Source organism: Vallitalea okinawensis (genome assembly GCF_002964605.1).
GTDB classification, from domain to species: domain Bacteria; phylum Bacillota; class Clostridia; order Lachnospirales; family PQDH01; genus Vallitalea_A; species Vallitalea_A okinawensis.
Genome location: NZ_PQDH01000004.1, coordinates 173,015 through 230,685, shown reverse-complemented (window position 1 = coordinate 230,685; position 57,671 = coordinate 173,015). Strand labels below are relative to the sequence as shown.

35 protein-coding genes and 1 riboswitch (2 of these 36 running past the window's edge) are annotated in these 57,671 nt (G+C 34.6%); of the genes, 10 read left to right on the top strand and 25 right to left on the bottom strand.

The window, feature by feature from the left end:
* Positions 1 to 272 carry the 3' end of an L-threonine dehydrogenase gene (gene yiaY / locus C1Y58_RS13925; protein ID WP_105616670.1) on the top strand. The gene continues 877 nt to the left of window position 1, outside the view, so only the last 272 of its 1,149 coding nucleotides appear in the window; its start codon lies off the left edge, out of view; the stop codon is at positions 270 to 272.
* A gap of 200 nt (positions 273 to 472) precedes the next feature.
* Positions 473 to 703 (top strand): hypothetical protein, encoded by a 231-nt coding sequence (locus C1Y58_RS13920; protein ID WP_105616669.1) that lies wholly within the window; start codon positions 473 to 475, stop codon positions 701 to 703.
* Positions 704 to 774: 71 nt separating this feature from the next.
* Here C1Y58_RS13920 and pyrE read toward each other — a convergent pair whose 3' ends face one another.
* The 10 genes from pyrE to C1Y58_RS13875 form a co-directional block, all read right to left on the bottom strand.
* Positions 775 to 1,353, bottom strand: a complete 579-nt coding sequence (pyrE, locus tag C1Y58_RS13915) for an orotate phosphoribosyltransferase (RefSeq protein WP_105616668.1) — start codon at positions 1,351 to 1,353, stop codon at positions 775 to 777.
* A 219-nt stretch (positions 1,354 to 1,572) separates the two neighbouring features.
* Positions 1,573 to 2,475, bottom strand: a complete 903-nt coding sequence (locus tag C1Y58_RS13910; RefSeq protein WP_105616667.1) for a dihydroorotate dehydrogenase — start codon at positions 2,473 to 2,475, stop codon at positions 1,573 to 1,575.
* Positions 2,468 to 3,247 carry a dihydroorotate dehydrogenase electron transfer subunit gene (locus tag C1Y58_RS13905; protein ID WP_105616666.1) on the bottom strand — a complete coding sequence of 260 codons (780 nt, stop codon included), beginning with the start codon at positions 3,245 to 3,247 and terminating at the stop codon, positions 2,468 to 2,470. Before C1Y58_RS13905 ends, C1Y58_RS13910 begins: the two co-directional genes overlap by 8 nt.
* Positions 3,240 to 6,461, bottom strand: a complete 3,222-nt coding sequence (carB, locus tag C1Y58_RS13900; protein WP_105616665.1) for a carbamoyl-phosphate synthase large subunit — start codon at positions 6,459 to 6,461, stop codon at positions 3,240 to 3,242. The genes C1Y58_RS13905 and carB overlap by 8 nt, the downstream gene beginning before the upstream one ends.
* 69 nt (positions 6,462 to 6,530) lie before the next feature.
* Positions 6,531 to 7,592, bottom strand: coding sequence for a carbamoyl phosphate synthase small subunit (locus C1Y58_RS13895; RefSeq protein WP_105616664.1), 1,062 nt, complete (start codon positions 7,590 to 7,592; stop codon positions 6,531 to 6,533).
* Positions 7,589 to 8,515, bottom strand: coding sequence for an orotidine-5'-phosphate decarboxylase (gene pyrF, locus C1Y58_RS13890; protein WP_105616663.1), 927 nt, complete (start codon positions 8,513 to 8,515; stop codon positions 7,589 to 7,591). Before pyrF ends, C1Y58_RS13895 begins: the two co-directional genes overlap by 4 nt.
* A 57-nt stretch (positions 8,516 to 8,572) precedes the next feature.
* Positions 8,573 to 9,853 (bottom strand): dihydroorotase, encoded by a 1,281-nt coding sequence (locus C1Y58_RS13885; protein WP_105616662.1) that lies wholly within the window; start codon positions 9,851 to 9,853, stop codon positions 8,573 to 8,575.
* 1 nt (position 9,854) lies between these two features.
* Positions 9,855 to 9,980, bottom strand: a complete 126-nt coding sequence (locus C1Y58_RS27055; protein WP_278286107.1) for a hypothetical protein — start codon at positions 9,978 to 9,980, stop codon at positions 9,855 to 9,857.
* Between the two features lie 122 nt (positions 9,981 to 10,102).
* Positions 10,103 to 10,231: a hypothetical protein gene (locus C1Y58_RS27050; RefSeq protein ID WP_278286106.1), complete on the bottom strand. Its 129-nt coding sequence runs from the start codon at positions 10,229 to 10,231 to the stop codon at positions 10,103 to 10,105.
* A gap of 110 nt (positions 10,232 to 10,341) precedes the next feature.
* Complete coding sequence (locus C1Y58_RS13875) at positions 10,342 to 12,051, bottom strand: sensor domain-containing diguanylate cyclase/phosphohydrolase (RefSeq protein WP_105616660.1); 1,710 nt, start codon at positions 12,049 to 12,051, stop codon at positions 10,342 to 10,344.
* A 324-nt stretch (positions 12,052 to 12,375) separates the two neighbouring features.
* Here C1Y58_RS13875 and upp point away from each other — a divergent pair, with 324 nt between their 5' ends.
* The 3 genes from upp (at position 12,376) to C1Y58_RS13860 (ending at position 15,798) form a co-directional block, all read left to right on the top strand.
* Positions 12,376 to 13,005, top strand: coding sequence for a uracil phosphoribosyltransferase (gene upp, locus C1Y58_RS13870; RefSeq protein ID WP_105616659.1), 630 nt, complete (start codon positions 12,376 to 12,378; stop codon positions 13,003 to 13,005).
* 343 nt (positions 13,006 to 13,348) lie between these two features.
* Positions 13,349 to 14,980 carry a BCCT family transporter gene (locus C1Y58_RS13865; protein ID WP_105616658.1) on the top strand — a complete coding sequence of 544 codons (1,632 nt, stop codon included), beginning with the start codon at positions 13,349 to 13,351 and terminating at the stop codon, positions 14,978 to 14,980.
* A gap of 215 nt (positions 14,981 to 15,195) precedes the next feature.
* Positions 15,196 to 15,798, top strand: coding sequence for an acetate uptake transporter (locus C1Y58_RS13860; protein ID WP_105616657.1), 603 nt, complete (start codon positions 15,196 to 15,198; stop codon positions 15,796 to 15,798).
* A 67-nt stretch (positions 15,799 to 15,865) separates the two neighbouring features.
* On the opposite strand, the gene C1Y58_RS13855 is transcribed toward C1Y58_RS13860, so the two are convergent.
* Positions 15,866 to 19,612 carry a phosphoribosylformylglycinamidine synthase gene (locus tag C1Y58_RS13855; RefSeq protein ID WP_105616656.1) on the bottom strand — a complete coding sequence of 1,249 codons (3,747 nt, stop codon included), beginning with the start codon at positions 19,610 to 19,612 and terminating at the stop codon, positions 15,866 to 15,868.
* Positions 19,613 to 19,780: 168 nt separating this feature from the next.
* Between C1Y58_RS13855 and C1Y58_RS13850 the strand changes: the two genes are divergently transcribed.
* From C1Y58_RS13850 to C1Y58_RS13840, 3 genes are all read left to right on the top strand, one after another.
* A complete protein-coding gene (locus tag C1Y58_RS13850) occupies positions 19,781 to 20,674 on the top strand; it encodes a LysR family transcriptional regulator (RefSeq protein ID WP_105616655.1) in 894 nt (297 codons plus the stop codon).
* Between the two features lie 69 nt (positions 20,675 to 20,743).
* Positions 20,744 to 22,408, top strand: coding sequence for a peptide ABC transporter substrate-binding protein (locus C1Y58_RS13845; protein ID WP_157950102.1), 1,665 nt, complete (start codon positions 20,744 to 20,746; stop codon positions 22,406 to 22,408).
* A 135-nt stretch (positions 22,409 to 22,543) separates the two neighbouring features.
* Positions 22,544 to 24,208 carry a peptide ABC transporter substrate-binding protein gene (locus C1Y58_RS13840; RefSeq protein WP_105616653.1) on the top strand — a complete coding sequence of 555 codons (1,665 nt, stop codon included), beginning with the start codon at positions 22,544 to 22,546 and terminating at the stop codon, positions 24,206 to 24,208.
* Between the two features lie 74 nt (positions 24,209 to 24,282).
* On the opposite strand, the gene C1Y58_RS13835 is transcribed toward C1Y58_RS13840, so the two are convergent.
* The 7 genes from C1Y58_RS13835 to C1Y58_RS13805 form a co-directional block, all read right to left on the bottom strand.
* On the bottom strand, positions 24,283 to 24,537 hold the full coding sequence (locus C1Y58_RS13835; RefSeq protein ID WP_105616652.1) for a hypothetical protein: 255 nt from the start codon (positions 24,535 to 24,537) through the stop codon (positions 24,283 to 24,285).
* 866 nt (positions 24,538 to 25,403) lie between these two features.
* Entirely contained in the window at positions 25,404 to 25,670 is a 267-nt protein-coding gene (locus C1Y58_RS13830) for a hypothetical protein (RefSeq protein WP_105616651.1), read from the bottom strand.
* Position 25,671: 1 nt separating this feature from the next.
* Complete coding sequence (locus C1Y58_RS13825; protein WP_105616650.1) at positions 25,672 to 35,679, bottom strand: RHS repeat-associated core domain-containing protein; 10,008 nt, start codon at positions 35,677 to 35,679, stop codon at positions 25,672 to 25,674.
* A 48-nt stretch (positions 35,680 to 35,727) separates the two neighbouring features.
* Entirely contained in the window at positions 35,728 to 36,456 is a 729-nt protein-coding gene (locus C1Y58_RS13820) for a hypothetical protein (protein WP_105616649.1), read from the bottom strand.
* 13 nt (positions 36,457 to 36,469) lie between these two features.
* Positions 36,470 to 37,288: a hypothetical protein gene (locus C1Y58_RS13815; RefSeq protein ID WP_105616648.1), complete on the bottom strand. Its 819-nt coding sequence runs from the start codon at positions 37,286 to 37,288 to the stop codon at positions 36,470 to 36,472.
* 45 nt (positions 37,289 to 37,333) lie between these two features.
* Complete coding sequence (locus C1Y58_RS13810; protein WP_105616647.1) at positions 37,334 to 40,633, bottom strand: fibronectin type III domain-containing protein; 3,300 nt, start codon at positions 40,631 to 40,633, stop codon at positions 37,334 to 37,336.
* Positions 40,634 to 40,657: 24 nt separating this feature from the next.
* Entirely contained in the window at positions 40,658 to 43,495 is a 2,838-nt protein-coding gene (locus C1Y58_RS13805) for a fibronectin type III domain-containing protein (protein ID WP_157950101.1), read from the bottom strand.
* Positions 43,496 to 43,662: 167 nt separating this feature from the next.
* Positions 43,663 to 43,750: riboswitch (cyclic di-GMP riboswitch) on the bottom strand.
* Positions 43,751 to 44,026: 276 nt separating this feature from the next.
* On the opposite strand from C1Y58_RS13805, the gene C1Y58_RS13800 reads away from it, so the two are divergent.
* Complete coding sequence (locus C1Y58_RS13800; protein WP_105616645.1) at positions 44,027 to 45,691, top strand: peptide ABC transporter substrate-binding protein; 1,665 nt, start codon at positions 44,027 to 44,029, stop codon at positions 45,689 to 45,691.
* 60 nt (positions 45,692 to 45,751) lie between these two features.
* Here the strand turns inward: C1Y58_RS13800 and C1Y58_RS13795 are convergent, their stop codons facing one another.
* From C1Y58_RS13795 to C1Y58_RS13765, 7 genes are all read right to left on the bottom strand, one after another.
* The gene (locus tag C1Y58_RS13795; protein WP_105616644.1) at positions 45,752 to 48,145 is read right to left on the bottom strand and encodes a glycoside hydrolase family 2 TIM barrel-domain containing protein; all 2,394 of its coding nucleotides are present in this window, start codon (positions 48,143 to 48,145) and stop codon (positions 45,752 to 45,754) included.
* Between the two features lie 72 nt (positions 48,146 to 48,217).
* Positions 48,218 to 49,816, bottom strand: a complete 1,599-nt coding sequence (locus tag C1Y58_RS13790; protein ID WP_105616643.1) for an ABC transporter substrate-binding protein — start codon at positions 49,814 to 49,816, stop codon at positions 48,218 to 48,220.
* A 77-nt stretch (positions 49,817 to 49,893) separates the two neighbouring features.
* The gene (locus C1Y58_RS13785; RefSeq protein ID WP_105616642.1) at positions 49,894 to 50,805 is read right to left on the bottom strand and encodes a carbohydrate ABC transporter permease; all 912 of its coding nucleotides are present in this window, start codon (positions 50,803 to 50,805) and stop codon (positions 49,894 to 49,896) included.
* A gap of 16 nt (positions 50,806 to 50,821) precedes the next feature.
* Positions 50,822 to 51,784 (bottom strand): ABC transporter permease, encoded by a 963-nt coding sequence (locus C1Y58_RS13780; protein ID WP_105616641.1) that lies wholly within the window; start codon positions 51,782 to 51,784, stop codon positions 50,822 to 50,824.
* A 269-nt stretch (positions 51,785 to 52,053) separates the two neighbouring features.
* A complete protein-coding gene (locus C1Y58_RS13775) occupies positions 52,054 to 53,367 on the bottom strand; it encodes an ABC transporter substrate-binding protein (RefSeq protein ID WP_157950100.1) in 1,314 nt (437 codons plus the stop codon).
* A 14-nt stretch (positions 53,368 to 53,381) separates the two neighbouring features.
* Complete coding sequence (locus tag C1Y58_RS13770) at positions 53,382 to 54,932, bottom strand: response regulator transcription factor (protein ID WP_105616639.1); 1,551 nt, start codon at positions 54,930 to 54,932, stop codon at positions 53,382 to 53,384.
* 4 nt (positions 54,933 to 54,936) lie between these two features.
* Complete coding sequence (locus tag C1Y58_RS13765) at positions 54,937 to 56,772, bottom strand: sensor histidine kinase (RefSeq protein WP_105616638.1); 1,836 nt, start codon at positions 56,770 to 56,772, stop codon at positions 54,937 to 54,939.
* Between the two features lie 252 nt (positions 56,773 to 57,024).
* Here C1Y58_RS13765 and C1Y58_RS13760 point away from each other — a divergent pair, with 252 nt between their 5' ends.
* A protein-coding gene (locus tag C1Y58_RS13760) for an S-layer homology domain-containing protein (protein WP_105616637.1) crosses the window boundary here: on the top strand, positions 57,025 to 57,671 show its 5' portion. The gene runs 412 nt beyond the window's last position; only the first 647 of its 1,059 coding nucleotides appear in the window; the start codon lies at positions 57,025 to 57,027; its stop codon lies beyond the right edge, outside the window.

The window sequence follows — 57,671 nt, the reverse complement described above, 5'->3', positions numbered from 1 at the left end:
AAGTAGCGCCAGCTCGTTTAAAAGATGTTGCGGAGGCAATGGGTGTTAACGTAGAAGGTTTAACAGCTGAACAGGGGGCCCAAAAAGCTCTTGAAGCTATTATGACTTTATCAAAAGATATTGCTATTCCATCAGGTTTACAAGAAATCGGTGCTAAAGAAGAAGATATTCCTGTTTTAGCTGAAAATGCTTTAAAAGACGCTTGCGGTTTAACAAACCCTAAGCAAGCAACTCATGATGAAATTATGACAATTTTTAAAGAAGCTATGTAATTAAAGACGATTATCCTTACTATCATACTGGAGCATACTTAACTGTGTGACTCCAGTTCTTTTTATTAATTGTAATTTAATTTTTAGAAAAACTTAAAATAGGGACCTTAATAAGACAAAAAATACGTACTATATAATTAGTGATACATACAAAAGATTAGAAAACTATGAAAGTGATTGTCAAAAGGAGTTACTTCAACATGTATGTAGTACGTATTTTAGGATATTTGGCTTTTGGTTTGTCTATGATCTTTATCATTTCAGTACTTCCAGCCTTTTTTAAAGATCTAATAGAAATGAGTATAGAATTCTTCCTGGAACCTTTAAGAACCTCTATATCAAAAAGATTTAAAGAATATAAAGCCAATAAACTAAGTAAAGAAACTCTTTTCCAAGAATGCAAAGATGAATTCTTAAAAGAAAGTGCATAAACATTCACCAAAGAACATATAAGCAGGAGTCTATTTTAGACTCCTGCTTATATGTTTAACGTCTAAATTATTTATTTCACCTTACGACTACCTGGTTTAACAAGAGGTATGCCAGAGTTACATATTGGGCATCTATCTGCATCGTAGGAAACGACTTCCGCTTGGTAAGCTGGTACTAATTTGGTTCCGAAATCTACGTTACCGTTACTACGGTCTACTAGTACAGCTACCCCTACTAATTCGCCCCCTTGTTCCTTGACGATATCGATAACCTCTCTTACAGACCCTCCTGTTGTCACAACATCTTCAGCCACTACGACTCTTGCCCCTTTTGGTATAGTAAATCCTCTACGTAATACCATTTTACCATTTTCACGTTCAGCAAAAAGATTCTCACATCCAATTTGTCTCGCTAATTCATAGGCGATAATAATGCCGCCCATAGCAGGACCAATAACGATATCCACTTGATCATCTTTAAAACCTTCTGCTAAATGCTTAGCAATCTCTTCTGCATAAGCTGGATACTTTAATATATTGGCACACTGCATATACTGACCACTATGACGACCTGAAGTCAATAAGAAATGCCCCTCTAACAATACACCTGCATCCTTTAATATCTCTTCAACTCTTGCTCTTGATAACATATAAAATTCCTCCTCGTTAATCGTTATTTATCTAACTAGATTTATTGAATCTAAATAGTAATACTTTAATCTTACAGTAGCAGAAAGGACCTAGACCTAGGGGATACTATGAAACAGCGAACCATGGAGGGTGAGCCTGGCAGTCTAAGACATGGACGTCTTTTCTTCCAGCGCAATAGTTCCCCCTAGGTCCTTGACTCCTATTATAAAACCTAACTGTTAATGTGCTGCCCCAATTAATTCCTTTATATCCTTAACCCCTTCTTTTTGCATAAAAGCCTGTATTTGCTCTATAATATTTACTGAAGCACTAGGATTTAGTAAGTTTGCCGTTCCCACAGCTACCAATGAAGCACCAGCCATCATGAACTCAATGGCGTCCTCACCAGTCATGACACCACCCATCCCTATAATTGGAATACTTACTTCATCGTACACTTGATAAACCATCCTTATGGCTACTGGCTTAATTGCAGGTCCAGAAAAACCACCTATTTTATTAGCCAATACTGGTTTCTTCCTATGAATATCGATCTTCATACCTATGAGTGTGTTGATCAATGACAGGGCATCTGCTCCCGCATCTTCAACCGCTGATGCTATTTCCTTAATGTTGCTGACATTAGGACTTAGCTTCACCACTAGAGGTTGCTTACAGTATTTTTTAACTTCCTTTGTAATTTCAAAAGCTGACTTTGGATCTGTTCCGAAGGCTACGCCCCCTTCTTTCACATTAGGGCAAGATATATTTAACTCTAATAAATCGACTCTTTCTGTTTGGAGTCTTTCAACCACTTCACAGTAATCTTCTATGGTTTTCCCTGCAATATTCACAATCACCTTGGTATCATATGCTTTTAGGATTTCTAATTCATCTTGTATTAGATAATCGATGCCGGGGTTTTGAAGCCCTACTGCATTTAACATGCCACCGTATACCTCAGCAATCCTTGGTGTATTATTGCCGAGCCATGGTTCTTTAGCTACACCTTTCAATGTAACACCACCAAGTTTATTGAGATCCATAAACTCTTTATATGCTTGAGTATTGTAAGTACCAGATGCCGTAATAATCGGATTTTTGAAATCTATATCAAGGAAATTAACTTTTGTATTAAGCATCAAAGATCACCTCCTGTACGGTGAAGACAGGTCCGTCATGGCAAACTCTTTTATGCTGGATACCCTTGTCTCTTTTTATTTTACATACACAACCTACGCAGGCTCCAAAACCACATCCCATTCTTTCTTCTAAAGATAGATAACCTTCAATATTGTTTTCAAGAGCCCATTCCTGCAACGCTCTCAGCATAGGTTTTGGTCCGCATCCATATACTCTATTACCTTTAATCTTACTCTCTTTAAGTAGATCGATGGCAGATCCTTTATACCCCACCTGACCATCATCTGTTGCCACATGGACTGTAGCATATTTCTTTAATTCTTGAATAAGATAGGGTTCACTTCTAAAACCTAGGAAGACATGGTTATCACCCTTTAGCTCTTTGACTAGCTGGAGTAGGGGAGGTGTACCTACACCACCACCTACTATTATATTGATTCCCTCATCACTATCCATGGGAAAGCCATTTCCTAATGGACCAAGGATACTGACGGTATCACCCTTCTTAATCTGACTAAATGCCTTCGTGCCGCTTCCAACTACTGCATACACTAAAGTAATTATTCCTTCATCTTTATTAATTTCACAAATACTGATTGGTCTTGGAAGTAATTTTTCTCCATCCTGACAGTATAGATTAACGAATTGACCTGCTTTGGCTTCCTTTGCAACATGAGGTGCTTCTATAATAATACGGTAGATGTCTTTAGCTATTTCTTCTTGTGTTTGGACTTTTACAATCTCTCGTGTTTTATTAACACTTTTACACATGGGAGACCTCCTCACCAAGATTATAGATCTTCATATCTTCTAGTTTCATATCTGCCTTTAAGATATCAATCATACCTCTTACTGTATCCAGTGATGTCAGTACAGGTACAGTGGCTTCAATAGCCGTTCTTCTAATTCTAAACCCATCTCGTTTAGCATCGTTGGCTTTTGTAGGTGTATTAATCACCAAGTCAATCATACCACTTCTTATGATATCCAGAATGTTGGGTACTCCTTCACTGATTTTCTTTACCCTTCCAACTTCTACACCAACTTCTTCTAAAGCCTTTGCTGTCCCCTCTGTTGCCATGAACTTATACCCCATCGCTGCTAATTCCTTAGCTAATGGCAAAAATTCTTCTTGATCATAAGGTTTTATTGTAACCAATATGGTTCCTTCTTTACTTGGTAGTTTGATATCTGCTCCTAAGAAACCTTTGTATAGAGCTTCTATGAAAGTCTCACCAACCCCTAAGACTTCTCCAGTTGATTTCATTTCAGGTCCAAGGCTAACTTCAACATCTGGTAGCTTTTGTGTTGAGAATACTGGAACTTTAATGGCAGTTTTCTTCGCTTCTTGATAGATACCTGTTCCGTACTTTAGGTCACTTAGCTGCTCTCCTAGCATTACCCTTGTTGCTAAATCGATCATAGGGACTCCTGCTACTTTACTGATATAAGGTACTGTTCTTGATGATCTTGGATTCACTTCAATGATGTATAAATCATCCTTGTAGACGACAAACTGAATATTGATCATCCCTATAACATCTAGCGCTTTTGCTACTTTTTCTGTGGCTTCTTTAATCTTCTCTTTAATATCCTTGGTTATGCTAATGGAAGGATATATAGATATACTATCACCCGAATGGACCCCTGCTCTTTCTAGATGTTCCATAATCCCAGGTATAAGTATGTCTTTGCCGTCACAAATGGCGTCTACCTCTATCTCTTTTCCAACTAGGTACATATCAATTAATACTGGATTCTTACTATCCCTATCAAATGCATCTTCTAAGTAGCGCTTTAATTCTACTTCATTATAGGTGATTTCCATTCCCTGACCACCTAGGACGTAGGATGGTCTTACCAGTAGTGGATATCCAAGCGCTTCAGCGGCTTCGATACCTTCATTCACAGACCAAACCGCTTTACCTTTAGGTCGCTTAATCTCTAACTTCTCCATTAAGGCATCAAATTTTTCCCTGTCTTCTGCTTCATCAATTTTCTCAGGTTTGGTTCCAAGTACTGGTACATTCATCTCATCTAAGAAACTTGCTAATTTGATAGCTGTCTGACCGCCAAACTGCAGGATGACACCTTCTGGTTTCTCTTTTACTATAATATTATAAACATCTTCTTCTGTTAGTGGCTCAAAGTAAAGTTTATCCGCTATATCAAAGTCTGTACTCACTGTTTCTGGATTATTATTGACGATAATGGTTTCTATACCTGCTTTTCTTAATGCTATGATGCTGTGTACTGAACAGTAATCAAATTCGATTCCTTGACCAATTCTGATAGGACCTGAACCTATGACCATCACTTTCTTTTTATCACTTACTTCCACCTCATCATACTCATCGTAGGTGGAGTAGTAATAAGGTGATACAGCTTCAAACTCTCCACCGCATGTATCAACCATTTTATACACTGCTTCAATTTTATAAAGTTTTCTAAGATTATAAATATCTTTTGGACTAACACCAACTAAAGTAGCGATGGCTTTATCTGAGAATCCTTTCTTTTTTAAGAATCTAAGTTTTTCTGCATCTAAGTCCTCAATACTAGAGTTTCTTAATATTTCTTCCTCATCAACAATCCCCTTGATTTTATTGACAAAGAAAGGATCCATACCTGTTATTTTGCATACTTTATCAACTCGATAACCTCGTCTCAGCATTTCTGCTAGGTCAAATATTCGTTCATCATCTGGCACAACTACTCTTTTTCTAAGCTCGTCAATGGATCTCTTAGTAGCCTTATCATGTAATAAGGAGTATTGCTTAATTTCAAGGGATCGGACGGCTTTTAAGAAGGCTGACTCGAAATTATTACCTATAGCCATAACTTCACCAGTTGCCATCATCTTTGTCCCTAGTGTTTTTTTAGCTCTTCTAAATTTATCAAAGGGCCATTTAGGTATCTTTATGACACAGTAATCCAAAGTTGGTTCAAAGCACGCATAAGTTTTACCTGTTACAGCGTTTTTAATTTCATCTAATCCATAACCAAGTGCAATTTTTGCAGCTACTTTGGCTATGGGATATCCTGTAGCTTTTGAAGCTAATGCTGATGAGCGACTCACTCTTGGGTTAATCTCAATAACGATGTAATCAAAACTTTCTGGGTCAAGGGCTAATTGTACGTTACAACCACCTTCAATACCTATGGCATCTATAATATCTAGTGACGCTTTTCTAAGCATTTGATATTCAACATCAGATAGGGTTTGAGATGGGGCTATAACTATACTATCACCTGTATGAACACCTACGGGATCAATGTTTTCCATGTTACAGACAGTGATACAGTTACCATAGCTATCTCGCATGACTTCGTATTCGACTTCTTTCCAACCTTTAATACTCTTTTCTAGTAAGACTTGACCTACTCTACTCAGTTGAAGCCCGCTTGCTAAGATCTGCTTGAGTTCTTCTCTATCATCAGCAATACCGCCACCACTTCCACCTAGTGTATAGGCAGGTCTTACAACTACAGGGTAACCTATTTGCTCTGCAAATTTTACCCCTTCTTCCATGGATGTTACAATCTCACTTTTGACAATAGGTTGATTAATTCTTACCATGAGTTTCTTAAAATCTTCTCTATCTTCACCCTCTTTGATGGCATCTATCTGTGTACCTATGACCTTCACACCATACTTTTCAAGGATTCCTTTATCATATAATTCTACAGCAAGATTTAGTCCTGTTTGTCCACCCATACCAGCTATTAGGCTATCTGGCTTTTCTTCTTTAATAACTTTTTCAAGAAATTCTATTGTAAGGGGCTCTATATAAACCTTATCTGCTACTTCTTTATCAGTCATAATCGTTGCTGGATTGGAATTCACAAGAACTGTTTCTATTCCTTCTTCTCTTAATGCTTGGCAAGCTTGTGTTCCTGAGTAATCAAATTCTGCTGCTTGCCCAATAATTATAGGACCTGAACCAATAACTAGAACCTTCTTAATGTCTTCTCTTTTAGGCATTTTTTAACTCCTTCCAAATCTCTGTATTCCTATTCAAATCTACATGGTTTACTTCATTAACAAATTCTCTTATATTGTTTCTATGAACTCATCAAAAATCGGTGCTGCATCATAGGGACCTGGACAAGCTTCTGGATGAAACTGAATGCTGTAGATTGGGAGCTCTTTATGTTTCATCCCCTCAACTGTTTGGTCATTCAGATTAATATGCGTAACTTCTACCTCTTTAGGTAAGTTTTCCTGTTTAACAACATAACCATGATTCTGTGATGTGATCAGCACCTTCCCTGTTTTTAAATCTTTGACAGGATGGTTAACACCTCGATGACCAAACTTTAATTTTTCTGTATCTCCGCCTAATGCAAGTGCTAGTAATTGATGACCTAAACAGATGCCTAATAAAGGTTTTTTGTCAATGAGATACTTGATATTCTCTATAATCAGACCCAAGTCCTTCGGGTCTCCTGGTCCGTTTGACAGAAAAATTGCATCTGGATCAGCCTCTAGTATTTCCATTGGCTCTGTGTAGGCTGGATATATGGTGAGCTTACACCCTCTTTTGAGAAAAGAGCCTATAATATTTTCTTTTATTCCAAAGTCCATGACTGCTATATGCTTAAGCACATCTCCAGCAGGCTTATAGACTTCTCTTTCATCTCTTGTTACATGTCTGACCGCTGTTGTATTGTGGTAAGATTTTATATTTTGCTCAACTTGAGCATCGCTTAGCTCTCTAACTGTTATGATTCCTCGCAGTGTTCCTTCTGTTCTAATCATCTTGGTAAGAGCCCTTGTATCAATTCCTTCTAAGCCAATGATCCGATTCTTCTTCAAGTAAGTATCTAGTTCAAACTCACATCTGAAATTACTTGGCATATCACTTTTCTCTCTAACAATGAAACCTTTCACTTTTGCTGATTTTGATTCCATATCGTCTAAGTTAATGCCGTAATTCCCAACGAGCGGATAAGTCATTGTAACAATCTGTCCATAATAAGATGGATCCGTAAGAACTTCCTGATAACCAGTCATGCCTGTATTAAATACAACTTCCCCTACTGTTTCTCTAATGTGACCAAATGCATTGCCTTCGAATATTGCTCCGTTCTCTAGTATCAGTTTAGCTCTCATTCACTTAATGCCCCCTTAAGATCTTCCCTCATGTCGATACAAGCCTGTCTTGCCGCTTTTGCAAAACCTATTTCACCAAACTCTTTATACTTATCTTTTGTATAAGCTGCAATAATGCCTCTTGATGAGTTAACAATTGCTCCTCTTCCATCTTCATCAAAACAGCCCTTCAAATCTTTTGCTGTTGCTCCTTGAGCCCCGTATCCCGGTACTAGGAAAAATGTATGTGGAAGGATTTCTCTTAGCCTTTTACCTTGTTCAGGATGGGTCGCCCCTACTACTGCTCCTACATCTGAATAACCGTATTCACCTCTATACTCACTACCCCAGTCTTCAACTAATCTGCCGACTTTTTCGTAAAGTTTCTCGCCTTCTACATCCAAATCTTGAATCTGTCCGCTGTTAGGATTAGATGTTTTTACTAGGACGAAGAGCCCTTTATCAAATTCAGCACAATCTTCTAAGTATGGTTCTATAGAGTCTATACCTAAATAAGGATTAAGGGTTATGAAGTCCGCTTTATAGATAGTATGCTTAGTATCTTCAATAGCCACTTCTCCAATATGCCCACTGGAATAGGCTTTTGCTGTGGAGGCTATATCACTTCTCTTGATATCGCCTATAACGATCATTCCTTTGTCTTTAGCATATCTAATGGTGTTGACGTATGTTTTTATACCTTCTGCACCAAACTGCTCGTACATAGCAATTTGTGGTTTTACAGCAGGTACGATGTCATGAATCTTATCAATAATTTTGATATTGAATTCATAAATTGCTTTGGCAGCTGCTATAGGATTTTTACCGAAAGTTGCATAGTATTTATCTTTGATGTGATGTGGTATAAAATCTAAACGTGGATCTAATCCAACCACTGTAGGATTATTTAATTCATCAATTCTCTTAATCAGTTTATCTATCATTTGAATACCTCCCGAATAATCTATCATTATTTATCTAATCTATGTTTAAAACATTCCTTACTCATGATTATCGCTATAGATAATGTGCCCTTCTGCGATGGTATATTTTACTTTTCCATTCACTTTTCTACCATGAAAAGGTGTATTTTTACTCTTAGAAGCCATCATGTTTTTATCAATGATGTAAGATTCTTTTGGATCAATTATGGCGATGTCTGCCACCTGACCTTCACTGATATCCCCCTTCTGGATTCCCAGTACTCTTGAAGGATTTAAACTCATTTTTTCGATCAATTCTACTGGTGATAAGTATCCCTGTTCAACAAGCTCTGTTATACTCAGCGGTAGAGCCGTCTCTAACCCGATGATTCCAAAAGCAGCTTCATTCATCGTGCTGTTTTTATCATTCATATGGTGGGGTGCATGATCAGTAGCTATAACATCAATACTTCCATTTTTCAGTCCCCTGATCAAGGCTAATCTGTCTTCACTTTTGCGTAAAGGGGGATTCATTTTATAATCTGTATCATGCTCTTTAATATCTTCTTCTGTAAGTGTGAAATGGTGGGGTGTTACTTCTGCTGTAGCTTCAACACCTTCTTCTTTAGCTATATCAATCTGTTTAACTGCTCCTGCTGTGCTCACATGGCAGATATGAACTTTTGCACCAGTATGTTTAGCTAGCATCAGGTCTCTTGCTACAATGATGTCTTCTGATTCATTAGGTATCCCCTTAAGCTCTAGTGCATTTGCTTTATCACCATGGTTAATGACTCCTTTACCGGCAAGCTCTTCATCTTCGCAGTGACACATGATGGTTAAATCAAATTTTTTGCTTTCCAACATCGCTTTTTTCATTAAGACAGAACTCTTCACCGTTTTACCATCTTCGCTCAGTCCACATACACCTGCTCGGGTCATTGATTCAACATCAGCCAGTTCTTTACCTTCTTGCCCTTTTGTTATAGCTCCTATAACAAGCACATTCACTTTTGAAGTGGATGCTTTTTGCTGTATATACTCAACAACTTTTTCATTGTCAACAACTGGGCGAGTATTTGGCATGGCGCATATAGTCGTATAGCCACCTGCAGCTGCTGCCTTACAACCTGATTCAATAGTTTCTTTGTACTCAAAACCCGGTTCTCGTAGATGGACATGCAAGTCAACAAAACCTGGAACTACCCACTTACCTTTGGCGTCAATGACTTGATCAGCCTTTGCATCTAAATTCTCACCTATTTCTTTAACTTTTCCTTGGCTGATGAGTAGATCAAAGATGCCATCTAAATCATTGGCTGGGTTGATAACTCGCCCTTTTTTTATTAACAATTTCATACTATTTGCCCACCTCCTTCGTTACTAAGACTCTGAAGAGTGAGTTTAATTCTACTGAATTTTGGAGAATTTTTAAGAATTCTTCTTTTGTCATATCCCTTAATCCTGAAACATGTTTTCTGATCATTTCATTACCTCCAATGACTAGACCTATTAAGCCTTTATGGATTTTGGATATGCAAGTGGAGAATTTTCGATATGCATTCATGAATGGATGTAAAAAAAGCAATAAACGATTTGTATAACAAATCATTTATTGCTCCTCATTTTATTTAACGAACGACAAACTAAAGCAGTTTCTAAATCATTGACTGCTCCTTTTGACGCAATTAGATTTTTAGATAAATTTTCCCATGAATAAGCATAGATGCATCGCATCATAATTCCTCCCTTGCTGGCCTCTCTGGACCAAATTAAAGGTCAGTATGCAACTGAAATTAATTTGAATTGATTGTAGCATGAATTATTTATAGTGTCAATAGCAATCATTAAATTTTAATCTTCATTATTTGTACAAAAACTCTCACTATACTGGGATCGAATTGGGTACCAGCACATGCTATAAGTTCATCTAGTGCTTCCATTGGTGATTTAAGCTTTTGATAAGAGCGACTATGTGTCATGGCATCATAGGCATCAACTACAGCTATAATACGCGAATAATATGGTATATCTTCCCCTTTAAGACCATCAGGGTATCCTGAGCCATCATAATGTTCGTGATGATGAAGAATGGCCGCCGCCAGGGGGGCTAATGTTGGCATAGCTAACGCGATACGATACCCTGCCTCAGCATGGGTTTTTATAAGCTCCCATTCTTTTGGTGTTAATTTTTCTTCTTTATTCAATATTTCATTTGGAATTCTAATTTTACCTATATCGTGGAAAAGGGCTAATAACCCTAAATTTTCAATCTCAGCATCTGATAAATTAAGTTCTTTCCCTACTTCATAAGCTAGCTGACGTATCCTCATATTGTGCTCGAAAGTTTCATGGGTTCCTTCATTAAGAGATTGTTTTAAATACTCTAAAATCTTATTTTTTATTTGATTACTTTTTTGAAGCTTTTCTTTGTACATTTTTTCTTCAGCTATCTTAATCTTCTTATCCAGATTCTGATAAGGGTATTTCTTTGTTTCTAATCCAATGGACATACTTACACCAATAGACACCTCTTTCTGCTTTTCACATTGTCTACTAATTTGTTCTTTTATTTCGTCTAGTTTCTTTTGAGGTGCATTAGGTAAAAGAATAATGAACTCATCACCACCAGTACGACCAATAACTGCTTCTTGTCCACAACACTGCTCTAAAACATTGCTGGCAGTTCTAAGAAGTTGGTCTCCCTCCTCATGGCCAAACACATCATTCAATATTTTAAGTCCATTGATATCAATAACCATTATACCTAATGGTAGGAACTTTTCATCATCTAATACTGAAAAATGTTCTTCAAAGTAACCTCTATTATATACGCCCGTTAATTTATCATGTTTACTTAAATAATCTAACTTAATGTCATAAGCATATTCTTTTGTAACATCTTCTAATAAAAGCACTCTATCAAACATCGGATAGGACGATGCCGTATCATTGACATGTATAATCTTTTTTTCACCATTACCATTAATAAAAAAATAGTGACTGTCACGTTGGTTCTTAACATAGGTATGCTTTTGATTATCCGCTGATTGTAGGAGGTCTTCGAACTTCTTTCCTATGATGTCCCTTATGGGACACTGAAACAACTCAGAAGCTGCTTTATTGACAGTAATAATTTCATTCTGATGACTGATCGCCATTAATGGTATGTCAATCAAGTTAATACTGTCAGAATAATCCGTTGTTAAAGGCTTTTTATTAGGTTGGTTGATTTGGTCAAACAAAAGTGCAACATTATTTTTTCTATATTTTTTTAATACCATTCTCATAGATATGCTGTTGTCAAAATCGTCAATAAAAATAATCGTCCGTTTAATGGTATTTTTATACATTAAGTACTTAAAAATTGCTGCTTCAACTAAATCATTCAAACCTTCAAAAAAGAATTGGTCTATATGTACAGGATTTAACAATTGACGATTATGGCTTGTCACCATGTAATTAGTCATGTCAATTATAAATATATTTTTTTTCACAGTAAATAACTTTAAGTCATTTCTGGTACAATTAATTGTCAATCGGTTTTCATCAGACATATGTCCACCTTCTAAGCCTATAATATATCTATTGTAAAGATAATCATGCGAATATTCAATACAGAATCTTATATTTAATATAAATTTTTCATTTCATCTACATTACAAAACTTTCAATCATTCTACTTTTTTCTACTTCACTATATATATTATCGTTGATTTAAATGTTATTCTTTACTAATCCAATATTAACCATATATAAAAGATCTTTTTTAGGATAAAAATTTGTTGACATTTTAATAATAAGGGTATATCATATTGATAGTTTAAAATTTTTTGCCTAAAAATACCTTTAATATCAATAAAACAGGAGGATTTAATTATATGAGTATTGTAACTAAGCTAGAACATCCTTTACTGCAACACAAGCTCACATTATTAAGAAATAAGGAAACTAATTCGAAAGATTTCCGCGATTTAACTAAAGAGATTGCTATGTTAATGGCCTATGAAGTAACTCGTGAGTTCCCATTAGAAGACATTGAAATCGAAACACCTATCTGTAAAACATTATCTAAAAAAATTAGTGGAAAAACTGTTGCTATTGTTCCTATCTTAAGAGCCGGTCTTGGTATGGTAGACGGCGTATTAGAAATCGTTCCAGCTGCTAAAGTTGGTCATATCGGTCTTTATCGAAATGAAGAAACTCTACAACCTGTCGAATATTATTTAAAACTCCCAAAAGATATTGATAAAAGAACTGTCATCATAACTGAACCAATGCTTGCTACTGGTGGTTCAATTGTAGCTGCCGTAGATTTATTAAAAGCTCGTGGTGTTAAAGATATCAAAGTTATGAGTTTAGTAGTTGCTGAACCAGGTGCTAAGACTGTTGAAGAAGCTCATCCTGATATTGAAATCTTTACAGTTGGTCATGACGCGGAACTCAATGAGCATGGCTATATTACTCCAGGTCTTGGAGATGCTGGTGACCGTTTATTCGGAACCAAGTAAATTTATTTCAATAAGCTTAGAATAAATTAACATGTGAAGTAGATCTTAGCAGTAACTTAACTTGCGAGCATTAATATGCTTTTAGCAGATCGATGTAAACTAGTTGAAGCAAACAGTGAGACTAAGGTTGAAAAACATTTTATAGAACTGGGGTTTGCATAGGTTCTTAATGGACCTATGCTATACTATAAACGTGGTATAAAGTGAGTCATCACACTGGCGAAACTTAAGCACTCTAATTCTATTTTGTTCAGATTATAGCTGAATAAATAGAATTAGAGTGCTTTTTTTACATAATTAATTTACCAATAATCAAAATAATAGATATGAGGAGTGAGATAATTTGAAAAGTATAAGTAGAAAAAAAATTGATGAACTTTTATTTAGTAGAAACTTTACAAAATTCGGGTTGGATTTAAACCCTGTTGTTTCTATAGTAGCAGGTTTAATCGTTTTATTATTTTCGTTTTTTGCTCTAGTAACGCCTGATAAAACAAACGAAGTATTTGTTCAATTAAAAGATATCATTGTATCAGGTAGTGATTGGATCTTTATTTTAACAAGTGGATTCTTTATTCTTATATGCATTTTCTTCGCATTTTCTAGACTCGGAAACGTTCGTTTAGGTGGATTTGAAGCAGAAACTGAATACTCTGATTTCGCATGGTACTCCATGCTAATATCAGCTGGTATGGGTATTGGATTGATGTTCTGGTCTGTAGGTGAACCACTTTATCACCTGGCTGTAACCCCTCCAATTTATGAGAATGCAGATCCTGCTGTTTCAGCTATGGCTACAACATTCTTTCATTGGGGCATACACCCTTGGTCAATTTATGCTCTAATGGCACTTGCTTTAGCTTTCTTTTCTTATAATAAGAAATTACCTTTATCACTTAGATCAGTTTTTTATCCTTTGCTTAAGGATAAGGTCTTTGGTATTCTTGGAGATATTATTGATATTTTTGCTGTTGTAGCTTGTCTATTTGGTCTTGCTACTTCTCTTGGTTTAGGTGTCCAACAAATCAACAGTGGTCTTAGTTATCTAGTTGGTATACCTTTTAGTGTGACCATACAAGTGATACTTATTGCTGTTATAACCTTTATTGCTACTTTATCCGTTGTTTCAGGCATAGATAAGGGTGTAAAGTTTTTATCAGAAATGAACATCAAAATTGCACTTATATTTATGATTGCAATCTTTATTTTAGGTCCAACTGGCTATATCATTAACTTATTTTCTAATTCACTAGGAGCTTATTTAAATGACTTTTTCAGCGCCTCCTTTTTCCTTTCTAGAGATGATAGTACCTGGCAAGGAAGCTGGACTGTCTTTTATTTAGCATGGTGGATTTCATGGTCTCCATTTGTAGGTATGTTTATTGCAAGAATATCTAAAGGTCGTACAATTAGAGAGTTTATATTTGGTGTATTAGTTATTCCAAGTTTATTATCATTTATATGGCTTACTATTTTTGGTGGTACTGCCTTTTGGATTAATGATGCTATTGGAGGTGGGCTGTTTGATGTTGTCCAAAATAATCTTCCTATTGCACTCTTTGAAATGATTAATCATATTGGAGCTGATGGTTCATTATATGGCATTATTAGAGGCGGTTTATCCTTATTAGGTACCTTACTTGTTATTTCATTTTTTGTAACCTCAAGTGATTCTGGTTCTCTTGTCGTAGATAATATTACATCTGGAGGTAAATTGGATTCGCCTACTCCACAACGTATATTTTGGGCAGCCATGGAAGGACTTATTGCAGCTTCACTTCTATTAGCAGGTGGAGAACAGGCCCTTTCTACTTTGCAAACTGCTGTTATCTGTACCGGATTACCTTTTGCACTTATACTGATCCTCATGAGTATCTCTCTCTTCGAAGGCGTTCATGAATCTTACAAAAAGCAACGTTTATTACGTCATAAAAGAATGTATAAAAAAATCATCAAAGAAGATGATGAACTTTGACATTATATTAAATCTTATAGCACCTTAAATCTTTGGATTTAGGGTGTTTTTTTAGTTATCTATCAATGTTCAAGTTATTTAGACAAAACCACTGAAAAGAAAGAATTATTTTGTTGCTTAAATTTACATATTGACAAATAGCCTAATATATTGTACCTTAGTTAATGGTGTTATTTTATAAAAAAATAATATATGAAACAACAGGAGGGTTTATGATGAAACCAAATGAAACAAAAATTATGACTGTTGATCCATCTCCAATTGGATTATTTGGTCTTGCTATGATAACTTTAGTAGCAGCTTCTGTTAAACTTGGTTGGACAGAAGGGGTAAGCTATGTAGTACCTTGGGCACTTTTCTTAGGATCTATTGCTCAACTTTATGCAGGTGTTAAAGACGCTCAAAAAGGTAACTTATTTGGAGCAACTGCATTTTTAGCATACGGATTATTCTGGATTGCTACAGCATTTACATGGATGGGTCAATTAGGTGCTTTTGGTGAAGGTTTTATGACTGGGGATAAAAACCAAATCGCATTTGCTTACATCGGTTACTTCATCTTTACACTATATATGACAATCGGTTCAATGGAAACAAATAAAGTATTATTTATTATCTTCTGTTTAATCGATGTACTTTTCTTAGGATTAGCATTAAGCACATTTGGTGTTGCCTATGAGTTAACACATACAATGGCTGGTGTAGCAGAGATCTTAATTTCTGTAATGGCTTTCTATGGTTCAGCAGCTACTGTATTAAATGGTCACTTTGGTAAAACATTCTTACCTGTAGGTAAACCATTTGGTATCTTTAAATAAATATAAGAATAAATGAAGCCTAGCTTTTATCAGCTAGGCTTTTTTTATAACTACTTTTATGAACTTACTATTTAAAGTACTTAACACCGGATAAGAATAATTTCTGATCTTTCTCACCGTATATGTTCTTCGCAATATGTTGTCCGATACGTTCTGAATGACCCATCTTGCCTAAAATTCTTCCATCAGGGCTTAGGATACCTTCAATAGCTTCATAGGAACCATTAGGATTAAAGGTTGGATTCATGGTTGGTTGACCTTGTTCATTAACATATTGCATCCCAATTTGTCCTTTAGAGTATAGTTCTTTTAACAGATCATCATTAGCAATAAAACGCCCTTCTCCATGGGATACTGGAATAGCATGCACATCACCAACCTTTACTTCTTGTAACCAAGGAGATTGATTAGAGACTATCTTAGTGTGAACATAGGTAGATACATGACGTCCGATGGTGTTATAAGTAAGTGTTGGACAATCATTGGTTAAATCACGTATTTCACCATAAGGTAATAACCCTAACTTAATTAAGGCCTGGAAACCATTACAAATACCCAACATAAGTCCATCACGATTATTCAATAGGTTCATAGTCGCTTCAGTGATCTTTGGATTTCTAAAGACAGAAGTGATAAACTTACCTGAACCGTCAGGCTCATCCCCTGCACTAAATCCCCCTGCTAATGCAATGATTTGTGATGAATCAATGGCTTTAGCTAAACGGTTGATCGACATATCGATGTCACTGCTGGTTAAGTTTCGGAAGACTAATGTATCAACTTCTGCTCCAGCTTCTCTAAATTGTTTAGCTGTATCATACTCGCAATTTGTTCCAGGGAAAACTGGAATGATCACTTTTGGTTTAGCAACTTTATGGCGGTTAACATAGATTTTCTCTGCCTTATATAATTTCTCAGAGACTACTTCTTCAACGACCTCTGTTGTAACAGTTGGATATACCTTCTCTAAGGGTTGAGTAAATGCCTTAACTGCTTCTTCTAATCTTATTTCCTCATCCTGAATTTGATAACATGCTGCATCAGTTGTTTCACCAATGACGTGATAGTTAATTCCTTTTAAGATTGCCTCTATGTCAGCTCCTTGATTGACTTCAAGTATGAATGAACCATAACCTTCATTCAATAATTCTTCATCAGTTAAATCTTTATTTAATTTTAACCCAATGTTATTACCAAAACTCATCTTACTAAGTCCTTCAGCAAGTCCACCACCTGTAATAGCTCGACATGCCAATACGTCTTCAGATGCCATAATCTCTTCTATAGCATCAAAGAGCTTAATCACTTGTTCATCTTCTGGTAAATAACCATTCTTTTCTAATGGCACATAAAGTATTTGACTCCCACCTTTTTTGAATTCAGATGACTTCACCCCATCAATATCTACTACATTAACAGCAAAAGAAACTAATGTAGGAGGAACACTTATCTCGTGGAAGGTTCCTGACATGGAATCTTTACCACCGATTGATGGAAGTCCTAATAATTTTTGAACATAATAAGCACCTAATAAAGCACTAAATGGCTTGCCCCATTTCTCTTGTTCCTTATTTAAACGCTCGAAATACTCTTGGAAAGTAAAGCGAATACCTCTCCACTTCCCACCTGCAGCTAAAACTTTAGCAACAGATTCAATAACAGCGTAATAAGCACCATGGAAAGGACTCCACTGAGATAAATAAGGATCATAACCATAAGTCATAATGGTTCCAGTAGTGGTATCACCATCAATAACAGGAATCTTTGCAACCATGGCTTGCTCAGGTGTTAGCTCTGTTGTGCCACCAAAAGGTTGTAATACAGTTCCTGCTCCGATGGTACTGTCAAACATTTCACCTAATCCTTTTTGACTGGCTACATTTATTTCACTCAATTTATTGAGCCACTTTTCTTTAATACTGCCATCTACTGACTTACTTTCAAGATGAGCTGGAGCTTTAACAAAAACATTTGCTGTCTGGGTTGCACCATTCGTATCTAAAAATTCTCTACTAACATTAACGATGTCTTTTCCTCTCCAAGTCATCACCAAGCGCTTCTCTTCCGTTACTTTAGCCACCACTGTTGATTCCAAATTTTCCTCAGATGCAAAATCTCTAAACTGCTCCACATCTTCTGGTGATAGCACAACAGCCATTCTTTCTTGTGACTCTGATATGGCTAATTCTGTACCATCTAAACCTTCATACTTTTTAGGTACTTGATCCATATCGATGATTAAACCATCTGCAAGCTCGCCAATGGCAACTGATACACCACCTGCACCGAAGTCATTACATTTCTTAATCATCTTCGCTACATTTGGATTTCTGAACAAGCGTTGAATTTTACGTTCTGTCGGTGGATTACCTTTTTGTACTTCTGAACCGCATTGACTAATGGATTCTACGGTGTGTTCTTTAGAAGACCCCGTTGCCCCACCGCAACCATCACGCCCAGTTTGTCCACCTAATAAAACGATGATATCCCCTGGCTCTGCTTGACCACGAAAAACATTTTCAGCAGGTGTAGCAGCAATAACAGCACCTAATTCCATATGCTTCGCCTTGTAACCATCATGATAAATCTCTACAACTTGTCCAGTAGCTAAACCAATTTGATTACCATAGGAGCTGTAACCGTGAGCAGACTCTTTGGCAATTTTTCTTTGTGGTAATTTACCATCTATAGTATCCTCAATTTTCTCTCTAGGGTCACCTGAACCAGTAATACGCATAGCTTGGTAGACATAGGAACGACCTGACAACGGATCTCTAATCGCCCCCCCTAAACAAGTAGCTGCTCCACCAAAAGGTTCTATTTCTGTTGGATGGTTATGAGTCTCATTCTTGAACATCACTAACCAATCTTCTTCTTTGTCATTGATATGCGCTTTGACTTTAATACTGCATGCATTGATTTCATCAGATACTTCTAAATCATCTAACTTGCCGTCCTTACGAAGTTCCTTCATAGCCATTAAAGCAATATCCATTAAACACATATCTTTTTGCTTATCTTGATACATCTTATTTCTAGCTTCTAGATAGTCATCATAGGCTCTTTTTAAAGGCTCATTAGATGATCCTTCTTCTATCTCTACTTGATTAATACGGGTTAAGAAGGTTGTATGACGACAGTGATCAGACCAGTATGTATCCAGTACTTTCAGTTCTGTCATACTTGGATCACGATTCTCTTCACTACTAAAATATTCTTGGGTATGCAATAAATCTTCTATACTCATTGCTAAACCGTATGTCTTTTTAAACTCAACAAAGTCTTCCTCTGTTAATTCATTAAAACCGGCCAATACCTTGACATCGTCAGGTCTACTGAAATGTTGTTGAAGTGACTCGGCTTTCTCTAATGAAGCTTCTCTTGAATCAACAGGATTTATATAATAATCTTTAATAGAATGTATTTCTTTATCTGTTACTTCTCCATCTAAAACAATTACTTTTGCATACTTAACAAAAGCTTTTACTTCTGGATTGATCAATCGAATGCATTGTTCAGCTGAATCTGCTCTTTGATCATACTGTCCAGGTAGATATTCAACAGCAAAAACTTTCTCATCTTTATTTCTTGGATATATTTCATGATATAAGCGATCAACGGGTACTTCAGAAAAAATAGTTTGACATGCTTTCTTAAAGGTCTCCTCATCTAAACCTTCAATATCATATCGATTTAAAACACGGACTTGTGTTAAGGTTTCTATTCCTAAATTATCTCTAAAATCTTTTTTTAATCTCTTAGCTTCAACTCGAAAATCTTCTTTTTTTTCTACATAAATTCTTCTTATACTCATGTTTACCCTCCAGCTAAATGACATCTTTACCCCTCTATCATATCAAGGGTTTTCAATTAAGTAAAATTAATAGTAATTATCCCCCTTATAAGTTGTACTTATGAACAGAATATGGTATGATTCAGATAATCTTAAATACGTCATAGTTACTTAGAAAGGGAAGTGAATATGGATATAAATTTTGAATTGTATAAAGTCTTTTATTATGTAGCTAGTGAAGAGAGCTTTTCTAAAGCAGCAGCCAAGTTATTCATATCACAATCAGCTGTTAGTCAATCCATCAAAACCCTTGAAGATAAATTAGAGACAACACTCTTTATACGCCATCCTAAAAACATACGCCTCACTAACGAAGGACAAACCCTCTATAATCATGTGGAACCTGCCTTTCATTTATTGGAGTCAGGTGAAAACAAACTGCGGGAAGTTCATCACTTGGAGCGTGGCGTAATAAATATTGCAGTCAACGACACCATCTGTAAATATTATCTCTTAAATCATCTTAAAGCTTTTAATGAAAATTACCCAGGCATTAAGGTTCACATCACCAATCGCACCTCCTACCGCTGTGTTAAATTATTAGAGGAAGGTACTGCTGATTTTATCTTTACCTACTTACCTAATGATCACCTTCATTCTGGTATGAAAGTTATTGATTTGATGGACTTTCGGGATGTTTTCATTTGTGGTAGCAAATATGCAGAATTAATTAAAAGCATGAAAACTTGTAGAGACCTTGAATCCATGCCATGGATCATGTTAAAAAAGGACACAACAACAAGGAAATTCTTCGACCACCATTTTGAAAAAGAAGGTATGGATCCCTCTGTAGAAATTGAATTAACAAGCATTGATTTGATTAAAGATTTAGTAAGAATCGGATTAGGTATAAGTTGCGTTCCTGATTTTTGCTTAAAGGATATGGACCAAGACCTGCATTTAATTCCAGTAGAAAGCTGCTTGCCATCAAGAAAACTCTCCATGGTCATCAATCCCAAGATGCCTCTGTCCTTGGCGTCAGAAGCCTTTATTGAACTTTTGGGAAGGATTCCTAGAGATTGATTTGTATTTTAATTATATTGATAATAGTGGTATATTATGTTAGTATTTGTATATAAAGGAGGTCAGATTATGAAATATAGCAATATTATTCCTAAAACTCTTATTAGTGTACTTATACTAAGCTTCTTCCTTGGTACCACATATCAAGCTAATTCTAAGGAAGCAGATGATGAGATCATAAAACTCGAAAGTGGGTTTGAAAATTTAACTAGTTTAGATTATGATAATGAAACATTAAGAATCTTACAATCAGAACCTACTACCTTAGATAGAAGCCTTTCTCATGACTCAACTTCAAATTTCATACTCAATAATATTTCAGAAGGACTGGTTTCATATGATCAAGACAGAAAGATAGTAGCTGGGGTAGCAGATAGTTATTCTTTATCTGCTGATCAACTAACCTATACTTTCTATCTAAGAAAAGATGCTAAATGGAATGATGGTTCTCCAGTTACTGCACATGATTTTGTTTATTCATGGCAGCGTCTTTCTGAAATGAGCTCAAATAATGAATCATTGTTAACCGCTGCTAATATTAAAAACTATAAAAGTATATTAGAAGGTAATGCAACCAAAGAAGATTTAGGTGTGTCGGCTATTGATGATTATAAACTAGTTGTTGAGCTGGAGAAACCAGTTCCCTATTTTCTTTCATTATTAACATCTCCAAATTTTGCTCCAATTAAAGAAGAAATGGTTATAACATCTGGTGATAGATATGGTACTGATTTAAGTCATATAGCTTATAATGGTCCGTATAGGATTGAAAAATGGTATGAAGGTCAGTATTTATTACTCACAAAAAACCCTCATTATTGGGGTAGTGAATTCATTGATATTGAGAACATAAAAATTATAGCTCCTCCACTATATGGCTACGATGCCTTTTTAAAGAATGAGCTAGATACTACTACACTTTTTTATAATGACTTTATCACTGCTTATTTTAGTGGTCTATCTCCTATTGCTACTAAAAATGATGCTATCTTTTACTTAAAATTCAATCAAAATGATGATGTACTAAAAAACGCGAATGTAAGAAAAGCAATAGCTTTAGGATTCGATAATAGTTACATAGTTAACAAGACAGAGATCGGTCATCCGGCTAATTATTATATTCCTTCAGGATTTTTTAAGGATAATGATGGAAATGACTTTAGACAAGACAATGTTGAATTCCTTAACTATGATAAGAATTTAGCAAGGAAATACTGGAATAAAGCTCAAACTGAGTTATCCATAGAAACATATACGCTGGAACTATTGACATTTGATAATATAATCAGCCTAAATATTGCTGATTATATTAAGGATGAATTAGAAAATAATCTCCCAGGATTAATAGTTAATATTGTACAACAGCCATTTGATGTAAAATTGGACCTAGAGAAAACAGGTCAATATGCATGTAGTATCGGAGGTTGGGGAATGGATTATAATGATCCATTATCATATCTTGAGATCTTCAGTTCTAATTCAACCTCTAATGATGTAAATTATAGTAACCCTAAGTACGACACTATTATACAAACCTTACTATCCTCAGTAACTTATAATCAAGGTGAAAGATGGGAACTTTTTAGATTAGCTGAGAAGCAATTATTACAAGAAGATGCGGTAATAAAACCTATCTATCAAGCGGGTACTTATTATCTAGTAAAACCCAACATAAAAAATCTTATACAAGAGTATGGTATGAATGACTCATTAAAGTTTGTAATAATTGAATGATGAATGAAAAGTAACCTTCGTTATGGAAATGATAACGAAGGTTTTTTTATTCTCATATTCATTTATTACCAAAGATAAACATTGTCGTATTCAGTCGAATGACATATAATAACCCTTGTACTGGAGGGATTATTTATGAAATTAAATCGATTGATTATAAGAACTTTGACAATTATATTTATACTAAATATTTTTATTGGTAGTGCATTCCAAGTAAACGCTAGAGAAACTGAAGTGAATATTATCGAACTCAAAAGTGGTTTTGATAATTTAAACACTTCATATGATGATAATGAAACTCTAAGAATTTTGGAATCACGAGCTGTAGTTTTAGATCCACACGAAGCAATTTATTCATCTCCAAACCTTGTATTAAGCAATATTTCGGAAGGTCTGGTGACTTATGATGTCAATAAAAGAATTGTAGGCGGGGTAGCTGAAAGTTATTCCCTATCTCGTGATCGTCTTACCTACACTTTCTATCTAAGAAAAAATGCTAAATGGAATGATGGTACTCCTGTTACGGCACATGATTTTGTTTATTCCTGGCAACGTCTTTCACAAACAGGAACTTATAGGGACTATTTATTAGGTACTGCTCAAATAAAAAATTATGAAGCTATATTAGAAGGTACTGCTTCTAAAGAAGACTTAGGTGTAAAGGCTTTAGATGATCATACTTTGGTTGTGGAACTTGAACAACCAGTCTCTTATTTGCTTTCATTAATGACTCTGCCTAGTTTTGCACCCATAAGAGAAGATATGGTTATCGCTGCTAATGGTAATTATGGTAAGAACTTCGATTATTTAGCTTATAATGGTCCATATATGGTTAAATCATGGTACTCCTATGATCATTTTCTACTTACAAAGAATCCTCACTATTGGGGAAATCAGCATATCGATATAGAGAATATAAAAGTGATTACCAGTGAACCGGATGGCTATGAGTCTTTCTTAAACAATGAGATTGATGTAGCAGAAATTCTTTATGAACAGAGTATAAACGCTAGTAAATATGGTCTTACTGCTACTAAGACCAATAATGGTTCTATCTTTTACTTGAATTTTAATCAAAAGGATGCTCTACTTAAAAATAGCAATGCAAGAAAGGCTATAGTTTATGGACTAGACAGCAGTTATATCCCCCAAATTAAGCAAAGTTGGATCTCGGCTAATTACTATATCCCATCAAGCTTCTTCAAAGATAGTAATGGATTCGATTTTCGCAGACCCCATAATGAATTCCTTCTATATAATAAGGATTTAGCCTTAGAATACTGGAATACAGCTAAGTCCCAATTAGGAATACAGTCTTATACAATGGAATTATTAACTTTTGATTCTAATTTGAGTCAAGCTATTGCTGAATATATTAAAGAAGAATTGGAACAAAATTTACCTGGTTTGACAGTTAAGATTGTTCCGGTTACTTTTACAGAAAAACTAGATTTACAAAGCCGTGGTAAATATTCTAGCAGTTTTTCAGGATGGGGAATGGACTACAATGACCCTTTAGCCTATCTTGAAGTTTATACTTCCACTTCAGTTAATAATGATGTCAACTATAGTAGTTCTTTTTATGATACACTCATAAAACTAGCCAGTTCATCATCCATATTAAGTGAAGATATACGATTGCGATTACTAAAAATGGCTGAAAAAGAATTATTACTCAAAGATGCTGTAATTAAACCTCTTTATGAAACAGGAGATTATTATCTTGTTAAAGATAACGTCAAAAACCTTATACATGATTATGGTATAAATCAATCTATTAAGTTTGTTATTATAGAATAAATCTAAGAATATATAGAACCTCCTTGGAACAAAAATGTTCTCAAGGAGGTTCTTATCATCTGCTCAGATTACTATTACTTTTTAGGTAATTTCTTAATTGGAATTAACTCATCTGTCTTATTATCAATTAAAAACCATTTATCATCCTTATTCCTCCGTATATAGATATCATCATCTATTTCTTCAAAACGATCTATAACAAAATCAGTTAATTTCTTCATATCTGTACCATCTAAATTGGCTCTATGAAGATAACCATGCTTGCTACCATCAAAATAAATCATATTATCGGCTAACCAATAATAGCCACTATTTGATAATATCTGCATATGCTCTGTTCCATCTATTTTTACTCAATAAACCTGAAAGGTTCTATGTCTTTTAAAATATATCCATCCATCATTCAAATGAAACTGGCTAGATGCTGCATAATAATCAGATAGTTTAATTTTTTTTTCGTTTCAATGTTATAACTATATACTCCATCATTATCTTTACTGTAATAGTAATAGTTCCCGTCTTTTATTTCATAGTTCATTCCAGGTTTTCCATCAAATATAGAATACAAATGATAATTTTAATTAAATAATGCTCCTAAACAACACAATGCCATAATAATATTTTTCTTCATTCGTTTATTAATAACCTCTTCATCCAATCGACCTCTTAATATGTGTTTAGTCTTTTCATGAAATAATAAATTCACAACAAATCTAATTTATTCAACTAAAGATTTTAGTTACAGTCCCTATTCCTCTATATACATATAATTTACAGCTATTAAGAAAACTAGATTATCATTTGATACAAAATACTCCATACCATATGAGTTTTTCATCAAATTGCCTATTATTGTAGCATCCTTAACTACTATAACTTTGTCACTATTACGTCCTTCCTGGTCAAAGAAAATTTATGCTGATTCACATTCTTAGCATTTTGAATATGAAAATTTGGATTGTTTATTATTGGCCCTTTTTGTAGTTAAAGCTATTTATGGTGTTTCCTGTTGATTACAGTGAGAATTTTATTACTAAAAGGTGATGAAAACACATAACTGTATCTTCATCACACTTCAGATTACTATTACGTAATGTGAATATGAAGAAAGCGATGAAATGACTATATGTGCCAAATCATCGCTTTTGTTTTAAATTATGTTGTTAGAATAACGACATAATTTAGACTTTATATTTTATGGAGTTATTTGTTTAAAATCTGGTATCCTTTTTATTATATCGCCATGTGCATCAAAAGAGATGATATTAACTCCCTCTGGAGCCTTAACTCTACTTATATGAATACCATGTAAACACTTATTGCACCAGATATCAAGATAGCCTACTTTTGTAACTAAGTCACCAATATATTGAAAATCTATATCATTTTCTCCACAAACCGGACAGATTTTAGTTTGATTTTCTTGAATTAGACTAGCTAATTCTAACCATTTTTTAAACATATTACTTACCTCCGCTTTTAAAGTATTGCCACCATGAAGACTCTGAACCCCAAGCACCTTGCTCATATAAATTTCCAGTTGCAGTATCAGTTGCTGGTCCAAGTACATTAGTTTGATATATATGCATCCTTTCATGACCTAACGTTTTTACTAAAGTCTCTGTATTAGTAAATGCATCAGGATAAAGATAAATTGTTTTACCATTTGATGACGCATATCCATATAAACCTCTTCCAACTAAGTCAGGGTCTCTGATAATTTTAATATTAACGCCGTCAAGACCAACTCCTGCTTCATTTGCTATTCTCTTAACATTTTTTAGTTGCATTGGCTCAGATAATTCTGCGAAAGCTCCTGTATTTGTTGTTTTTCTATATAGACCAGTTTCACTCGTCCCCTCATTTAACTGATTACTTGAAGCAACAGCTATATCATCTGCATCGTCTGCTAGATCATCTACTAGGTTGTATTCTTCTGGTAAAGTTCCTTCAGTATATTTTAAATACTCAGCATAAGATAATGCTCCATATCCCGCTGTTGTATAGAAGAATTCCCCAAAGTTATTGGCTTCCATTGCATCATCTAGTAATTTAGCTTTAGGATGTTCAGCATACCAAGCTTTCTTTTCCTCAAAGATTTCAATGATAGCTTCTAAAGTTTCTAAATCTAATACTTCAAACTTTTCTTCAAGGTCATACTTCATTCTTACGTTTTCCATTTGATTAACTGTTTCAACACCATATTTACCTGTCACTGAAACTGTTAATAAAGCTTTTTGCAATGCTTCAAGTCTTCTAACATTTTCTGCTTTATCAGTTGATAACAGTGATAGACTCATATCTCCAGTTGCCTGTAATTCACCTTTTAGTACATTCAATGCCTGAGATACTCTGTCTAAATCTTGCCACCATGGACCTTGATAATAAGAACCTTCTTCTGCCCAGTAATAGGATTTGAAAAAAGAATTTGTATTCCAGAAATCAACTGTTCCTTCAAAATATACTGCTTGCTTTAATATTCTTTCTTCACTAGGTGCAATAGATAATCTTGTTCCTTCTTGTCTTTGTTGATGACGATTGTCAATATAATTATTAATACGCCCTACTTCTGCTTGGATTGCTTCTGCATCATATTGTTTAACAGTATTTCGTCCTAAATTATGAGCTACTATTTCTGATGCTAATGAGCCAACATAGCTATCATAGTCTTCTTTTGTGATGGCTTTTCCACTGTTGATTTTATCAGTAATCTTATTCTCATGATGGGTTCTCTTATAGGTTTCCCATGTTCCAGCATCATCGCCTTGTTGCTCTATTAGTTGATTGGCTAGATCACCCATATCTGTGCCTTGATTTCTTCGTGCTAACTCACTTCTAAAGATATTAGCATCTTGATGGGCTAATTGCTGGTTTTCTGTCCAGTCTGCTCTTCCTGCTCCTGAACCTTGTTCTTCGTTATACCAAGTATTCTTTCTCTCATCAATTTGATTAATCAGATCATCCTCTGACATATTTCTTGCCTCATATCTAACGGCAGTTGATCTTATTCGATTACTTACACGCTTCAATGTTTTACTGGATGATTTTGATATCTTACTTGATTTGGATATCTTGGATATCCCCTTTGATATCCCCTTTAATAAACTGGATATAAAGTGTCCACTTGGGTCTACATAGTTAACAGGATCATTATGGCAGTAAGTATACAAGTTCAAACTAGCTGGGTTTGCATCTTCTCCCCAGTAACTATCCTCACTAATGAAGCGTCCTATATTAGGATTATAATACCTTGCTCTTAAATAGTAAAGTCCAGTGGATGTATCGAAGAATTCACCAGAGTATCGGATGGCGTTTTCTTCTACTTCATGGGTAAAGGTTTCATTACCAAAAGCATCGTAGACGTATTGGTTAAGGATGTTCCCTGCTTCATCTACGGTTTGAATCACATCACCGTGTCCGTTGTAAAGGTAATAGGACATGCTGTCTGTTTCTTTTGCGATGTAGTTGATACCTCTTAGGTACAAGGTCTTTACACCTGTTTCATCTTTTTCTATGATGACATGTTGACGATCGTAGGTATAGCCAGTGATGACTTCTATGTAGTTATTGCTGCTTGTTTTTTCTACTTTTTCTGTTCGTAGACCATCACCATCATAGTTGAAAGTAACGATATTTCTATCTCCATCCACTACTTTATCTACAGCGAGTAGTCGGTTAAAGCCGTCATAGCTATAAGAGACTCTATCAATCAAGGTACTAATGCCTTCTTCAGTTACCTCTTCCTTTATAGCTTCACCTTTTACTTTTTGTCGCATTGTAATACGGTATGGATGTATAAAGTTACTGTACTGGCTTGCTTGATTACCATTGGAGTCATAAGTAAAGGTTGTCTTTTTCTTTAATAACTCTACACCAGCTTCATCATACATCTTTTCCGTTGTCTTAATTAATTGGTCAGCTTCATTGTAGATGTAGTAAGACTTCTGGGTCTTATAAGATGCTATTTCTCCTGAATCTGTATACTCAAAACTTGTTGGTTGTAAGGAGTTATATGCACTTTGTTTGATGATTCTATTACCCACATGATCATAGGTATAGGTCGTTGTATAACCCGGTGCTTCTTCTTTTGTTAAACGCCCTGCTTGATCATAAGTATAGTTGGTAATACCCATATGATTTTCTTTGGATAGCTTTCTACCAACGAGGTCATAGGTATAGTTTAATGTTGAAAGGTTATTCATCCCTTTTGAGTTGGTAATTTTAACTACTCGATTGTTCTTATCGTAATCATAGCTAATCTTCACACCATTGGAATACTCAACGCTCTCTCGATTACCTGCCTTGTCATAGGTATAAGTGGTTACCCCTCCATTGTAAAGTACAGTCTCCATCCTATTGGATTCATCATAGGCATACTCGATCTGTCTTCCTTCTGTTTCTATCAAGCTGATATTACCTAATACATCATAACTATAAGTAATCTGTGCTGCTCCATCTTTAGCTTTTTCTAAGAGATGGTTATTAGCGTCATAGGTATAAGTCGTACTTCCTGTACCATCTTCCATCTTTGTTCTATTCCCTAGGACGTCGTAAGCATAACCGATGGTATCACCTGTTTCAATAACCCTTTTTTCAGTGAGACGGCGAAGATTATCATAGGTATAAAGGAGTGTTTGACCTTTCTTATCCTTTTCCTTGACGATATTACCCATCAAGTCGTATGCATAGTGAATAGTTTCACCTATAGGATTGATTACGACTAATAAATGACCATTTTTACTATAGCTGTAATGAGTTTCTCTACCCAACCCATCTATTTTGGATATCTTATTCCCCATAGCATCATAGGTATATCGGGTACTTACGCCTAGAGGATTGATTACTTCTGTTAATAATCCTCTTGCATCATAGGTATATAGGGTTTCTTCACCTAAACCATTGATACTGGATAGGATATCACCATAAATGTTATAGCTGTAGCTTTGAGTGTAAGCGTAACCAGCATCTTTTCCTTCTGGATCTAGGACAGTTTCTAAACGATTGGCTAAGTCATAGGAATAAGTGGTCGTATAACCATTTGCATCGGTATTGGCTATTAAATTCCCTTTTGCATCATAGGTTTTTGTTTCAATAACCACATCATAGGCATCTATAACCTCTTCTACCCTGTTGAGAGCATCATAGGTATATTCAATGTCTTGACCTTTTGCATTGATTTCCTTTATGATATTACCTGCCTCATCATATTCATAGGAAAGAGAGTTCCCTAATGGGTCAGTCAACTTCACTAATCGGTTCAAAGCATCATAGGCATATGATCTGGTATGACCTTTTTCATCTGTATCACTTATTTTATTGCCATTTGCATCATAAGCAAAGCTCTTCGTTACTGCTTCATTGTTGTACACATAATTAATTGCAACGACACGATTTAATGCATCATAGGTATATGCTTTTGCATAATCATCTCTTTGTCTATCAGTGGATAGATAAGCAAATCCCATAGGTAGCTCTTCTTTGATGAGATTACCTAATTGGTCATATGTATACTTGGTAATAAGCTTAACCATATCAGGATAATTCTTATCCAGGAGATTATACTTATTAGGTAAGCTACTCCATTCATCAATAGCTTCTTGGTCAACATAGACTACTTTTTCAATTAGACGGTTATGGCTATCATATTGATAGGTTTCAATAGTCTCATTATCATCTTTATACTTCCTAGTGGTGTTGATAACATTGCCATTTTTATCATAACTATAATGCGTAGTTGGTCCAGCAGTCACCGTTTCTGTCTTAAGTTGACCATTGTCAAAATAAGTATAGTAAAGGCTTCTTAAGTCATTGTGGGTTCCTTTTTCATATATTGTTTTGCTGACAAGATTTCCTACTTCATCATAAATATAATCTTCTATGGCATAGATAGTTTGACTGCCTTTTTTTCTTAAAGGTATTTCTTTCTTAATAACTCTACCTAGTGAATCATAAGTAAATGTAGTCTTACTACTTACTTGGTCAATGACTTGAAGGTTTTGTCCTTTTAAATCATAGATATATGTCACCTTATTCCCTAAGGCATCCTCTTCTGCCATGACTTTATTAAAGTCATTATAGGTATATTGTTTCTGATTACCCCTAGGGTCTTGTTTGCTTAACACTCGACCTAATTGATCGTAGGTATAGCTTTCTTGGCTACCATCTGGATAATGAATTTCTCTTAATGTATTATCCTTACTATAGATATAGGTCACTGAATAACCTAAGGCATCTTTTTTACTTAAGACATTGCCTTGAATATCATAGGTATACTCTGTCTTGTTTCCAAATGGGTCTGTAACAGAGAGTAATTTATCCTGATGGTTATAGGTATAAACATAACCCTCATCACTTATATCTCTAAGTCCATCAACTTTCTTTGCTAGTCGCCCTTTGTTATCATAGGTCATTCTTGTTAAGAGTTGACCTTCTGCATCATAAGTAGCTGTTATTCTACCCATGTTATCGTATTCGTAGGTTTTTCCTTTAAGGGTACTTATCTGTTCAGGTTGAACCTCTTTGATCAGCTTACCAGTTTCATCGTAGAAGTATTGATAAGAGGCTTTCTCTCCATCCCCAAAAGGTTGAATCTTTTCAATTAATCGTCCCATTGAATCATAGATATACTCTGTTGAGTGCCCTAGAGCATTGATTTCCTTTATCATATTACCTAGTTCATCATAGGTATATGTCATCTGGTGGCTCATAGCATTGGTTACCTTGACAGGTTTTCCAGCTAAGTTATAGTTATAACTTGTCTCATTACCTAATGGGTCACGTAGTGAAAGAACATTTCCCATTAAATCGTACTCGTAAGTATTGGTAGACAGTACCTTTGTAGGATACTCATCATCAAATTGGGCATTCATAATTGATTGCATGTCTAAAGTATCTACATCCACTAAAACTGCTTGTTTTATCAGTTGTGAAAGATGATTGTAAGTAAATCTTGTAACAAACCACTCTTCTTCATCAACTTTTTTCTTAGTGGTTAGGATGTTACCTTTTTTATCGTACTCATAGAGTGTTTCTTTACCTTCGGGTTCCTTGATAGCAGTGTTTCTTCCTGCATTATCATAAGTATAAGTATAGAAGTATACTTCCTCTGAAGCTGTCTCATCACCAGTTGTTTGATCAACCCTCACCTCATAGACGGATGTACGAGTAACTAAACTCCTGATATCATAAGTATAGCCCGTAACTTTATAAATACTTTGCCCATTACCATCCTCTACAAGGATTTTTTCTCTTATGATATTACCAGCTAAATCATAGTTATAACTTGTACGACTGCCACTGCTATGTGCCTTCTCTAATACTTTACCATCAGGTGAATAAGCAAAAGTCATGATACTACCATCTGCTGCTATTTGCTTATCCGGTAGTTCAAAGCTATTGAAAATTACTTCAGTGACATTCCCCTTTTGGTCTGTGGTTTTCATCCATCGCTTTCCACTTAAATCATAGTTATAATGAACTTCTGTAGCATCTGAATAAGTGGTTTTTTTCATATGTCCTGCTAAATCATATGTAAAGGATGTTTGGTATCCTTTTGGATTAACAGCAACGATCTGTCTACCAGAGCCATCATAAGTATAAGAATATGGAATCTCTACGTTATTATTGACGTTCTCTGCTGGTTGATAAGTTGCTTTTTGATCTAATGCATTGTAAGTAAATAGATCACCTATGGATGTATCAGGAGATTGACTATTAAAACCTAGGCTATTAACCTTTTTAATCATATTGCCACGATTGTCATAAGTAAATTGAACCAACACTTCTGATTGTTGTCCATCAAAAATGCTCTCTTCAATTATACGGTTATTAGCATCATAACTATAGGTTTTACCTGGTGCTTCATCAAGAGGTAATCCACTATAACGTGGATCTACTTCTTTGATTATATTACCGTTTTGATCATAGGCATAACGTGTAATATACCCCATAGGATTGTTAACCTGTATCATTCTGCTTAGGCCATCGTATTGATACAGGGTTATATAATCTTTACCATCACCTGATATTGTTTCTGTTTCCAAGTTATTGCGTCCGTCATAAGTATATTGAATAATTGTATTCTTTGTATCTGATTGAGGTATTATTTTTTTCTGTAGACGATTACGATAATCATAACTGTAAGTTGATGTGACATACCCCTTCTCAGTCAACATACTTTCTTCTACAAGATTATGATTATTGTCATAGTTATAGGTGATATGGCTACCAGTCTGTTCTACACCTGATTCAATAAAGTATTGGCTTTGTTCCTTAAGCAGATTATATGCTTGATAGGTGTATGAATCCTTAAAATAACTACTTTCATCTCTATTCGTATAGTTCACTACTTCTGTTGTGTTTCCACTAGCATCATAAAGATATTTCTTATGATTTTTTTCTGTATCGGATAACCAAGTATATGCATGCACAACCTGATTACGTTCATTATAGGTAAAGGAAGACTTCTCAGAGATAGTTTTTATACCATCTTTTTCTTTACCCTTTGTCTTTTCTGTGGTATTCCCTACTCCATCATAGGTATAGGTTGTATAAAATACTTCATTATCACTTTCTAAAGAGACACTCTGTTCTTTTAGCAGACCCCTGTCATCATATATGTAAGTTGATATTTTACCGCCAGGTTCAATTATTTGACGTAAGAGATTGGCACTATCATAGTCATAGTAAACACTATTTCCTAATGGGTCTATTTCTTCACGTAATCGACCTGCTGCATCATAAACATAACTTGTCCTATAACCCATGGCATCGGTAAAACTTATTTTATTGCCTGTGTAATCATAAACATAAGTCTTCTCATAGTAATTCTCATGATCTGGTGTTACCCTCACTTTAACTAACTGCCCTTTAATATCATAGAAAAAGTGATGTTGGTAACCGTCCTCATCGCGCATGATGGTCTCATAAGGTGCATCACCTTGATGCATTTGGTATTCCAAAGTTACAGCTTCTTTTGGTATAGCCCCTTCATAATACTGTTTCTTGACTAACCTTTGTTGACTATCATAGGTATAAGTTGTTTTTTTACCATTACCATCAAATGTCTCAATCAAATTACCATAAGTATCGTACTTATTTTCACCTTTTTTAATCCAATTTCCATCTTCAATAAGGCTGTCCTTGACCCCTTTACCTTGTATATCATATTCAAACCCGTATTGATAACCCTTTTGATCTTTTACTATAATTTTAAAATTCTCAAAAGGATTCTCTAAATAGGTGTATTCTTCTGTTGTATCATCTGGATACGTCATTAGAATCAATCGGTTAAAGCTATCATAGGTATAGTATTGACTATTCCCATTAGCATCCCTTTGCTGAATAAGGTTACCTTTCGTATCATATGCAAAGGATGTTGCCAATTGAATACCTTCAACAATGGTATATTCTTTAGTGAGATAAGCTCCTTTATGATCTACACCATTGATATCTACACCATATTCATAATGCGTTGTATAAATGTTATCACTTGATAGCACTTGTTTTTTAATGATGTTACCATAGCTATCATATTGATATTGAGTTATAATGTCACCCTCTGGCAGTTGCTGAGTAGACTTGATCACATTACCTTTACTGTCTAGTGTATAGATCAATTGAGCTGTAGTATCAGAATCTTGTTTCCAAGTTTTAAGGGTTAAACTATGGTATTTATCATAATCGAAAGAATAGGTTACTGTATGTTCATCGTTAACAGGATTTCCTTGTTCATCTCTTTTAGCTTCTGGTCCTGTATAACTTGTTAAGTTACCGTATTTATCGTATCGATAATTTTCAATCTCATAGATCGGTTCTGAATTAACCTCGCCATTCACTACAGGATACTTAATGGTTTCTTTTTTATTGATGAGTTTCAATTCATCGTGTTCTGTCTTAATAATTTCTTTATGATCATTACCTATAAGCTCTGTACTGAGTAGTTGATGCAGGCCATCGTATATTTTAATCACTTTATTTCCCAGTAAATCAGTGATCTCCGTTTGGTAACGATAGGTATTCTCCAAATAGTCATAATCAATAACTTTATACCCATCAGTTCCAAAACCATCAGGCTCGTTAGTATATTTATACACTTCCTTCTCTTTAGCTTCTGCTTCGAAACGCTTTAGAAAATTATCGCCTGCACCTTCATAATTCTTCTTGATTAACTTTTCTCTTTGGAAGACCTTACGATATTCCATACTTCCTTGATAGAGCTTTTTCTTATAGGTTTCATAGGTATAACGTCTCATTTCATTGGTTTTACAATAGTCTATTTGAACCAAGTATTCGTAGCGGTTATACACGGAATAATTCGTTCCATTGTGATAAGTAAAACCAAGTGAAGGCTGCTCGTACCAATAATGGTATTTAGCTTGTCCATCTATGTCATAAACTGTTTGTAAACGTGTTCGAATTACCTGACCCGAATTGCTTACCAATGCTGCTGATTTATCATAGATAATTTTTTCTCCTTGAGGCAAGTGAATGATAACCTTAAATTTTCCCTCCAGATCACCAGAATGTACTGTATTTGGATTCTGTGTCTCCTCATAACTATTGGACTTTACATCATTATTTTGATTCTTTACGCGATAAGTATGATCTTCTTCATAACTCATCGTTATAACCCTACCAAGGGTATCAACAATTTCACTGATCAGCTTCTTTTCTACAGATGTACCATCAATGGTATATTTCATCGTCGTGTATTTAAAAGAAATGGTGTTCTCAAACTTATCCTGCATGGCTAGAATACGACCATCCTTAGTAAAATAGGTTCTATCACCGTTCTTATTAATTAAGACAAGCTCGGATGTCTCTGTTCCATTCGAATATGCTTTACTGTAACCTACAAAAACATCTTTTACCGTTTGTCCTTTAGGTAAATAGATTTTTTCTGTGGTCGTAAGAAGTGATTGAATATCTTCATTGAACCATTCTTCTTTGTCATCTTCATTCAATAAATACTCTTTTAGCGTATAGACATCCCCTGTTTCGGTATGTAAAAATATTTGATTGGATTCATCTTGATTATCCATGACTTCCAGTGTTGGAAATGAGAAACGCATACCAACGCCTAAGTTATAGCGATCTTCATAGAATGAAGAAGCATTGGCATCAGATTCAATATAATCTACCCAAGCACCATTAACGTATTTAACTTTCATCGTACTCATATTTGCTGATGATGTTTTGTAAATTCTAGTGAATTCTAAATCCAACCCATTCTTCCCTGGTAGTGAATAATCAGTTTGTGTTATGGATAGCTCACCATTTCTTGGGTTAATGTATTCTTCTGTGCTCTGTGTCTTAATGTATGATGAAGAAAGATAGGTATCGTATTGTTTTTCTGGTCCCATGAGGTTGTTTAAACGATCTTCTATGGTTTCAGCACCTACTGATAAGGTTGTAAAACAAAATACAATACTTAATATAAGCATCTTTAGCCATTTTCTTTTGTATGCCAAATCACCCGACCCCTTTCATGTCGACTCTTCTGTTTTGGTTAGTAACTTTTAGATAAACATTTGAACAAAATAATATTCTAATATTTCATAGGCATTCATACCCTCTGAATATTTACTTAAAACCTCTTGTTCATTAATACCTAACTTGCTTGCAGTTACAAACGCTTCAACGATAATATCCTCAGATAAATTGTATTGTTCTGTATAAGTTTTGATAGCATCTGACGTAACTTGAACCCTTAGTAGATTCTCTTCATTACTAATGATTCCAAGATTTTTACTCATATCTGACCAACTTAATCCTTCCATGTAATCGTTCATTAGAGTATCAAAATCTTCACCAGATATGAAGGAAAGTCGATCACAGATCATGATATCGTCAGTACTTAATTCAGCTAACAATAATTTATCTAAATACTCAGAGTCAAAACTACGAGGTATAAAAGGTACTTTAGCGCTGTCATAACCCTCAAAAATTGTACTCCATTTTTGCCCAGAAGTAGCCTTTTCAAGCAATAAATCTAATTCTTCAAGCTTTCCATAGCGTTCATTTAAAAAGGCATAGGCAATACGAATCTGATTACTATCAAACCCTTGTGTTTTCAAATGATCTAAGTAATCTCTATGTTCTAATGGTACATCATAATGGCTATAAAATTCTTCGTCTGTGGTAATTCTAAGTAAGGTAGACTGTCCCCTTGCATTATAGCCAAAATACATCGCTGTGGAAAATACTACGGTTAATGCAAGGAGCATATAAATCCATTTCTTTTTCATTTTCAAACCTCCCCTAATCCATTTGTGGTTTTAAATTGTCTATTTCTGTTTTAATTGCTTCAGCTGGATTCACAGGTTTTGGATTTTCTATTGAAGGCTTTGGAACATCCACCTTAACTTCTGGTAGATTAACCTCTTCATTTTCCTGTTCTTCATATTGATCATTCATAGTGGTTAATACACGAAGAACTTCTTCTTCTATTTTTTCTAATGTTATCAGCTCATCCATGTATTGAAGTTCTTTGTCAAATTTCTCTTGTTCGTAAGCTTCCTCGTCTTGTAAAAGGCTATTTAAATCTAACTCTAACTGAATAGCTACTAAATATTCACCCAGAGCGTCTTCTAAAGAATTAAAATGCTCTTCAAGAGTCAGCATCCAATAAAGAGCATCATCATTGATTATTTTACCTTTCAAATTTCTATAGCTCTCACTTTCCTTTGAGAAAGTAATGATTTCATCTAGTTTAAATTGAACGAGTTCCAATTGTTGACTTGCCTCTAATATCTTCTCCTCTTGAAAATCTAGATCTTGTCTCTCCATATTAAGAAGCTCCTTAGATAGATCCTCACCTTCTGTTTTAGTATGTGTGGTTAATTGGATAATTGTATTCCAATCATATCCTTGACTTAACCAATTATAAATATCATCAATGGCCGTACCTGTTTCATTGGCTAATTTTCTAGCTTTTTCAATATCTGTATCAGATAAAGTAGAAGGTAGGACTTCCACATTATCTGAAGCAGCAGAAAGCCATGCCTGACCTACTATAGGTAGCAGCATAATGATGATAAGGATTATTCCAATCATACGTTTATTTATCTTTATCTTCATATTCTTCACACCTTTATAAAGTCTTTATCAAAGCAGTGTTATTCGTTATTCACTAATCATCAATTGTATATTTGTTTCCCCGGTATTTAATGCTTTAAATACAATAGAGGTAACTTCACCCGACCATGATGTACCAGGTACGGTGTTTAAATCTACAGTAAAGGTTACTTGCCCTTCTTGACCAGAGACAACAACGGCAGCATCATCAATTTTACCTTGGAAAACTACATCTTCTTTAGCTGTTCCTGCAAATAAATCTTTTATGATTACTTCACCAGGATCATATTCTAGAGTAAATGATAATTGACTAAAGTCCTGTACGTTCTGAGCAAGTATTGTAAAGATAAATTCTTCATCTTCTGTATAACTTACAAGATAATCAGGGTTATCTGTTGTGATGATGATAGCTGGACTCCACGCTGTCACACCAGTAATATTCTTTGCACGCACTCGATAAGTGTGATTCGTACCAGGTTCAAGGTTATCATGATCAAATGCTGGTTCTGTTGTTGTTATGATCTCTTCTCCATCAATCTGTATATCATATCCTGTTGCTTGATCGATTGCATCCCATCGGAGTTCAATTTGATACATGGTTGCATCTCCTCGAATTTCTGTAGGAGCATCTGGTGGGTTTGGTAACGTTGATAATGATAGAATAGCGCACCATTGGGTTGTTCCATCTTCTGTTTTCACTCTAATTTTATAGGTATGAAACTCATTAGCTTCTAATCCAGTGTGCTGATAGATGGTTTGTTCTCCGAGAGAATTCAGTTCTCCATCTACTTCAATTTCATACTCAGCGTTCATGGCAACAGCATCCCATGACAAGGTAATAAAGTTATTGGTAACAATGGCAACCACATTAGTAAGGGAGTATGTGTTAGCTTCTTCTGGTAATGTTGCTGCTTTAACATTAGTACTCCACTCACTTTTACCGGATATGTTGACTGCTCTCACTCGATAATCATGATATTCATCTGGCGATAGCCCTCTATGAACATAGGTCCTATCATAAACCTCCACAACATCATTGCCATCAATTTCAACTTCATATTTATCTGCATAAGGCACTTGATACCATGTAAGGGTTATGTTATTTTCATCTGCTGTTGCTAAGATATTGGTTGGTATATCGGGTTTTTCAGGATGTGTGGTCACATCGAACTGTTCACTCCACTGGCTCTTACCACCGATATTATAAGCTCTTATTTCATAGGTATGCCCAGATAATGGTAGTAAGTTTTCATGTACATATGTGCTCACGTCTCCTATATCCATGATTAACCCATCGACTTTCAATTCATATCCTTCAGCTTTTTCTACGCTGATCCAAGTTAAAGTAACTGTATCCTTCGTTAAACTTGATAACTTAATTTCTGGTGTTAGGGGTGGATAAGGATATGTTCTTACATAAATGACAGTAGACCAAGGACTATATCCACCTTCATTTTTTGCCCTTAAGCGATAAGTATGGTCTGTTTCTGCTTCTAGTCCTGTGTGCTGATATTCTGTTTCTGTTAAGGTAATAATTTGACCATCCACATCTAATTCATAACTATCAGCCCCAGCAACAGCCTGCCATTTCAATGTTATTCTTTCTTGTTCAATTTCTACAGTAGGTTCTTTAGGCTGGCTTGGTGGATAAGGTAATGTCGTAACAGAAATCAACTCACTATAAGGACCCATTCCAGCTTGATTTTTCATGGCAACACGATAGGTATGTGTAGATTCCGGACTTAAACCGATATGAGTATAGGATGTTGTTTTCCCAATATCCAAAGTCTCCTTACCATCCACCTCAATAACATAGCCCGTTGCACTATAAACTGAATCCCAAGAAATTGTTATACTTTCTTGTTGAACAGTTGTTTTGATTCCAGTTGGTGGTAGTGACTTTGTATAAACCGTTTGACTAAATTGCTCAGTCTCTTTACTGTCACCATTCCGCGCCTTGATTGCAATATTGTATCCAGTACTATGATTCAAATCATTGATTTCACATGTCTTATTATTAAGGGTAATCCACTCTTGGCTGGATGTTAGATTACCACTTTGGTCCACATATTGAGTCCCTACCTTAACAAGGTATTGGCTATAACTTGGATTATTATCATTCACTTTTAGCTTAATCGAATCTGTATTCTGCTCTAAGGCAGTAAATACTGGCTTTTGAGCATCTGTATATCGTTGTTCTAAGTATTCACTGATATGTCCCACTTGATCTCTAGCTTCAAACTTAACTTGATAAAGGGTATTGGCTGTCAAGTTATTGACGGAATAGGATGTACTACTCGTCCATCCACTTGTGCTGTTACCAATTGTAAAGCGATAAGGATAACTATGCATGCCAGATCCGTTGGATGTATCATAAGCGTTTCCAGATAAAGAAATGGTTGAAGTATTACTTGATATATTGGTATGTATCGTCGGTGGCGTTTTATCAACCTTAAAATTTACAAAGTCTGTAACAGTATCCTGTTGATCATTCACTTTAGCCGTTAGGGTATGCTGACCTTCTGAAAGCTTCGCAGCATCAAATGCTTTTAAATGTACTACCTGTTCCTTTTGAGTATTGGTAATACTCTGGGTATCTCGAGGAGTCGTTTCGCTATCCAAGTAATAGGAAAATGTTAAATTATCACTGTCTGGATCAGATACAGTAAGACTAGGTATAAAATTATTATCTTTTTCGCTAAGCCATTGATTCGCATAAGGTGCATTGATGGCTACATTAGGTATCTTTTGTATTTGATCAAATATCTGCGTAAGGGTTGTACTAAAACTTTGATCAATGTCAATGTATAACCCCCCTGTGGCATTAGCTATTGATCGAAATTGTGTTTCACAATGGCGATAATCCTGGCCGATAGCTGTAAGTATAACGTCATTATTGTTTAATTTCTGAATAATACTTGAGTCAGTATTATTTTCTTTACTATAGATAGGTTCATCACCAATCAAAACAAAATACTTTACTGAGTTTGCATAATATGTGTAACCATCTAGTGCTTTATCTATAGCATCAAGTCCATTCTCTGTCCCTCCAGAAACATTAATTCTACTAAGGTTGTTTTTGAAAGTGCTTACATCATTAGTCAAATTATATTTAACTGGTTCATCTTCATAGGATATTAATCCAAGACGATAATCAATATTTTCTCCTTCCAATCGATTAACAAAATTATTGATATTGTTTTTAACACTGTTAATTTCCCCGCCCATACTTCCTGAACTATCGATAATGAAAACAACTTCAAGCTGACTTTTGGCTTGAACAGGTACTGGATATGAAACGATTAAACTACAAACCAATAATAGTATTAAGAATCTTTTTAAATTCATTTGAAGCCTCCCTCCTCATTATCTTTAGTCAATTTCATAATTTACTGTTGCATGTTCATTGGTTAATGATAAGAATTTAATAGCATTCATAAATGTTTTATTAACATTACTTATTTTATAGAGGATATAACCTTCTTCATGAGCAACCACTTCAATATTTGTAGCATCTATTTTGCCTGTTTCTGTTTCCAAATCCGGTGTTACTGCACATAAGTCTACTACCTCCAATTGATCTGGATTATAATAAACGGATATATACCTCGTTGAATCACCAGTCTTGGGTACGACAAATACAAAATTGAAATAATTGTCTTGACCTACATTGATATCAACACTGGGTAATGTATTCTTAGCAAGGAGTTCACTCCATTCACTAGCTCCACCTTCATTAAAGGTTCTCACTCTGTATTCATGTCGAGTATTTGGTAGAAGTTCTAAATGCTCAAAGTGTTCTTCTGTCACATCAACTATTTCACCATCAACTTCTACTTCATATCGATCTGCTCCTGGCACTATAGACCAAGTTAAAATAATGGACGTCTCTGTTGCTTCAGCCTCTAGATTTTTGGGTATCGCTGGTGCTGTTAACTGTTCAATATACTTACTCCAATCACTTTTACCACTACCACTATAAGCCCTTACACGATATTTGTGGAGGGTATTTGGTTTTAAGTCTTCATGGTGAAAAGTATTATCATCAATATTTTTGACGTCTCCATCAACCTCGATATAATAACCTGATGCTCCAAAAACATTATCCCAAGTTAAACTAATACTTTCACTTGTTACTTCTTTCACTTGGAAAAAATCTGGTTCACTAACAACGGTTGTAGCAGTGATAGCATTACTCCATGGACTGGCTTGTCCATCTTTAAAAGCTCTTATTCGATATACATGAGTGCTATATGCATCAAGTCCGCTATGGGTATAGTTATCTCTTGGTCCAAGCATATAAGACTCTCCATCCATTAATAGTTCATACATGTCTGCCCCTTCTACTTCCTCCCAATAAACCATAATGGCGTTAGAACTTGTTACGGCTCTAAGATTGGTTGGGGCAGGTAATGATGAATTGATAACAGTATAATCACTCCAATTACTTGGTCCAGCATCACTTAACGTTCTTACTCTAACTTGATATGTAGTGTTAAAATTTATATTCTCTAACATGTATGTGGTTTGTAAGCCTACATCCGTTACTTGATCATTGATCTCTATTTCATAGGAGTTTGCACCTATAACAGTATCCCAAGAGACATTTAATCCATCGCTATTGATTGACAACATGAGATTTTGAGGTGCATCTGTGGTACTGGATTTTAAGATTTCTTGACTCCAATTACTTTGAGTATCATCATTCATAGCTCTTATTTGATAGGTATGTTGGCTATTAGAATCAATGTTTTCATGAACTACCGTAGAGCTAGTTGTACTATTGACTTGTCCATCAATTTTTATTTCATACGATGTAGCACCCTCAATGACTGCCCAATTAATCTCATAATTTAATTCATCTTCACTATTAATTTCATTGATCTGAATAGAATGTGGTGTTTCTAGTAATGTATAGACGTTGATGTACTCTGTCCATGGACCATTACCATAGCTATTGATGGCACGAATACGATAAGTATGTAACGTATTGGTTTCTAACTGCTGGTGTAAATAGCTTGTGCTATCATTAACTTCAACTAGTAAACTGTCTACCTCTAACTCGTATAAGGTTGCACCGGCTACGGACTCCCAACTGACTAAAATTTCTTCCGTCTGCGGATCTGCCCATATGCCAGAAGATGAATCCGGTAATGTTGAATAGGCTACCGTTTCAGACCACTTTCCTGTTCCACTGCTATTCTTTGCTCTTACGCGATATGTATATTGAGTATTTGCTGTTAAGCCTTCATCAGTATAACTATTTGTATTTGCTTCCATGGGTATCCCAAATACTTCTACATCATAGCTATCTGCTCCATTAACAGTATCCCAGTCTAAAGTGATTGTGCTTTTCGTACTACTTGCCTGTATATTCTTTGGTACATCTGGTAAAGTTTCTATGATGTACTCTTCAGACCATTTACCTACTAATCCATATTCACTCAATGGTCTTATTTGATAGGTATGAGTTGTACCTGCTTCTAAACTAGAGTCAGTATAATCCAATTGATTTTCATCTAAAATTGTACTTTCTCCATCCATTTTTAGCTCATAACCAGTTGCTCCTTCTATAGAATTCCATTTTATATATATTTGATTTTCAGTTGCATTCCACTCTTGTAAAGAGGTCTGACCAAATAGATTTTCATCACCATAGAAGTAATAACCCGATAAGTACCCAGATACTTTATCCCATGGTGCATAAGTTACACTATCATTAAAAGAATAATCGTTAGTTTGATCTAGGCTTCCGCTACCTTCTTGAATGATTCTAAATGAAAATGTCTCCATATCCCCAGGATTAAATACATCCCCTTTATCATCAAAAGTAATTCTCAAATAATGGGTAGCACCTTCTATTGGATTTTCTAGTTCTATCACTTCAATGTCCATAAGTGGCTGATTGAAGTTATTCAATGATATGTTGGTTTCACCTTCAATAGAAAAGAAATATCTGAGTTCTAATTCTGTTAAATCAATGGATGCCGTCCCTGTATTCTCCATCTTGAACTCAGGATTGATTTTCTTTTCCAATTGCTTATCTTCTGCATTGTAGGTTTCGATTTGTATACTTCGATTAGTAAAATCTCCTTCAACTAATTCGTCACCACTTGAATCATCTGGTTTCTTTGCATCCAGTAATTGAAAACTACTAAGTAAAATGATTGCCGTTAGTACAAAAGATATAATGGCTTTAAATGTCTTCAATTTCATTCCTCCTTGAAATCTATTAAAAGAACAAATGTGACTAAAGTCACTTATAGTAAGCAAGCAATGATCAATGCTTACTTTATGCTACTCATACGCCTAAAACATTAATATTTTAGACAAAAAAAAAGTGTGCAACTGCACACTAAAGCATAAAAATGCTCTTTAATGGCAGCTTGGCAATCATAGTCATTATATGACCTTAGACCCATAGCTTTGCGTCCTTATCTTTCAATAAGTTTGCCTTTTTTCATTTTTTACAATTATATGATTATATTGCTATATTAGCATTATATATTATAGTTATATAATATGTCAATATTTACTACATTTCTTGCTATTATTTCAAATTGAAACATAAAATCTTTAATAGCAGTCTCTCAATTGTCATTACCTCTAAGATGCAACTGCCTTTAGCCTCAGAAGATATTTTATAGAGTTGAAGTGAAATAAACTTGCTATTGATCGTGTTATTTCATTGATACTGGTGGCATATTATGTTAATATTTGTATATAAAGGAGGAATAGCTTATGAAATTTCGTAGGATTTTTACCAAAACATTAGTAACTGTATTAACATTAAGTATTTTCCTGGGAGGTAATATCCAGGTAAGTTCTAAGGAATCTAGTAGAGATATTATAAGGGTCGATAGTGGTTTTGAAAACTTAAATCAATCATTAGAAGATGATGAAAGATTATATCTCCAGAAAGGAGAACCTTCTACTTTAGATATAAATAAGGGATATGATTCAGCTACAAGATTTATTTTAAATAATGTATCAGAAGGTTTATTCTCATATGACCATAACAGGAGAATTGTAGCTGGTGTAGCTGATAGCTATTCATTATCCGAAGATCAATTAAGTTATACTTTCTACCTTAGAAAAGACGCAAAATGGAACGATGGCTCTCCTGTTACAGCACATGATTTTGTATACTCATGGCAGCGTTTATGTGACTTTGAAGATCAAGCAAAAGCATTGTTAACTGCTGCTAATATTAAAAACTATAAAAATGTATTAGAGGGTAAATCACCTAAAGAAGACTTAGGTATAAAAGCTATAGATGATTATACACTAGTTGTTGAGCTTGAGAATCCTGTCCCCTATTTTCTTTCACTACTAACTCAACATAATTTTGCACCAATAAAAAAAGATATGGTTATAGCTTCTGGAGATAAATATGGTACTGACTTAGAATATATCGCTTATAATGGCCCATATATAATTTCAGATTGGGATAAAGGCAACTATTTATTACTTACAAAAAATCCTTATTATTGGGGAAGTGAGTTTATTGATGTTGAAAATATCAACGTCTTAGTATATATAAAATATGGCTATGATGCTTTTCTATATAATATAATTGACACTACAAAGCTTTATTATGATGATTATGTAAAAGCTTACATGTATGGCCTTACTCCTATTAGTACCAAAAATGATGCTATGTTTTATTTAAAATTTAATCAAAATGATACTTTACTCCAAAACGAGAATGCAAGAAGAGCTATAGCACTAGGATTTGATAATAGCTACATAACTGAATTAACACAAACCGGACATGCTGCTAATTACTATGTACCATCGGGATTTTTTAAAGATGAAGATGGTGTAGATTTTAGACAAAATAATAATGAATTCCTTCAATATAATGAGGATTTAGCATTAAAATTTTGGGATCAAGCTAAATCAGAGTTAGGTATTCAAACTTATACAATGGAACTACTGACTTTTAATACCTATCTTAGTCAGTTCATAGCTATTTATATTAAAGAAGAATTAGAAGATAACTTACCTGGATTAACAGTCAATATTGTACAGCAACCATCTGATATAAAACAAGAATTAGAAAACACAGGTCAATATACTTGCAGTTTTGCAGGATGGGGAATGGACTATAATGATCCATTATCTTATCTTGAGATATTTAGTTCTAATTCACCCTACAATGATGTAGACTACAATAGCCCTCTTTATGATACTATTATTCAACTCGCCCAATCTTCATCAGCCCTTGATGAAGATGAAAAATGGGAGCTTCTCAAAGCTGCTGAAACTCTATTATTACAAGAAGATGTCGTTATTAAACCCATTTACCAGCAAGGTAATTACTATCTAGTCATGGATCATATTAAAAACCTTATCCAAGATTACGGTATGAATGACTCATTGAAGTTCGTAATAATTGAATGATAAATGAAATAAAACCTCCGTTATATATAAAATAATGATAACGGAGGTTTCTAGAATTACTTAAATAGCATCTAAATCAATTTGTTCTGAGTTTACCCCCTCTGTTATAGCTTTAAGTCTAATCTTACCCTTTTCGCAAGTAGATCGAATATAAACCAATAGCTTACCATTATAAGTTTTTCTTTCTTTTGAGCTATATGGCTCTAAATCTGAAGGATCACCATTTTCTATGCCAAGAATCTCACCAGGTCCTTCAATGTCAAACTTAATTATATCATTAGCAAAATAAGATAATTGACCATTCACATCGATGATTTTCACTTCAACATGAGCAATATCTTCACCCGTTGATTCTAAATATTCAACATCTGAAGACATTTTAATCCTATCACCCTCTCCACTAGTATTTAGTTCACACTCACATACACTCTCTTGATCTATCTTACCTACACCCTTTAATCGACCTGGGTCAAAAGGTACATCCCAAGCCATCTCGTAACCAAGATTACCAAGTTCACATTCTGAAAGCTTAATACTACCAAGTGACTTATCATTCAAAAACAACTCAACTTCTTCACAATTTGTGTAAGCAAAAACAGTCACAACTGCTTTTTCATTATAATTCCAATGAGGTACATCACCTCTATCCCACCAGTTAACCTGCTCGACGTTCTTATCTTTAGTGGTTATGTAAACCATAGGCTTTTCTTGCCATAAGCTTTTTCTTAAATAGAAACTTGTTTTCTCTCGACCAGTTAGATCCATTAATCCAGCCTCCGAAACACGTATTGGCCATCCTTGAGCTTCTCCTAAAAAGTCTATACCGGTCCAAAGAAACTGTCCGCATATATGGTCATTATCTTTCACATATGCCCATTCTTTAACATGCTTTCCGTTTTCACTACCATAAATCACTCGATTAGGATATTCTATGCAATCTTTTTCATACAAATGCTCTTTATAGTTATAACCTACAATATCAAGTGCATCAGCATACCCTGTATGATTAGATAACTCTGGAAATGCAAGTGCTGCAGTAACAGGTCTTGTGGTATCATATGCTTTTACGTGCTTAACAAGCTTTCTGGCAATTACAGCTAGTCTTTCAGCATTAGGTTTATTAGGGTCATACTGCCTCTCCACTGCTGGTTTGTTTTTATCATTATTGCCAGTCATGGACTTAAAGCTTGGATGGCAATAAGGATCATTCGGATAATCAACCTCATTGCCAATACTCCAAGCTATGATCGATGGATGATTTCGATCTCTCAATACCATTTCCTTTATATCTCTTTCATGCCACTCTGGGAAATCTTCATAATAACCATAATGCTTTGGTGGATATACATTATGCCCTTTCCACCATTTATTCTTAACACCTTCCCATTCATCAAAAGCTTCATCCATGACTAAGAAGCCCATCTCATCACATAAATCCAGTAAGTTTGTAGCAGGAGGGTTGTGACTCATTCGAATAGCATTACAACCAACTTCTTTAAATTTTTTAAGTCTTCTTTTCCAAACTTTTTTAGGCACAGCTGCTCCTAAACACCCTGCATCATGATGGATACACAGCCCCTTTAACTTCATATTAACATCGTTTAAGCTAAACCCTGTTTTGGGATCTAAATTATACCATCTAATACCTGTAGTTGTATCAACTCGATCAATTAATTGACCTTGATTAAACAGTTCAGTTCTAAATATATATAGCTTGGGGTAATCTGGTGACCATAATACAGGATTATCAAGATTCAGGGATTGATTGAGTTCAACTCTACTGCCTAGTTCTATACTTACTGTTGTTGATTTACTAACAAGCACATGTTCATCCAGATCAAGAAGTTGACTCTTAACTTCAATCTCAGATGTATACTCACCCTCATTCAATACAGTTACTTGACCATTTACTACTGCCATATCAGTTGTGACGGATGGGGTTGTGACAAATACACCATGACGACCAATATGGATAGGGTCAACAACTGTCAATGTTACATCCCTATAAATACCCGCTCCAGTAAACCATCTAGAATCAGCAATATCTTTATGATCCACTTTGACTGAAATCACATTGTCTGATTTACCAAATTGAACAAAAGGCGTTATGTCATAAGAAAAAGCACTATAACCATAGGGCCTTTTTCCTAAATAATAAGAATTGCACCACACTTGACTGTTGTTATATACACCATCAAAGTTAATGTACACCTTCTTACCTTCCAGATCTTCATCAAGCTGAAAGGTTTTGCGGTACCAGCCTACACCACCTGGTAAATAGCCTGTGCCACTTGCATGTTCTTTGCTAAATGGTTCCCCGACTGACCAATCATGCGGTAATGTCACTTGGAGCCAATCGCTATCATCAATGCCCTTATACCCTGGAAAAGGTGAATCTCCTCTATGAAATTTCCAATCTAAATTCATATTTTTTTTAATTCTATTTCCTCTCATTGACACAACCTCCAAAACTAGAAATGGGAGCGATGAGTACCTCACCACTCCCGATAAAATGCGTTTTTAATACTATTTACCTTCTACCATTACCTTGTAGTCATCAAGTTGTCTTTGAACTTCTTCTAAAACCTTATCGATACCAGCCTTTTTAAGCTTTTCTCTGTATTCTACTACTGCCGCTTCTGGGTCACCAGTTTTACCATAAGTAATGGCTGGACCAAGTGCACTTGTTACATCAGAGATTGCAGCAAGCTCTGCTTCAACTGGTGTTCTGTCAAAGATGAATCTTGAGTATGGATCTGGAATAGCATAGCTGTCAAATTCTGCCCATAAATCATAGATTCCTGCATATTCAGTATCAGTTGGTAATTCAAATTTATCTTCTCGACCTGACCAAAAATCTGTATAGAATTCATGATCTGCATCGTTGTAACCTTCTGGACGTGTTTTTACACCATCAACGATCTCATATTGAACACCTTCTCTACCGTAAACAAATAATCTATAGAACTCTTCATTCTGTCTTAAGATTTCATAAGCCATAACTGCTCTTTCTGGGTTCTGGCTGTTTGCACCTATAGCAGTAGCACCATGGATAATTGATAATTGTGTTAAGTTCTTTCTTGTAGAGCCAAATGGATAGAAACCAATTTCTGAACCTGGAATGAGATTATCCATTTCCCATCTAAGACCTCTATAAGTCTGCGTGTGGTGTTGATCAGCACCGGATTGGCCTGCTTTAAATAGCTCTCTTGTATCACCTTTGAAGTTAAGAACATCTTCTCTCCAGTAGCCAGCATCACCCCACTCTTGCATTGTTTTCGCAAATTCCATAAAGGTGTCGTTAAAGATTGGACTATAGGCTGTATACTTATTTTCTTTTGATTCAGCCCAAACAGCTTTATGGTATCCAGTAGGCACCATCAATAGCTCAAGTGAATCTGTTTCTGAAATAATCCATCCATCATATAAGTCAAACTTTGAGCCATTTGCATCCCAAGGTACTACACCTTCTTTGTTGTCAGCAACACCTTGAAGGTATTGACCAAATGATTCATAGTCAGTAACTTTGTCTATACCGAACTCTTTAGCCCAATCGCCTCTATAATAGAAACCATGGTTAACATACTGGGTATAATTTTGCTCTGGAAAAAAGTAAGTTGTATCGTCAAGTTTACACGTTTCCCATTCTTCTGCTGTTATGTCTGCAGAAGTCAATGGCGCATATTGTAGTAAGTCATCAAGTGGCATAAATGCACCTTTTTGTGCGTTTGGCCACATATCTAACCAGTCACCGGAAGTAATCAAATCTATTGGTTCACCAGAAGCCATTAAAAGATTATATTTTGTTAACCAATCTGCCCATTCAACCCACTCAATCTTGAGGTGAGCATTGATTTCTTCTTCAAGAATCTTATTCCATTCTGCCATTGCAAGTTCCAATTGCCCATTTGTAGGTACGTTCCCCATCATTAAGAAGGTTAATTCAACAAATTCCAATTCCTCACCATCTTCTGTTGAATCTGTTTTACTAATGTCACCTGACTTATTCTCCTCCGTCATCTGACCTTGAGTTCCTGATGTCTCCCCACTTTTTACGCATCCGGTAATCCCCATAATTAAGACTAGGACCATGAGTAATGCTAATAATTTGAAACGTGTTTTCATTAACTAACTCCCCCTTATACTCTTGATTGTTAATTACAAAATATATTCTTATTTTATAATTCGATTATATAATTTTTCTACCCTTTTACAGCGCCAATAGTAATACCCTGAATAAAGTATTTTTGTACAAAGGGATAGAAAATAATCACAGGCCCTGTTGCAATAATACCAACAGCCATCTTTATTGTCTCGTTAGGCATATCCTGTGGTGGTACATTAGAATTAGCAGCTGAGTTCTTAATTGATTCAGCCTGTGTTACAACATTATATAAATATAATTGAAGTGGTCTATGCTCTACATTTGGTGATAAGAACAACATTGCATTATACCACTCATTCCAATATTGCAAAGCTAAAAACAATCCAATCGTTGCAAGTGCAGGTTTTGCCAATGGCATAATGAGCTTTGTATAGATTTGAAAATCATTGGCTCCATCAATTTTAGCTGATTCTGTAATGGAATGAGGTATGGATTTCATAAAATTTCTCATCAATATAATTAGCCAAGGACTCATAAGACCTGGTAATAATATAGCTAAGTAGTTATCTTTTAAACCTAGGTATTTAGTCATTAACAAATAGTATGGTACTAAACCGCCTGAGAATAAAGTAGTGAAGTAGAAAAAATAGGTGATTTTATTTCTCCAAGCAAAATCTTTTCTCTGTAAGGCATAACCTGTCATTGAAATGATCCATAGCCCTAACGCTGTCCCTATTGTTGTTAGAAGTATTGTTACAATATAACCACCCAGAATATCTTTAGGATTTTCAAAGATAATCTTATATGCTAATGTACTGAATTCCTTTGGCCATAGATTAAATCCATTGATAATCACCGATTTTTCTGATGTTAATGAAGATGATAACATCAATATAAATGGTAATAAACAAGCTAATGTAAAGAATGTTATAAAGACATAGCTTACGGCAGTCATAATAACTTTTCCTGAGTCTTTTTTAGAACTTAATTTATTATTCTTTTCAATCATAGTCACTCGTTCCTCCCTAGAATAATGCGTAATCCGGTTCAATTCTTCTAACAACCCAATTAGAAACCATAATTAAGGCAAAACCAAAGACAGATTGATATAAACTCACCGCACTACCAAGCGAGAAATTAAAGTTGTTAATCAGTGCTCTAAAGACAAATGTTTCAATAATATCAGTTGTTTCAAATAACATGGAGTTACTGGATCCAACCATGTTATAGAATAATTGGAAATTACCTCTTAGAATACTTCCTATTGAGAATAACAACAAGATAACAAATGTCGGTCTAATACTTGGTAAAATAATAAATCTAATCTTTTGAAATACATTAGCTCCATCTATTTGCGATGCCTCTATAATCTGTGGATCAATACCCATAATTGTAGCAAAATAGATGATCGAGCCATAACCTGTGGATTTCCATAAATGTGTCACAACAATAATTATTGGCCATACTTCTGGTGTTGAATAAGCCTTTACTGGCTCAAGACCAACACTTCTTAAAAAGGTATTTAAAACGCCAAAATCAAAACTCAAAATATTATAAGCAAACAGTCCAACTAAAACAAAAGATATGAAGTGTGGTAAAAACATGATTGTTTGTGAAAATTTCTTAAATCTCTTGTTGGCTATTTCATTAAGCAATACAGCAACACATACCTGTAACGAACTTCCTATCAAGATAAAGGCTGCATTATAAAGAACTGTATTTTTAGTTAACTCCCATAGTTTTCCAGATAGAATAAGAAATCTAAAATTTTCTAACCCCACAAAAGGACTGTTAAAAATACCTTGTGCATAATTAAACCTTATAAACGCCAAGTATAAGCCTGGCATCGGTAAATATGAAAAAATCAAAAAGAATAGGATTGCTGGTAAACACATGATTATTAATAATTTATTCTTTTTAAGAGTCCTTAGAAACTGACCTCTATTTTTCTTAGTAGATACGTTAGTTTTCATTATTTTTGTATTCATTATTTCACCCCTCCTATCAGCTATTCACATCTTATATTTATTTTAGCATTAGTAAATCGAGGAAACATTCAATAAATCTCATATTTATTATAATATTCACAGTACAGAAGTGGTTAAAGCCACGCCTAAACTAGAATAGGAAAGTATGGTATCTTGCTTGACCATTTTAAATAGCAAAATGGATCAAAAGTAATGAGGTTAGATGCCTCATTATAAGCAAAATACAAACTTTCCTATTCTATAAAGAAAAAACTCTATAAACGGTTCTTTTATTCAAGATTTCCAATGAGTTTCTGTGATTCCACATCCAGTTGTTTAACTGTGGCTTCAACATTGTGCTCCTCATCATATATAAAACGTATCAGTTCTTCATTAAAAATATCATTAAGCTCTTCTCTTTTAAATTTTGATGTGAACTTACTGAAATCAGACTTCCTACCTAAATCCATAAAGACAATTAACTCATTATATGCAGGATCTATAGCTTCATCGACCCCAGCTACTACTGAAATGGTTTTTTTATATTTTTGTGTTAGATTACCAACTTCAATAGTAGAGAAATGCTCCATTATATCGAGTAAGTATGTTTTATTATCTGATTGATTATTAGCTACTAGGCCTCCCATAGTTTTAATTGGAAAATTATTCTTACTTATATCATCACTCCATGGATACATAAACATACCTAGATTAGCATGCTCATTATGAGATCTTATGGTATCTATAGCCTTAAAATCTCCCATGATCATAGCTGCCTCTCCATTAGCTACCATTCGAGTTGCTTCATACCAAGATGTTTCAAACATATCAGGGTTATAATAATTCAAACGCTGTGCAAACCTTTCTAAAGCATCACTTAACTTAAAAAAATTATCTTGCCACATGTATAAATTTTTTTCAATACTAATTCGCCAATCTGTATTATTATAATAACTACTTTGGCTTAGATCAACTTGTATATCATTCATCATAGTATAATTGTCATTAAATCCTGCTGCAATAGGTGTATAAACCGTATCTTGTAATTTCTCACAAGTCTCTATAAGTTCTGAATAAGTACTCGGAATCCTATCAATCCCTGCATACTTGAAAACATCCTTGTTGTAAATGACGCCATATCCATTCCAATCGATGGGAACCGCCCATATCTGATCCCTATACTCTACTCCTTTTAAAGAGCCAACAACAAAATTATGTCTCATAAATGGTTCATGGGTTAAGTTTATAGCAAAATCCTTTTCTATGTAAGTAATGTTATCAAAAATATTGCTTAAGTAATAAAGATCAGGCATGGTACCAGATGCAAAATGTTGCTGTAACACACTATCATAATTCTCAGGGGTTACGCTATAAATATCAAATTCGACTTCGGGATGATGCTGAGTATAAGCTTGTGTTGTCTTAATAACCCACTGCAAACCACCATAATCTGTAAAGCTATGCATCAAGCTAATTCTAATTGGTATTTGATGTTCTTCTTCATTTGTAGTCATATTTCTAACAACAAGTTGCTTTGAACTGTCTAATCCATAGCACCCCGTTAGTAAAAAACCTAATACCAACAATAAAGCAATTTTTTTCATTCTCATCACTCCCGTCAATTGTTATCTTTAAATTCTTTAGGACTCATACTTGTGACTTCTTTAAAGACAGTACAAAAATAGGAAGTATTTTTAAACCCAGACATTTTGGCAATCTCATAAGTCTTGTATTTTCTTTCTAAAATAAATGCTTTAGCATGTCTAACTCTTACAGTCTTTATATAGTCTGTCATATTCATACCTGTTTCCTGTTTAAAGAGTGATGATAAATAATTTGCATTAAAACTAAATACCTCTGCTATAGAAGCTAGATTCAAATCACTGCAATAATTTTCGTCTACATATTTCATTATCTCCCTAACATCTGTATTTAAAATATTGTTATAATTACTCGCCTTATTATAAATTTGATCTATAATCTGACTCATTATTGCTTCTTTATCTTTTATGCAGTTCTTTTCACACATTAGGCTGTATAAATTTTTATTATCACCTATGACATCAAAAATATTAACATCATGTATTTTAGCTAATCGAAGTATAATGGTGCTCATCTCAAACATGACCTTATCCAAGCTTAATCTATCAATTGGATTATCCTTGATTTTATTAAAGATTTTAGAGATTTCTTGAATGAAATTGGGTTGATCCTTCATCATACTTTCCTGGTAGACCATATTACCAATCAAACTACTTGGCTCACTAATATCAGCAAGTGTTCTCATAGAAGGATCATAAAATAAAACTGATCTATTGCTATAAATCATCGCATCCCTTGTAAGTTGAACTTGAGCATATAGTATTGGTATACTTTTTAATCCCCGACCAATACCACTAACTGCAATAGTCGTTTCAAAATCAACTGTTTTTGATGCAGTCGACAGTCTGTTTACAAATTCTCTCATATGACTCATTATTTTTTGTTCACTGCTGACATGATGATAATTAAGAATAATAGCATGAGTGGTTTTTGTGATATTAGCTTTTAAGATTAAATAATTATCATTTATATTTTTTTGAAGCCACTCCCGATAGGTATATTGATCATGATTGCTTCCTATTAATTCAATTGTTATTAGGATAACATTTTTGATGTACTTATGGGTTGTATACATGTAGAGACCGATCTGCATTTCTTCCACTCCTAATTGACCATGTAACATTTTACCTGTGAAACTATCGATCTCCAAATATTTATGCTGCATATTAACTGATTCTTTATGACTAGAATCACTTATAACCAGTTTTTTACACTCTTCTATCGCTTCAAGAAGTGTGGTGGGTGTCATTTCGTGCTTGAGTAAATAATCCTCTGCACCAAGTTTTAACGCTTCTTTTACAAAAGTAAAATCATCAAAATTACTTAAAGCCAATATTTTAATGGTTGGATATTTCTCCTTGATTACTTTAATTAATTCAACGCCATCCATCTCAGGCATACTCATATCTGTAACAACAATATCCACTACTTGATCTTCTAAAAGCTCGAGGGCATGTAGACCATTCATGGCTTCAAAGATTAATTGGATTCCCTGTTCTTTCCAATCAAGTGTTTGCATAAAGGCATATCGAAACATTTTATTATCATCAACAATCATTAACTTCATTCAATTAATCCTCCTTTGGCATTGTCATAATTGGTAAGGTAAATTTAACAGTCGTACCTTCTCCTTTGATGCTTGAATATTTTAGTCCATAGGTTTTGCCAAAATATAATTTCAGACGTTCATTAACATTTTTAACCCCAATACTATTCAGTCCAGAATATTTATGATCTGATTGGCTAGATAATATCTCTCGTATTTTTTCTTCACTCATTCCTCTTCCATTGTCAGATATTTTAATAACTAATTTATTCTCTTCAGTGTAAGCTGACAAATCAATCCTAGCATTACCTTTTCTCAGCTCCAAGCCATGAAAAATCGCATTCTCAACAATTGGTTGTAACATGAAATTGAGAACATAATAGTTTTCAATGCCTTCTTCTATGTTATTATTCATTTGAATAACGCCATCGAGACTAGATTGAATAATAGAAATATAATATTTGATATACTCAATTTCTTCACTTAATATTTGATATGTACTTTTTTGTTTGATTGAAGCTTTCAATAGTTCTATCAATGAGGTAACCAGTTCTCCGATATCATCCTGTCCTTTGCTTATAGCCATCCACTTAATTGATCCTAAAGTATTATATAGGAAGTGTGGATTAATCTGGGCTTTTAAAACTTCATGTTCAATTTTTTGCTTTTCAACCTCTGATATATATAGGCGATTAATCAAGGATTGAATTTCATTAACCATATAATTGAACCTGAGACCTATTAATCCTATCTCATCATAAGATACTGGCTTAATTCTGACATTAAAATCTCCTTCTTCAACTTTAGTTATGTTTTTTTCTAGTAGACTAATATTTTTTGTAATGTTACCTGAGATATAAAAAGCAATAATAACAGTTATTATAATACTTATAATCGCAACAATAAAAATAAACAGCTGCAATGATGCTTTTCCATTATTTTGCTGTTCTTGCGAAATAATAGTCATAATCTTCCAATCGTACTTTTCAATATAAGCTTCAGTTAAAAGATAATCTTCTCCATCAACTTTAATAAACATCTGATTAAGTTTATCTTTTTTATATTCACCGGATTCAATTAATTTTAAATAAAGCCTTCTATTAACCAAGTCTGTTTCAAAAAATTGGTCTGACTCATTGTCAATAATAGCTATCTTATCAGAATCTAAAACTATACCTTCTGTATTAACACCGCTTAAGTAACTACTTTTGAAGGAAAATAAAATAATACCAAGGTTATTATTGATATTGTTTTCATCAATAATTGGTCTGAGTAAAAACACCTCATCTTCAAACATGGGAGACTCCATCCATAGGGCACTATTATCTGTTGGCAGACCATTTCCGACTATTTTACGCATATACATTTGCACTTCAACCTCTGTTAATCCATCATTAATGGTCTCACCTGATTGTTTTTCCCACCAGAAGTAATCCCCATTAGTTGTAGAGATAATGATCTTATTGATATATCCACTGTTATAGACACTACTATTTAGTAATGAATTCATCTTTGATTGAAGGATGGATTTCTCATAAGTTTCAATACCCTCTTCGCATAAATATAACAGTTCTTTAATTTGTATATTTTGTGTAATCAAATAAGTTAAGTCCTCAATTTCATTTGCACGGTTATGAATATTTATGGATATCTGTTCAACAAGTTCTTCAGATAATTCTATGGAGTACTTAGTGAATATTTGATCGGATATGTATGTTGCGGCAAGTAATACCATACTTGAAATAAAGAAAATAACTACAAAAAAAACAAGTAAAAATTTAGTACGAATGCGCATCCGTACCATTTTACTTTTAATTCTATGTTTCATATTTTCAATATTATTCGACCTTAAAAGGTACACGATTACCAACTCCTAAGAGCATTCTATAAGTTTTCTTCTTGTCAATATTATAGCATGTCTATTCTGATTGTTACAAATCTTTCCTATATACCAGTTTAAGCTGAATTCATTTTCTTTTGAGTAGTATGGTTGATTCTTTTCTTACTTAAAATGTGACTTTAGTCCCTAATAAAGAGGAATAAAGGACTCTTACATCTCCTATCTCAATTGAGGATAATAGAAGAAAAGATTATTTATAACCGGAGGGATGACATGAAAGGACTTAAAAAAATTATAAGTTTATTATTAGTAGTTGCTTTAACCTTATCTTTTTTTCCAGTAGAAACACTAGCTAAAGACAAGGACTACTATCGGACAGAGAAGTGGTTTTCAGATTTAGATGAGGATCATTGGGCTTATGATTATGTGATACAGATGGTGGAACGTGATATAATTGCAGGCTATTCTGATGGCAGGTTTAAACCTTCTAAAGAGGTAAGCCGTGCAGAGTTCGCTAAAATGATGGTTTTAACATTGGACCTTCCTTTGATTAAACCTGATAACCCTTCCTTTGAAGATATCAGTTATAAGGATTGGGAGTACCCCTATGTTGAAACAGCCAAATATTATTTGACAGGTTTTAGAACAAATAATGGTGATTATTTTAAACCTGACATTTATGCAGTTCGAGAGGATATGGCTGTAGCATTAGTAAAGGCATTAGATATTAACCCAGAAGAGACAGATTTAGATATTCTGGATGAGTATAAAGATGAAGATTATATCTCATCTAACTTGCGACATTATGTTGCAACCATTATTGATGAAGGCATAATGGTTGGAGATGACGATAAATATTTCTCACCTCAAGGTAGTCTGACTCGAGCTGAAGCCGCAGTATTACTGTCAAGACTTATTGA

What these genes read in the sequence shown, in the direction of transcription:
- C1Y58_RS13800 (WP_105616645.1), top strand. Translation starts at nt 44,027, where the DNA reads ATGAAATTTCGTAGGATTTTTACCAAAACATTAGTAACTGTATTAACA.
- carB (WP_105616665.1), bottom strand. Translation starts at nt 6,461, where the DNA reads ATGCCTAAAAGAGAAGACATTAAGAAGGTTCTAGTTATTGGTTCAGGT.
- C1Y58_RS13835 (WP_105616652.1), bottom strand. Translation starts at nt 24,537, where the DNA reads ATGCAGATATTATCAAATAGTGGCTATTATTGGTTAGCCGATAATATG.
- C1Y58_RS13830 (WP_105616651.1), bottom strand. Translation starts at nt 25,670, where the DNA reads ATGTTTAAAAAATGGTTAGAATTAGCTAGTCTAATTCAAGAAAATCAA.
- C1Y58_RS13775 (WP_157950100.1), bottom strand. Translation starts at nt 53,367, where the DNA reads ATGAAAAAAATTGCTTTATTGTTGGTATTAGGTTTTTTACTAACGGGG.
- C1Y58_RS13920 (WP_105616669.1), top strand. Translation starts at nt 473, where the DNA reads ATGTATGTAGTACGTATTTTAGGATATTTGGCTTTTGGTTTGTCTATG.
- C1Y58_RS13790 (WP_105616643.1), bottom strand. Translation starts at nt 49,816, where the DNA reads ATGAAAACACGTTTCAAATTATTAGCATTACTCATGGTCCTAGTCTTA.
- C1Y58_RS13850 (WP_105616655.1), top strand. Translation starts at nt 19,781, where the DNA reads ATGGATATAAATTTTGAATTGTATAAAGTCTTTTATTATGTAGCTAGT.
- pyrF (WP_105616663.1), bottom strand. Translation starts at nt 8,515, where the DNA reads ATGATAGATAAACTGATTAAGAGAATTGATGAATTAAATAATCCTACA.
- C1Y58_RS13770 (WP_105616639.1), bottom strand. Translation starts at nt 54,932, where the DNA reads ATGAAGTTAATGATTGTTGATGATAATAAAATGTTTCGATATGCCTTT.
- C1Y58_RS13905 (WP_105616666.1), bottom strand. Translation starts at nt 3,247, where the DNA reads ATGTGTAAAAGTGTTAATAAAACACGAGAGATTGTAAAAGTCCAAACA.
- C1Y58_RS13845 (WP_157950102.1), top strand. Translation starts at nt 20,744, where the DNA reads ATGAAATATAGCAATATTATTCCTAAAACTCTTATTAGTGTACTTATA.
- pyrE (WP_105616668.1), bottom strand. Translation starts at nt 1,353, where the DNA reads ATGTTATCAAGAGCAAGAGTTGAAGAGATATTAAAGGATGCAGGTGTA.
- C1Y58_RS13860 (WP_105616657.1), top strand. Translation starts at nt 15,196, where the DNA reads ATGAAACCAAATGAAACAAAAATTATGACTGTTGATCCATCTCCAATT.
- C1Y58_RS13810 (WP_105616647.1), bottom strand. Translation starts at nt 40,633, where the DNA reads ATGAATTTAAAAAGATTCTTAATACTATTATTGGTTTGTAGTTTAATC.
- C1Y58_RS13785 (WP_105616642.1), bottom strand. Translation starts at nt 50,805, where the DNA reads ATGATTGAAAAGAATAATAAATTAAGTTCTAAAAAAGACTCAGGAAAA.
- C1Y58_RS13815 (WP_105616648.1), bottom strand. Translation starts at nt 37,288, where the DNA reads ATGAAGATAAAGATAAATAAACGTATGATTGGAATAATCCTTATCATC.
- C1Y58_RS13795 (WP_105616644.1), bottom strand. Translation starts at nt 48,145, where the DNA reads ATGAGAGGAAATAGAATTAAAAAAAATATGAATTTAGATTGGAAATTT.
- C1Y58_RS27055 (WP_278286107.1), bottom strand. Translation starts at nt 9,980, where the DNA reads ATGATCAGAAAACATGTTTCAGGATTAAGGGATATGACAAAAGAAGAA.
- C1Y58_RS13910 (WP_105616667.1), bottom strand. Translation starts at nt 2,475, where the DNA reads ATGCTTAATACAAAAGTTAATTTCCTTGATATAGATTTCAAAAATCCG.
- C1Y58_RS13780 (WP_105616641.1), bottom strand. Translation starts at nt 51,784, where the DNA reads ATGAATACAAAAATAATGAAAACTAACGTATCTACTAAGAAAAATAGA.
- C1Y58_RS13820 (WP_105616649.1), bottom strand. Translation starts at nt 36,456, where the DNA reads ATGAAAAAGAAATGGATTTATATGCTCCTTGCATTAACCGTAGTATTT.
- C1Y58_RS13895 (WP_105616664.1), bottom strand. Translation starts at nt 7,592, where the DNA reads ATGAGAGCTAAACTGATACTAGAGAACGGAGCAATATTCGAAGGCAAT.
- C1Y58_RS13840 (WP_105616653.1), top strand. Translation starts at nt 22,544, where the DNA reads ATGAAATTAAATCGATTGATTATAAGAACTTTGACAATTATATTTATA.
- C1Y58_RS13875 (WP_105616660.1), bottom strand. Translation starts at nt 12,051, where the DNA reads ATGTCTGATGAAAACCGATTGACAATTAATTGTACCAGAAATGACTTA.
- upp (WP_105616659.1), top strand. Translation starts at nt 12,376, where the DNA reads ATGAGTATTGTAACTAAGCTAGAACATCCTTTACTGCAACACAAGCTC.
- C1Y58_RS13855 (WP_105616656.1), bottom strand. Translation starts at nt 19,612, where the DNA reads ATGAGTATAAGAAGAATTTATGTAGAAAAAAAAGAAGATTTTCGAGTT.
- C1Y58_RS27050 (WP_278286106.1), bottom strand. Translation starts at nt 10,231, where the DNA reads ATGCGATGCATCTATGCTTATTCATGGGAAAATTTATCTAAAAATCTA.
- C1Y58_RS13885 (WP_105616662.1), bottom strand. Translation starts at nt 9,853, where the DNA reads ATGAAATTGTTAATAAAAAAAGGGCGAGTTATCAACCCAGCCAATGAT.